The organism is Pseudomonas sp. GL_090 (genome assembly GCF_057837765.1).
The window spans coordinates 5,752,501-5,810,171 of record NZ_CM174452.1; the positions used below are offsets into that span (position 1 = coordinate 5,752,501).

Consider the following 57,671-nt stretch of genomic DNA (forward strand, 5'->3'; position numbering starts at 1 on the left):
GTCAAATACAAGGTTTGCCCGGCGCACGGACGCCAATCCACAGACAGAGCGCCTGCGGACTTGCTTCAGAGATGATTTGGTTATATTTTATACAGTTATTTCATCTTCATCATGTCATTCATCTTTTCCAATTCATCTTTTTCAAAGTCAAAACCACTTATGACCACAGAATCGTCTAAAGCGCCGCCGCTTTACCCGAAGACCCACTTGCTTGCCGCAAGTGGCATCGCCGCCCTTCTCAGTCTGGCGCTCCTGGTATTCCCTTCCAGCGATGTCGAAGCCAAAAAGACAACCCTGAGTCTTGAACTGGAAAGCCCTGCTGAACAACTGACACAAGATCAAGACGCTGCTGACGCCGTTCAAGCCACAAATGAACCAGCAACCTCCCCCTTCGCGCAGATCGACAACAGCGCCGAAGACACTCAGGAAACCGCTCAGGCCGAACCTGTACCAGCACCTGCGCCGGTCGTCGAAGAAAAGAAGCCGGCAAGCCACAGGGAAGTGATCGTCACCAAGGGTGACACCCTCTCGACACTGTTCGAGAAGGTCGGCCTCCCGGCCACCTCAGTGCATGACGTGCTGGCCAGCGACAGGCAGGCCAAGCAGTTCAGCCAGCTCAAGCACGGGCAAAAACTCGAATTCGAACTGAGTCCTGACGGTCAGTTGACCAACCTGCACAGCAAGCTCAACGACCTCGAAAGCATCAGCCTCACCAAGAATGACAAGGGCTACACCTTCACCCGCACTACCGCGAAACCGACCGTGCGCTCCGCCTATGTACACGGCGTGATCAACAGCTCGCTGTCGCAGTCCGCAGCCCGGGCCGGCCTGTCTCACAGCCTGACCATGGACATGGCCAGTGTGTTTGGCTACGACGTGGACTTCGCCCAGGATATTCGCCAGGGCGACGAGTTCGACGTGATCTACGAGCAAAAGGTGGTCAACGGCAAGGCCGTCGGCACTGGCCCGATCCTGTCGGCGCGCTTCACCAACCGCGGCAAGACCTACACCGCCGTGCGCTACACCAACAAACAAGGCAACAGCAGCTATTACACCGCTGACGGCAACAGCATGCGCAAGGCGTTCATCCGCACACCGGTGGACTTCGCCCGCATCAGCTCGAAATTTTCCATGGGCCGCAAACACCCGATCCTGAACAAGATCCGCGCCCATAAAGGCGTCGACTACGCAGCGCCGCGCGGCACGCCGATCAAGGCTGCCGGCGATGGCAAGGTCTTGCTGGCCGGCCGCCGTGGAGGCTACGGCAATACCGTAATCCTCCAGCACGGCAACACCTACACTACGCTCTACGGCCACATGCAAGGCTTCGCCAAGGGCGTGAAGACTGGCGGCACAGTGAAACAGGGCCAGGTGATTGGCTATATCGGCACCACCGGTCTCTCCACCGGCCCGCACTTGCACTATGAATTCCAGGTCAATGGCGTGCACGTTGATCCGCTGGGCCAGAAAGTAGCGATGGCCGATCCGATCTCCAAAGCAGAACGCGCGCGCTTCCTCGCGCAGAGCCAACCGCTGATGGCGCGCATGGATCAGGAAAAGTCCACCCAGCTAGCTTCGGCCAAGCGCTAAGTCATGGCGCTCTATATAGGTGTGATGTCCGGAACCAGCCTGGATGGCCTGGATATCGCACTGATCGAGCAAGCCCCGGCGATCAGACTGATCGCCTCCCACTACATCCCGATGCCCGACTCCCTGCGCGCCGAGCTGCTTGGCTTGTGCGCCAGCGGTCCGGACGAAATCGCCCGCTCCGCCATTGCCCAGCAGAACTGGGTGAAACTGGCAGCCCAAGGGATTCATGCCCTACTCGCTCAACAGCAACTGAAGCCTGACGACATTCGTGCGATTGGCAGCCATGGCCAGACCATCCGCCACGAACCGGCACGCGGTTTCACAGTGCAGATCGGCAACCCGGCCCTACTGACGGAGCTGACAGGCATCACCGTGGTCAGCGACTTCCGCAGCCGCGACGTCGCTGCCGGCGGACAGGGCGCACCACTGGTTCCCGCCTTTCACGAAGCCTTGTTTGAAGAGCGGGCCGGTAATCGCGCAGTGCTGAACGTTGGCGGTTTCAGCAACCTCAGCCTTATCGAGCCCGGCAAGCCGGTCGCCGGTTTCGACTGTGGCCCGGGCAATGTGCTGCTGGACGCCTGGATTCACCAGCAACGCGGCGACCACTTTGACCGTGACGGCCAATGGGCTGCCAGCGGCAAGGTAGAACCGGTGCTGTTGAATGCCCTGCTCAGTGATCCGTTCTTTGTGACCAAAGGCCCGAAGAGTACCGGCCGGGAAGTGTTCAACCTGCCATGGCTGACACGGCATCTGGCACAACTGCCAGCCTTCGCCGCCAAGGATGTTCAAGCGACGCTGCTTGAGCTGACCGCGCTGACCATCATCGAATCACTGCAAAGCGCCCAGGCAGACACGCAGGAACTGCTGGTCTGCGGCGGTGGCGCCCACAACACTGCCTTGATGAACCGCCTGGCCAGCCTGCTGCCAAACGCCAGCGTCAGCAGTACCGCCACTTACGGCGTGGACCCCGACTGGGTCGAAGCCATGGCCTTCGCGTGGCTGGCTCATTGCTGTCTCGAAGGCATCGCAGCCAACCGTCCGAGCGTTACCGGTGCCCGCGGCTTGCGTGTACTCGGCGCTATCTACCCCGCATAAATCCTGTACACAGTAAAACGCCGCAAGGCCTTGAGGCCGTGCGGCGTTCTGTGAAACAGGTGTGCTGATCAGATCGAGAACGAAGAACCGCAGCCACAGGTAGTGGTCGCATTAGGGTTCTTGATGACGAAACGCGAACCTTCCAGACCTTCCTGGTAGTCCACCTCGGCACCTGCCAGGTACTGGAAGCTCATCGGATCGACAACCAGACTCACCCCTTCGCGCTCGACGATGGTGTCGTCATCGGCCACTTCTTCATCGAAGGTGAAGCCGTACTGAAAACCTGAACAACCGCCGCCCGTAACGAATACGCGCAGCTTCAAGCGATCATTCCCCTCTTCATCGACCAGGCTCTTCACCTTGTGCGCGGCACCGTGAGTGAATTGCAAAGCCGTGGGGGTGAAGGATTCGACGCTCATGCTGACTATCTCCCGGCGTTACGCCGTCATATTGCGTGATGACGCGCATTATCCGCTTCTCCTAGAAAAGCGGTCAACTATTGTTATGGTATATCAACCAATCCAATCGCCGGCCCGGAATGCAAAAAGGCCCGTCAGACGGGCCTTTTGCTGTGCGCGATAACGCTTACGGCAGCATGCCGGCGTGGGACAGGCCCAGACGCTCATCCAGCCCGAACAGAATGTTCATGTTCTGTACCGCCTGACCCGAAGCGCCTTTGACCAGGTTGTCGATCACCGACAGTACAACCACCAGATCGCCATCCTGAGGGCGATGCACGGCAATACGGCAGACGTTGGCGCCCCGTACACTCCGAGTCTCCGGATGGCTGCCGGCCGGCATCACATCGACGAACGGCTCGTTGGCGTAACGCTTTTCAAACAACGCCTGCAGATCCACCGAGCGATCAACAACGGTTGCGTAGAGCGTGGAGTGAATGCCACGAATCATCGGCGTCAGGTGCGGAACGAAGGTCAGGCCGACGTCCTTGCCTGCTGCACGACGCAGCCCCTGGCGAATCTCCGGCAGGTGACGGTGACCTTTCACCGCATAGGCCTTCATGCTTTCCGACGTCTCGGAGTACAGCGAGCCTACGGAAGCACCTCGACCGGCACCGCTGACGCCGGACTTGCAGTCAGCAATCAGATGCGCAGCATCGGCCAGGTCTGCTTCGAGCAATGGCAGGAAACCCAATTGCGTTGCAGTCGGGTAGCAGCCCGGCACGGCAATCAGGCGCGCTTTCTTGATCTGTTCGCGATTGACTTCCGGCAAGCCATAGACCGCCTCGTCCAGCAACTCCGGTGCACCGTGCGGCTGGCCATACCACTTGGCCCATTCATCCGCGTCTTGCAGACGGAAGTCGGCCGACAGGTCGATGACCTTGGTCCCGGCCGCCAGCAACTCGCCAGCCAAGGCATGGGCAACACCGTGCGGTGTGGCGAAGAACACCACATCGCAGGCACCCAGGGTCTTGATGTCCGGAACACTGAACGCCAGGCCGTCGTAATGGCCTCGCAGGTTCGGGTACATGTCGGCTACGGCCAGGCCGGCCTCGGATCGGGAAGTGATGACAACCACCTCAGCTTGCGGATGTTGCGCCAACAGACGCAGCAGTTCGACACCGGTGTAACCCGTGCCGCCGACGATACCGACCTTGACCATAAACCTGCCCTCAACGAACCCACTGGAAAGCCGTCGATAATAGGGGCCGCGCGCCCCTGCGACAACCGTCAAGGTGACGTGCGGACGCTCAAGCCTCTACTATTCGGGTTACCGTGAATTGGGGGAATGACTAAAATGCTCTATCTGTGGCTCAAAGCGTTTCATATCGTCAGCGTCGTGTGCTGGTTTGCCGGGCTGTTCTACCTGCCACGACTGTTCGTTTATCACGCACAAAGTGAAGACACGATCAGCAAGGAACGCTTCAGCGTCATGGAGCGCAAGCTGTACCGGGGCATCATGGGCCCGGCGATGATCGCCACGCTGATCTTCGGCGGCTGGCTCGTCTACCTCAATCCAGGCATCTTCAGCCAGGGTGGCTGGATTCACGCCAAACTGACCCTGGTCGTGCTGCTGATCGGCTACCACCACATGTGCGGCGCCCAGGTAAAACGTTTTGCCCGTGGCGAGAACACCCGCAGCCATGTCTTTTATCGCTGGTTCAATGAAGTGCCGGTTCTGATATTGCTGGCTATCGTAATTCTGGTCGTCGTTCGGCCGTTCTAAATCCAACAGGCACCACTCACCGGGGTACTTCCAATGTCGCTGCCCACTCTGCTCGAACAACGTTTGCGCCTGCCTGTGGTGGCGGCGCCGATGTTCCTGATTTCCAATCCACAATTGGTACTCGCCTGCTGTCGCCAGGGCGTGGTCGGCAGCTTCCCGGCGCTGAACCAGCGCGAAAGCAGCGGTTTCAAGGCCTGGCTGGAAGAAATCGAAGCCGGACTGGCGACAATGGAAAACCCCGCGCCTTATGCCGTGAACCTGATCGTCCATAACAGCAATCCACGTTTACAGGCGGATCTTGAGATCTGCGTCGAACACAAAGTGCCGATCGTGATCACCAGCCTCGGTGCCGTGAAAGAACTGGTCGACGCGGTGCACAGCTACGGCGGCCTGGTGTTCCATGATGTGACAACTCGTCGTCATGCCGAGAAAGCGGCCGAAGCCGGCGTGGATGGCTTGATCGCCGTGGCTGCCGGCGCCGGTGGGCACGCAGGGACTTGGAGCCCGTTCTCGCTGATTGCCGAAATCCGCCAGTTCTTCGACAAAACCCTGTTGCTGGCCGGCTGCCTGAACCACGGCCACGAAATTCTTGCCGCTCAATTGCTCGGCGCGGATTTGGCCTACTTCGGTACACGATTTATCGGCACGACCGAAAGTCACGCGCCCGACGCCTACAAAGAAATGCTGCTGACATCCAAAGCGGCAGACATCATCCATACTCCAGCGGTGTCAGGTGTCCCCGCGAGTTTCATGCGCCAGAGCCTGGAGGCCGCCGGTTTCGACCTGTCCGCCTTGCAAGGCAAGGGCGAGATCAACTTCGGTTCCAAGCTCAAACCCGTGAGCGATGAGGCCAAAGCCTGGAAGACCGTTTGGTCTGCAGGCCAGGGCGTGGGAGAAATCGAAGACTTGCCGAGTGTCGAGCAGTTGATTGCACGCCTCGACGCGGAGTACCGCCAAGCCCTGGAGCATGCCGCCCGGTTGCCCAAACGCTGGCCGCGCTGACAGCAAATCTTGGCCAGTCTTGCCCGGCTGGTCTTACACTCACCTGGGCACTACATTCTTCTTTCAACCTCTCGCGACAAGGATGCCTCGCAATGGGCGAAAATCATTTCAAGATCGTATTCGAGGGTGGCTTGCTACCCGGTGTCGACATCACCACGGCAAAGCTCAATCTCGCCGAGCTGTTCAAAAGCGATGTCGCAGCCATCGAGCGTTTATTCGCCGGGCGTCCGGTAGCGCTCAAACGCAACCTGTCGCAAGCCGATGCCCAGACCTATCTCCAGGCGCTGAGCAAAACCGGTATCGACGCCCGCATCGAAGCCGAAACGCCGATCGAGCTGAACCTCGCCGACGTGCATGACCATGCTCCGGCCGGCAGCCAGGCGTCTTTTGCAGATCCGCAGTCCCCTTACGCGCCGCCTCGCGCACCGGTCGGCGAGGCCGTGGCGGAATTCGCCACGCTCAAGCCCTTCAGTTTCGATGGCCGTATCGGCCGCTTGCGTTACCTCGCCTGGACGCTGGTGCTGTCAACTGTGCTCCTGGCCGTTTGCGGGGTGTTTGCCTTGGTCGCCCTGGCTCTCATCGGCGCGGATTCGACCGCCGGCCTGATATTGGCCAGCTTGCTGGCCTTGATCCTCTTCGTCGGATTTATCTATGTCAGCATCCAGATCACTGTTCAACGCTTGCACGATGTCGGCTGGTCCGGCTGGTTGTGGCTGCTGAACCTGGTGCCGTTCGTTGGCAGTTTCTTTCCCCTCGTGATCATGGTCGTGCCGGGCAACGACACCGCCAACCGCTACGGTCCGCCGCCTCCGCCGAACAGTACCGCGGTCAAGGTATTGTCTTCGCTGTGGCTGATCGTTATCGCGCTGGTTCTGTTCGGCTCGCTGGCCGGCGGTCTCACGGCGATACGGGAAGGATACGAAAACGCCGCCCAGAGCAGCTACGAAAGCAGTTCGGTCACCACCGATGAAATCGACGTCGAGGTCGAACCGGTACCAAATTCCACCAACGATGCAGCCGAAGAGGCCCAGCCCCCTGTAGACTCTGCGAAAGAATGAACAGCGCTCCTGGCCCGTGACACCTGCGTCGCGGCGCGGAGCTGTTGCGATGGAGAACTGCATGACCCGTTACGCTCTGATCACCGGCGCCTCCAGCGGTATCGGCCTGGCAATGGCCGAAGCGCTGGCCCGGCGCGGCCGCAGCCTGATTCTGGTGGCCCGACAACGTGATCAGCTGGAAAGTATTGCGATTGAACTGACCCAAAGGTTCGGCGTGGAAGTGCTGTTCCGTGCCTGTGACCTGGGCGAACCGCTGCGCCTGTCCGGGTTCCTGCTGGAGCTGGAAGAAGGCGACCGGCAGATCGATCTGTTGGTCAACTGCGCCGGTATCGGCACATGCGGCCCGTTTCTGGCCCAGGACTGGATGACCGAGCAAGACCTGATCGAAGTGAATATCCTCGCCCTCACCCGCCTGTGCCATGCCATCGGCAACAGCATGGCCCTGCAAGGCGGCGGGCAAATTCTGAATGTGGCCTCGGTGGCGGCGTTTCAACCCGGGCCATGGATGAGCACGTACTACGCCAGCAAGGCGTATGTGCTGCACTTTTCCGAAGGATTGCGCGTCGAGCTGAAAAAGTGTGCGATCAAGGTTTCGGTGCTCTGCCCCGGACCGACTCGAACGGCGTTTTTCCGTACCGCGCAACTCGACAGTGAAAAACTGACCAACAGCAAACTGCTGATGAGCCCCGAGGAAGTGGCGCTCTACACCGTGCGCGCACTGGAAAAGAATAAAGCGATCATCATTCCCGGGCGGCGCAACCGCTGGTTCGCCTTCCTGCCGCGGCTCGGCTCGCGCTGGCTGACTCGCACAATCGCCGGCATGGTCAACAAGGCCTACTGCCCGCGCTGATCCAACCCAAGGTAAAAGGCTGGGCGCTGGCATACGCCATGAGTACACTCAGGCCAGCCCAAACAACGGAGAAAACAGCTGTGGATACTCTGTTCACCAAGATCATCAACCGGGAAATCCCGGCGAAGATCATTTACGAGGACGACCAGGTACTGGCCTTCCACGATATCGCCCCGCAGGCACCGGTGCATTTTCTGGTCGTTCCGAAGAAGCCGGTGCGCACCCTCAACGACCTCACCGAGGACGACAAGGCACTGGCCGGACACATTCTGTTCACCGCCCAGCGCCTGGCACTGGAACTGGGCTGCGAAAAAGGTTTCCGCGTCGTCATGAACTGCAATGAAGAAGGCGGGCAAACCGTCTACCACATTCATATGCACGTGCTGGGTCAGCGCCAGATGCACTGGCCGCCGGGCTGATTGCGCCAAACCCTGTGGAAGCGGCTCACAGCCGCCTCCACAATTGGCATCACAACACTGTCACAGCCTCTGCATCACAATGACCCAGCGCAAACCTTCCCCGGCCGATTGGGTTAAACTGGCCGCCGAAATTCCCCCCGGAGGTCAGCATGACTACCCAACGTCACTACTCGCCGATTGACCGCCTGCTGCTGCAAGCCGATGCCGCGATGCGCACCCTGCTGCCCTTCAGCGGCCAGCCGTACCGCCCGTCGCCCGCCATCGTGCAGCCGGATGCAAAAATGAGCGACGAAGACACGCGCCACGTTGCCGGCCTGATGCGCATCAACCATACCGGCGAAGTCTGCGCCCAGGCGTTGTACCAGGGACAGGCGCTGACCGCCAAGCTGCCGCAAGTGCGTGCTGCGATGGAGCATGCCGCCGAAGAAGAAATCGATCACCTGGTCTGGTGCGAACAACGCATCCATCAACTGGGTAGCCATACCAGCATCCTCAACCCGCTGTTCTATGGCATGTCGTTCGGGATTGGTGCAGTGGCCGGCCTGATCAGCGACAAAGTCAGCCTGGGGTTCGTGGCGGCAACGGAAGACCAGGTGTGCAAACACCTGAACGAACATCTGGAGCAATTGCCGGCCGAGGACGAAAAATCCCGGGCGATTCTTGAGCAGATGCGCATCGATGAAGAACAGCATGCCGAAAGTGCACTGGATGCCGGCGGGTTCCGCTTTCCGGCACCGGTGAAGTTCGGGATGAGCCTGATGGCCAAGGTAATGACCAAGAGTACTTATCGGATCTGACTCCGTTTTTTGTAGGAGCGAGCTTGCTCCGGGCGGCGTTCCGACGAAGGACGTCAACGATAACGCGTGTTTTCTGGACAAACGTGTCGCCCTCAGGTCCATCGCGAGCAAGCTCGCTCCTACAAGAACCAGAATAAAAAAAGGCGACTGCCGTGAGGGAGTCGCCTTTTTTGTGCCTGAGAATCTTACGCCATGTTGCGCGCGTAGAAGATTTCGAGCATTTCGTGTTTCACCCGCTCGGTCACCTGGGCGCGTTGCTCAGAGGACAGATTGCTGGTGGCGTCGCCGAACAGGTAATTGTCCAGTTCGAAGTTCTTCAGCAGCATCTTGGTGTGGAACAGGTTTTCCTGGTACACGTTCACGTCGGTCATCTGGTACGCGTCGTAAGTGTCGTCGGAGAGGTAGTTCTGGATCGAATTGATCTCGTGGTCGATGAAGTGCTTTTTGCCTTCAACGTCACGGGTGAAGCCGCGCACACGGTAATCCACGGTCACGATGTCCGAATCGAACTGGTGAATCAGGAAATTGAGTGCTTTAAGCGGTGAAATGACCCCGCAAGTCGACACGTCGATGTCCACACGGAAGGTTGCAATACCGCTGACCGGATGGATTTCCGGGTAGGTGTGCACCGTGATGTGGCTCTTGTCGAGGTGGGCCAGAATGATTTCGGGCAGTGGGCCCGGAGACTCTTCGATCTGACTGTCGGTCGGGGTTACCGGCTCTTCCGAGATCAGGATCGTGACGCTGGCGCCCTGCGGCTCATAGTCCTGACTGGCAATGTTCAGGATGTTGGCACCAATGATATCGACAACTTCCGTGAGGATCTGCGTCAGGCGTTTCGCGTTGTACTCTTTATTGATGTACTCGACGTAAGCCTGCTGGTCTTGCGGGGTTTCCGCGTAGCAGATGTCATAGATGTTGAAGCTCAAGGTCTTTGTCAGGTTATTGAACCCGTGGAGCTTGAGTTTGCTTTTCACCGTTAAAAACTCTCTATGTGTTTGCGGCCCGGCCGCGTGATCAAGCATGCCCGTCAGATGCGAACAACGCACCTGCGTAGGACGGTTAACACCTCTTCGCGATGGCGATTTTGGTTGTCTGTTCGGATGCGAGGCCTGTCGGCTGACGGGCCACTACCCTGAAAAAAGTGGCGCATTATGCAGACGTCAGCTTGTGTTCGCCAGAGTCTGCACTGCTTTTATGATAGTTGAATGTCGATTCAACCGAGCTCGATGATCTTGTAGTCGTGGGTAATTGCCACGCCGGCCGCGCCGAGCATGATCGAGGCCGAGCAATACTTCTCGGCAGACAGCTCGATGGCGCGTTTGACCTGTGCTTCTTTCAGGCCGCGGCCCTTGACCACAAAGTGCATGTGGATCCTGGTGAACACCTTTGGATCTTCGGTCGCACGCTCGGCTTCGAGGAAGGCTTCACAGCTTTCGACCGCCTGGCGGGATTTCTTGAGAATGCTGACCACATCGAAATTGCTGCAACCGCCGACACCCAGCAGCAGCATTTCCATCGGCCGGACACCCAGGTTGCGTCCGCCAGCATCGGGCGGACCGTCCATGACCACGACATGACCGCTACCGGATTCGCCGAGGAACATGGCTTCGCCAGCCCATTGGATGCGTGCCTTCATCGCCAAGACTCCACTGTATAAAAAAGGGTCGCCAGCTTAGCACAGGCCCCGTGATTGACAGCGCCCGGCGTCCTGGGACATATCCAACTGCCTTGTAGGTAAATGCTCGAATATTGCAGGACGTGTCTGTTAAGCTGACGCCAATTCTATGGCGCATAGCCAGCTTTACTCCAGCGTTCACTATTTATAAAAACCAAACATACCGTGCAGTTTTTTCGGGATACAACCATGGTTGCTATTGCCCCCAACTCCAAGATCAAGAACCTCGACAAGCTGTTGATGCATTGCCAGCGCCGCCGTTATCAGGCCAAGAGCAACATCATTTGTGCCGGCGACCGCTCGGAAACGCTGTTCTTCATCATCAAAGGCTCCGTCACCATCCTGATCGAAGATGACGATGGCCGGGAAATGATCATTTCCTACCTGAACGCCGGGGACTTTTTCGGCGAGCTGGGCCTGTTTGAGCAAGCCGGCCTGGAGCAGGAGCGCAGCGCCTGGGTGCGGGCCAAGGTTGAATGCGAAGTCGCGGAAATCAGCTACGCGAAATTCCGCGAATTGTCCCTGCAGGATCCGGACATTCTTTACGTCCTCAGCGGACAAATCGCACAGCGCCTGCGTAACACCACGCGCAAGGTCGGTGACCTGGCCTTCTTTGACGTGACCGGTCGAGTCGCCCGCTGTCTGCTGGAGCTGTGCAAACAGCCAGACGCCATGACGCACCCCGACGGCATGCAAATCAAGGTGACCCGTCAGGAAATCGGGCGAATTGTCGGTTGTTCGCGGGAGATGGTCGGTCGCGTGCTCAAGGATCTGGAAGAGCGCAACCTGGTGGACGTCAAAGGCAAGACCATGGTGGTCTTCGGTACGCGATAAGCTCGAAAACCTAGCCGCTGAACATCTGCACCAGCATCAACCGGTAGAGTTCGTCGAGGCGCGCCAGGGCATCGTGCGCCGCGAACTTCTCATGCAACGCGATGTGGCTTTCGGCGCGTACACGTTGTTCCAGACTGCAGGCCTCGTTGAAACGATTGACCGCGGCGACCATCGACTCTCTCTCGTTATCGATCAGCATCGCCCCGTGCACCAGTCCTACCGCACGCTGCCCCCCCTGGCTTTGGCGCCAGCGCTGGGCGGTACCGACCATCTTGCGTCCATCGAGGTTGACGTTGAAGCGACCGTCACAGAAAGCGCCTTCGATTTCACCCAGGGACGACGTACCACCCAACTCATCCAGCAACTGACAGATTGGATCGCATAGACGCCGGTAACCGGTCTCGATGCGATTCAGATCCCCTTCGCTGCGTGGTGGCGCATATACCAATGCGATATTGATCGTTGAGGCCGATTGCGGCACCGGCTCGCCACCGGTTTCACGCAACAGCACTGGCCAACCCGCCGCCGCTGACACTTCGCTGGCGGCTTCAAAACCGGGCAAGCGGTTCAAACGGCGTGGCATGACCAGCGCCCGATCGCTCGGCTGCCAGAACAGCAGGCCGGACTCCGCGTCGCCGGCACAGACCGACGCTAGCAAATCCTGTTCAGCTTGCAGGCCGGCTTCGATGGTCAGGGAAATAGGTAAGGTCATAAGGTATTCCGTAGGACATAAAGTCTGTGGTGCTTCTTATGCCGCTATCGCGAGCAATCTCGCTCACACATTTGATCCCGGCAGCCCATGGATTTTGTGGCCGCCATCAACCCCTGTGGGAGCGAGCTTGCTCGCGATGCTTTTTAGTCGAGGGTCGAGCCGCTGACGGGAATGCCGCGCTCAGGGAAGAACAGACGCTGCAACTCGGCACCCGGGCTTTCGGCGCGCATGAACGCCTCGCCGACCAGGAACGCGTAGACGTCGCTGATTTCCATCAGTTCGACATCGGCGCGGTTGAGAATGCCGCTCTCGGTGATGACCAGTCGATCGCGCGGAATACGCGGCAACAGGTCGAGGGTGGTTTCCAGGCTGACGTCGAAGGTGTGCAGGTTGCGGTTGTTGATGCCGACCAGCGGAGTGTCGAGGGTTTTCAACGCCCGCTCCAGTTCGTCGCCGTCGTGGACTTCCACCAACACATCGAGGTTGACGCTTTTGGCCACGGCTGCCAGTTCGGCCATTTTCACGTCATCCAGCGCGGAAACGATCAACAGCACGCAGTCGGCACCCAAGGCACGGGCTTCGACGATCTGGTATGGATCAATCATGAAGTCCTTGCGGATCACCGGCAGCTGGCAAGCCGCGCGGGCCTGCTGCAGGTAGGCGTCAGCGCCCTGGAAATAATCGATATCGGTGAGTACTGACAGGCAGGTCGCGCCGCCCTTCTCGTAGCTCCTGGCGATGTCGGCGGGAACGAAGTTCTCGCGGATCACGCCTTTGCTAGGCGAGGCTTTCTTGATTTCGGCAATGACGGCCGGTTGCTTCAGCTTGGCCTGAGCCAGCAAGGCCTTGGCAAAACCACGGGGTGCATCGGCCGCCTTGGCCAGGTTTTCCAGCTCGGCGAGGCTTACGCGAGCGCTACGCTCGGCGACTTCTTCGACCTTGCGCGCCAGAATCTTTTCCAGAACCGTCGGTACACTCATCCCTCATTCTCCACTTTGAATACCGCGGTAAATGCACCCAGTTCCTCGAGCTTTTCTCGAGCGAGGCCGGTGTGCAGCGCATCGTGCGCCAAGGCAACGCCTTCTTTCAGGCTGCTGGCATGGTCGGCCGCGTAGAGTGCGGCACCGGCATTGAGCATGATCATCTCGGCCGCTTTCTGACCGTTCTCGGTCTTGCGCTTGCCCAGGGCATCGCGAATCAGTTCAAGAGAAGCCGCCGGGCTATCCACCGCCAGGCCATGCAGGCTTTGGCTCTTCATGCCCAGGTCTTCCGGCTCGACCCAATACTCGGTGACCTGGCCATCCTTCAGCTCAGCGACAAACGTCGGCGCGGCCAGGCTGAATTCATCCAGGCCATCCTTCGAATGCACCACCAATACATGCTTGCTGCCCATACGCTGCAAGACTTCCGCCAGCGGCCGGCACAAGGCCTGGGTGAACACGCCTACCACCTGATGCTTCACACCGGCCGGATTCGTAAGCGGGCCGAGCATGTTGAACAAGGTACGCAAGCCCAGATCCCGGCGCGGACCGGCGGCGTATTTCATCGCAGAGTGATGGGTCTGGGCAAACATGAAACCAATACCAACGTTGTCAATGCAGCGCGCCACCTGCACCGGCGTCAGGTTCAGGTAGATACCGGCCGCCTCCAGCAGGTCGGCGCTGCCGCTCTTGCCCGAGACTGCACGATTGCCGTGCTTGGCCACGGTGCAGCCAGCAGCGGCAACCACGAACGCAGCAGCGGTCGACACGTTGAAGATATTGGCACCGTCGCCTCCGGTGCCCACCACATCGACCACTCCGTCGAGGGTCTTGAGCTCGACTTTGTCCGCCAGCTCGCGCATCACCGACACTGCGCCGACGATTTCGTCGATGCTTTCGCTCTTCATGCGCATGGCCATCATGAACGCGCCTATCTGCGCGTCCGAGCATTGCCCGGTCATGATTTCGCGCATGACATCGCGCATTTCATCGGTGCTGAGGTCGAGGTGCTCGACGATACGGCTCAGGGCTGTCTTGATGTTCATGAAAAGTCCTTAGCGCGTGCCGCCGGTTTGTTTGAGGAAGTTGGCGAACAGTTCGTGGCCCTGTTCGGTGAGGATCGACTCAGGGTGGAACTGCACGCCTTCGATGTTCAGAGTCTTGTGACGCAGGCCCATGATCTCGTCGACCGAGCCGTCTTCGAGCTGGGTCCAGGCGGTCAGTTCCAGGCAATCTGGCAAGGTTTCGCGCTTGACGATCAATGAATGATAGCGGGTCACCGTCAGCGGACGATTCAAGCCTGCGAATACCCCCTTGTCCTCGTGGAATACCGGGCTAGTCTTACCGTGCATCACTTGACGGGCGCGCACCACATCACCGCCAAAGGCCTGGCCGATGGACTGATGGCCGAGGCAGACGCCAAGAATCGGCAGTTTGCCGGCGAAATGCTTGATCGCTTCAATCGAAATGCCGGCTTCGGTCGGGGTGCAAGGACCGGGGGACACAACGATGCGCTCAGGGTTGAGGGCTTCGATTTCAGCGATGGTCAATTCATCGTTGCGCACGACTTTGACCTGGGAGCCGAGCTCGCCCAGGTACTGCACAACGTTGTAGGTAAAGGAGTCGTAGTTATCGATCATCAGCAACATGGCGTATAGAACCTCTTGAATTCACTGACTTTGAAGATGGCCTTCGAATGATTGACCCGCAGGGCGCTGCGCTTTGTCAGGTGCCGGTGTAGCGCCAGCAAAGCGGCATTTCAAACAGGTAAAGAAGGCAAAGCGATACAGGTCCGGCGAGGCCGGCAAAAGAATTCAGGCGCGCCAACGCCAGCGGGCGTGTGCCTTGATGACTTGATCCAGGAGTTTACTGATGATCAACACGGGGAAGGTCTCGTTCGTACGTCCCGGCACAGTAACTTAGCTGGGCAGAGCGTGCAATATCACCGGGGGTACTGCCCGCGAAACTATCAAAGGCTTCGCGACAGATGGCAAAAGGCCGGAAGTTTTTGGTACTGTCGTTTCGTTCACTAAAACAATAAATAAACGGACTTGCACATGATCAAACAGTCGTTGTTTGTACCGCTCGCAGGATGCTTGCTCGCGATGGCATGCGCCCAGGCGAACGCCGCACCTAATCCTTATACAAGTTTCATTGTCTTCGGGGACAGCCTCAACGATGCAGGGACCTTTACCGACACGGGCGGGCCTGCCGGAGCGACGCAGCGTTACACCAACCGGACCGGGCCGGTTTACCTGGATGGCAGCGGCGAAGTCCGCTCGCTCAACGCCACGCAGATCCTGGGTGGAAAACTGGGGTATTCACCGGACCAGACGGCATCCTCTGCTTCAGCCGTTCGCGCCAACGAAGGCCTGCCTGATGGTAATAACTGGGCTGTAGGCGGCTATCGTACCGACCAGATTCTTGATTCGATTACCAGCATCTCCGCCACCGGCGAACGCACCCGGGCCGGCTATCTTCCGTCCAATAACTTCCGTGCCGACCCGAATGCACTGTATTACCTGTCCGGTGGCGGTAACGACTTCCTGCAAGGTCGCGTCACCAGCCTGCCCCAGGCCAGTGCCGCCGCCGACCGCCTGGCCGACAGCGTGCAGACACTGCAAACCGCCGGCGCCAAATACATCATGGTCTGGCTGCTGCCGGATATCGGCTTTACCCCGGCGTTCAACGGCACCCCACTGCAAGCGTTCACGTCCCAACTCAGCGCCCAGTTCAACACTGAACTGGTAAGCCGACTGCAAAACATCAACGCCGAAGTCATTCCGCTCAACATTCCGGTACTGCTCAAAGAGACGTTCGCCAACCCGGCGCAGTTTGGCCTGGCCACCGACCAGAACCTCATCGCCACCTGCTTCAGCGGCAACGGTTGCACCGAGAACGCCCGCTACGGCATCAACAGCGCCACGCCGGACCCGACCAAGCTGATCTACAACGACTCGGTGCACCCCACCGAAGCCGGGCAGCGTCTGATTGCCGATTACGCCTATTCCCTGCTGGCGGCGCCGTGGGAGCTGACCTTGCTGCCGGAAATGGCCCAGGGCACCGTGCGTGCGCATCAGGACGAATTGCGCAATCAGTGGCTGGCCGACTGGGAAAACTGGCAAGGCGTCGGCCAATGGCGAGCCATTGTTTCCGGCGGCGGACAGCATCAGGACTTTGACGGTCAGGACAGCGTGGCAAGCGCCGACGGCAACGGAGCCAACTTGAACATCGGCGGCAGCTATCGTCTCGACGATGCCTGGCGTGTTGGCCTGGTGGCCGGTTTCTATAACCAGAAACTCGAAGCCGGCAACAACGACTCCGACTACAAGCTCAACACTTACCTGGGCACGGCATTCGCCCAGTATCAGCAAAACCGTGTGTGGGCTGATGCGGCGTTGACGGCCGGGCATCTGGATTACGACAGCCTCAAGCGTAAATTCCAGCTGGGCGTCAACGAACGCGGCGAAAAAGGCGATACCAGCGGCTACGTCGAAGCCTTCAGCGCACGCGTGGGTTACGACATTGCGCAACAAGCCAGCAGCCCCTGGCACCTGTCGCCGTTTGTCAGCGCCGACTTCTCCAAGGTGCAAGTCGATGGTTACTCGGAGGATGGCAACGATTCCACGGCGCTGACCTTCGCCGATCAGGAGCGTATTTCCCGGCGTCTGGGGGCTGGCCTGCAGGGCAAATACCAGATCACCCCGCAAACCCAGGTATTCGGCGAAGCGGCAATCGAACGTGAGTACAACGACGATACCCAGGACGTGGACATCAACCTCAACAGCCTGCCAAACAACCAGTTCACACTGGAAGGCTACACCCCGCAAAGTCACTTGCAACGTGTGAACCTGGGGGTGAGCCACAACCTCACCAAGGACCTGGCACTGCGCGCCAGCTACAACATCCGCAAGGACGACGACTTCACCCAACAGGGCATCAACGTAGGTGTTGCGCTGGACTTCTGATGTGCAGCCAATAAAAAACGCGGCGCCCTCTCAGGCGCCGCGTTTTTTTGGTGTCCGCAAATCCCCTGTAGGCGCCAGCTTGCTAGCGAAGGTGTGTCAGTCGACACTGTGTTGCTGACACTCCTTCGCTAGCAAGCTAGCTCCTACAGTAGGTTTTGCGTGGATCAGGTATTCGGGGTCTGTTCTGCCAGGGCAACGGCGCGGAACATCGCGCGGCGCTTGTTCAGGGTTTCTTCCCATTCCAGCGCCGGCACCGAGTCGGCAACGATGCCGCCACCAGCCTGCACATGCAGTTCGCCGTTCTTGATCACTGCCGTGCGGATCGCAATGGCGGTGTCCATGTTGCCGTTCCAGGCGAAGTAACCGACTGCACCGCCGTAGACGCCACGCTTGACCGGCTCCAGTTCGTCGATGATTTCCATCGCGCGAATCTTCGGTGCGCCGGACAAGGTGCCCGCCGGCAGGATCGCCCGCAGTGCGTCCATGGCCGTCAGCCCGGCTTTCAGTTGCCCGGTGACGTTGGACACGATGTGCATCACGTTGGAGTAACGCTCGATGACCATCTTCTCGGTGAGCTTCACCGAGCCGATTTCCGATACGCGACCGGTGTCGTTGCGGCCGAGGTCGATCAGCATCAAGTGTTCGGCGATTTCCTTGTCGTCCGACAGCAGGTCTTTTTCCAGCGCCAGGTCAGCCTCTTCGTTGGCGCCTCGCGGACGGGTACCGGCAATCGGGCGGACGGTGATCAGGTTGTCTTCGACCCGCACCAGCACTTCCGGCGAACTGCCGACGACGTGGAAGTCGCCGAAGTTGAAGAAGTACATGTAAGGCGTCGGGTTGAAGCAGCGCAGCGCGCGGTATAGATCGATGGGTGCCGCCTTGAAGTCGATCGACATGCGCTGGGATGGCACGACCTGCATGCAGTCACCGGCCAGGATGTATTCCTTGATGGTATCGACGGCTTTTTCGTAATCGCTCTGGGTGAAGCTGGAGCGGAACACCGGGTCAGTCGATTGTTGCTTGCTGAAATCCAGGCCACGGCGTGGAGTGATCGGCTGACGGAGTTTTTCCAGCAGCTCTTCCAGGCGCGCACGACCTTGTTCGAAGGCGTCGTCCTGCGCCGGGTCGGCCAGGACGATAGCGTGCATCTTGCCGGCCAGGTTGTCGAACACCACCACCGCGTCGGACACCATCAGCAGAATGTCCGGGACGCCCAACGGGTCCGGATTCGGACATTTGCCCAGGCGTTTCTCGACATAACGCACGCAGTCATAGCCGAAGTAACCCACCAGGCCGCCGTTGAAACGCGGCAAGCCGGCAATGGTCGGCACGTTGTAGCGAGCCTTGAACGCTTCGACAAAGGCCAACGGGTCTTCCACATCGTGGCTTTCGGTCTCGACACCATCGACGGTCACGCTGACGTGATGATCATGAACCCGCAGCACGGTACGGCACGGCAGGCCGATGATCGAGTAACGGCCCCACTTCTCGCCGCCCTGTACGGACTCCAGCAAGTAGGAATTGGGCTCGTCAGCCAGCTTCAGGTAGATCGACAGCGGCGTGTCGAAGTCGGCCAGGGTTTCGCAGGCAAGCGGGATGCGGTTGTAGCCGGCAGCGGCCAAACGCAGGAATTCTTCGCGGATCATGAGGTGCCTCGTGGCTTGAGGGTCGAACAGTCAGGTATGCAAACGCGCCGGGAACCGGCCAGGATCAAGTCAGGCGCGCCAACGCCAGCGGGCCAGGGCCTTGATGACTTTCATCCAGAGTTTGCGAGTGACCACCACGATGGCGTTTCCAGAAGGGGGTTTGACAGCGTCGGCCAACGTTATCTCAGCGGCCGGATCCAGGCAACCGGGAATTAGTTTGCGCAGGTCATCGATCACCAGTGCCGGCGATTCTTCCGCGATCGGCCGGCCGTGGTTATAGCCGTAGCTCAGGGCCACGCACTTGACCCCCGCCGCTTTCGCCGCCAGCACATCGCTGCGCGAATCGCCGACGAACAACGACTGCGAAGCCGGAATGTTGGCCATTTTCATCACGAAAAACAGCGCGGCCGGATCGGGCTTTTTCTGTGGCAGAGTGTCGCCGCCGATGATCCAGCGGAAATAACGGCCGATTTTCATCTGATCCAACAGCGGCGCGACGAAACGCTCCGGCTTGTTGGTGATCAGCGCCATCTCGACGCCCTGCTTTTTCAGCCATTTGAGGGTGTCACGCACGCCTGGGTAAACCACGGTCAACTCATGGCTCTCGCCATAAGCCTGCATGAAATACTCCAGCGCCCGTTCGGCTTCATGGTCATCGACCGCCGAATGATCGATAGCACCAGCCAGCGCACGGCGCACCAGCACCGGCGCGCCGTTGCCGACCCATTCGCGTACCGCGTCCAGACCGGCGGGCTTGCGACCGAGTTTGAGCAGCATCTTGTCCACAGCCACTGCCAGGTCCGGGACCGAGTCGATCAAGGTACCGTCCAGATCGAACATCACCAGCCGCGGCAGTTGCCCCGGGAACAACTGCTCAAAACCACTCATGGGCGGGCCAGCGCCAGTTCGGAGCGCATCTTGTCGATGACTTCCTGATAGTTCGGCGCATTGAAGATGGCCGAGCCGGCGACGAAAGTGTCGGCACCGGCCGCCGCGATTTCGCGGATGTTGTTCACGTTCACGCCACCGTCGATTTCCAGGCGAATGTCACGGCCCGACGCATCGATCAACGCCCGCGCTTCGCGCAGCTTGTCGAGGGTACCTGGGATGAACTTCTGCCCGCCGAAGCCTGGGTTGACGCTCATCAACAGGATCATGTCGACCTTGTCCATCACGTACTTGAGCACGTCCAGCGGGGTCGCCGGGTTGAACACCAGGCCCGACTTGCAGCCGCCTTCGCGGATCATCTGCAGGGAGCGGTCGACGTGCTGGGTAGCTTCCGGGTGGAAGGTGATGTAGGTCGCGCCAGCTTCAATGAAGTCGCCGACGATGCGGTCCACCGGGCTGACCATCAGGTGCGCGTCGATCGGCGCGGTCACGCCGTACTTGCGCAGCGCCGAGCAGACCATCGGGCCGATGGTCAGGTTCGGCACGTAATGGTTGTCCATGACATCGAAGTGCACGAAGTCGGCGCCGGCGGCCAGGACGTTGTCCACTTCTTCACCCAGGCGGGCGAAGTCGGCGGAGAGAATCGACGGAGCAATTACGAAGGGCTGCATGACGCACCTTTTCTGAGCAGAATCACGATGGCGCGCATTGTATACCTCATGCTTTGACGCGCGCACCGTGAGCGCGATGATTGGACCTTGCCATCATCCATCGACGGCAATTGCCCTAGTACGCCGCGCGATAGATTTTTTCGATATCGACGGCACTCAATTTGCGCGGATTGTTGCGCATCAAGCGCTCGATCCCCGCCGCTTCCACGGCCATGGACGGGATGGCGTCCTCGGGCACACCGAAACTGCGCAGGCCTTGGGGAATTTCAACGGCGGCACACAGTTCGGACATGGCTTGCACGGCTTTGTCGGCCGCTTCGTTGATGCTCAAGTGAGCGGTCTTCACGCCCATGGCCTCGGCAATATCCTGCATGCGTTCGATGCAGGCCATCTTGTTCCAGGTCATGACATGGGGCAGTAGCAAGGCATTACTGACGCCATGGGCAATGTTGAAGCGCCCGCCCAGCGGATACGCCAGCGCATGCACCGCGCCAACCCCGGCATTGCCGAACGCCATGCCGGCCATCAGGCTGGCAGTGGCCATGTCTTCCCGGGCTTGCAGGTTCGACGGGTTGGCGTAGGCCTTGGGCAAAGCCTTGGCGATCAACTTGATGGCGCCGATGGCCAGGGCATCGGTGATCGGCGAGGCGTTGACCGACAGATAGGACTCGATGGCATGCACCAGCGCATCGACGCCGCTGGCCGCCGTGACGCTGCGCGGACAGGTCAGGGTCATTTGCGGACTGACCAGCGCCACATCAGGCAACAGGTAGTCGCTGACAATGCCCTTCTTCAGTTGCGCGAGCTTGTCGGAAAGGATGGCGACGTTGGTCACTTCCGAGCCGGTGCCGGCGGTGGTCGGGATGGCGATCAGCGGCGGGCCCTTGCGCGGGACCTGATCGATACCGAACAGATCCTCCAGCGCACCGTGGTACCCGGCGTAGGCCGCCACGCTCTTGGCAATGTCGATGGCACTGCCGCCGCCAAGGCCGATCAAGCCGTCATGCCCACCGTCGCGATAAGCCTGCATGCAATCTTCGACGATGGCGATTTCGGGGTCCGGGAGCACCCGGTCGAAAATCTCGTAACTGCGTTCGCCCAACTGCGCCAGTGCCAGTTCTACCGTGCCGGACTTGACCAGGGCGGCGTCGGTGACGATCAGCGGGTTGTCGATGTCCAGACGCCTCAGCTCGGCAGACAGCTGCTCGATGGCACCTGCGCCGGTGATCAGTTTGTGAGCGATTTTGAAAGAGGAAAGACCCATATGCGCAGCCTCTTATAGGTAGGGGAGCTGGGCACAATAGTAGCTGGGGATTGGGGTTTGTCTGCCATTCAGGAGGTGAATGACCGGACCTCCCGAAAACTACCAAAAACACTTGTAGGAGCGAGCCTGCTCGCGATGAACCTGAGAGCGCCGCGGGGTGTCAGGTTTCCCGCGTTATCGTTGACGTTCATCGCGAGCAAGCTCGCTCCTACAGGGGATTGATGTGAAGCTTTAAACCTGCGCCGTACGCAGCTTCTCGCTCCGCCCACGCAGCCACTCCAGGGTCAGCAGCAGGATCACCGAGAAAGCAATCAGCAGCGTCGCGGCGGCGGCGATGGTCGGGCTGAGGTTTTCGCGGATGCCGCTGAACATCTGCCGTGGCAGGGTCGCTTGTTCGGGACCTGCGAGGAACAGCGTCACCACCACTTCATCGAACGAAGTCGCGAAGGCGAACAACGCCCCGGAGATCACGCCAGGCGCAATCAGCGGCAAGGTCACCCGGCGGAACGTGGTCAGCGGCGAAGCACCCAGGCTCGCAGCGGCCCGCACCAGGTTGTGGTTGAACCCCTGCAAGGTCGCGGAAACGGTAATGATCACGAACGGCACACCCAATACCGCATGCACCACGATCAGCGAGAAGAAGCTGTTACCCAGCCCCAACGGAGCAAAGAACAGGTAACTGGCCACACCGATGATCACCACCGGCACCACCATCGGTGAAATCACCAGCGCCATCACCAACGCCTTGCCGGGGAAGTCGCCCCGGGTCAGGCCGATCGCCGCCAGCGTACCGAAGACCATGGCCAGCACCGTGGCCGCCGGGGCGACGATGATGCTGTTCTTCAGGGCGCGCATCCATTCCGCCGAGGCGAAGAAATCGTGATACCACTGCAGCGAGAAGCCCTGCAGCGGGTACACCAGGAAACTGCCGGAGTTGAACGACAGTGGAATGATCACCAGCACCGGCAGGATGAGGAACAACAGAATCAAGCCGCAGAGAATCCGCAAGCTGTAGAACCACACCCGTTCGATGGGCGACATATAAGGACTCAGCATTTCGTTCTCCCCTTAGCTCAGGCGCAGGCGGCTCGCGCCTACCAGCCAGCTGTAAATCAGATAAAGCACGACCGTCGCGAGCAGCAGCAGCCCACCGAGTGCGGTCGCCATGCCCCAGTTGATGCTGGTGTTGGTGTAGAAGGCGACGAAGTAGCTGACCATCTGATCGTTCGGGCTGCCCAGCAATGCCGGGGTGATGTAGTAGCCGATGGCGAGGATGAACACCAACAGGCAACCGGCGCCGACGCCGGCATAGGTCTGCGGGAAGTACACCCGCCAGAAGCTGGCGAACGGATGGCAGCCGAGGGAAATCGCGGCGCGCATGTAGGTCGGCGAGATGCCTTTCATCACGCTGTAGATCGGCAGGATCATGAACGGCAGCAGGATGTGCACCATCGAGATATAGACGCCGACGCGGTTGAACACCAGCTCGATCGGCTTATCGATGATGCCCATGGCCATCAGGCCGCTGTTGATCAGGCCACCCGATTGCAGTAACACGATCCACGCCGCTACGCGTACCAGGATCGAGGTCCAGAACGGCAACAGCACCAGGATCATCAGCAGATTGCTCTGGCGCGACGGCAGGTTCGCCAGCAAGTAAGCCAGTGGATACGCCAGCACCAGGCAGATTACAGTGATGATCAGGCCCATCCAGAAGGTGCGGGCGAAGATGTCGAGGTAGATCGCCTGATCCGGGGTGGCCGGAGCGATTTCGCCGAGGTCGTCGATGCGATGATCGACAGCCGCCAGCAGGTAATACGGGGTGATGCTGCTGGTGTTGCGACGCACCGCTTGCCAGTAGGCCGGGTCGCCCCAGCGCTCATCGAGACCTTCCAGCGCTTCTTTATAAGAAGCCGGCTCAGTGGCGAGCGGCAAGGCGCGGGCGGTTTTGGTCAGCAGGCTGCGGTAGCCGGCCAGTTCCATGTTCAGACGCTTGGACAGATCGCCCAGGGTCTGATTCTTGCGAGCCTCGGCGAGGTCTTCGGCCGCGGCTTTATAAACCGGTTCAGCGGGCAGGCCGCGGCCGTCCCAACTGGCGATGGCAGTCACGGTGCGCGGCATGCCGCCGACCACTTCCGGGTTGCCAACGCTTTTGTAGAGCAGCGCCACGATCGGCACCAGGAACACCAGCAACAGAAACAGCACCAGCGGCGCGATCAACGCCTGGGCCTTCCAGCGGTTGACCCGCTCGGCGTGCTTGAGCCGCTGCTTCAAGGTGGGGCTGGTGCCCTCGTTCAGGGGAACGGCGATAGCCATGACGTACTCCGGGAATCTTTGATCGTTACAGAGGCGGCGAACCACCTCTGTTGTGTTGAAACACCGCAACCTGTGGGAGCGAGCTTGCTCGCGATGAGGCCATTACATTCAACATCTATGTTGATTGACCCACCGCTTTCGCGAGCAGGTTCGCTCCTACAGGCGAAGCATTACTTCGCAGCCCAGGCGTTGAAGCGCTGTTCCAGTTGCTCGCCGTTGTCAGCCCAGAAGCTGACGTCGATCTGCACCTGGTTGGCGATGTTTTCCGGGGTGGTCGGCATGTCTTTCAGGACATCCTTGGCCAGCAACGGTACGGCCTGGGTGTTGGCCGGGCCGTAGGCGATGTTTTCCGAGTAGGTCTTCTGTTGCTGTGGCTGTACCGAGTAGGCGATGAATTTCTTCGCAGCTTCGGCGCGCTTGGCATCCAGACCTTTTGGAATGGCCCATGCGTCGAAGTCGTAGATGCCGCCGTTCCACACCACTTTCAGGTTGCTTTCTTTCTGCACGGCAGCGATACGACCGTTGTAGGCCGAGCTCATGACCACGTCACCGGAAGCGAGGTATTGCGGCGGTTGTGCGCCGGCTTCCCACCACTGGATGTTCGGCTTGAGTTCATCGAGCTTCTTGAACGCGCGGTCCTGGCCGTCCTTGCCGGCCAGCACTTTGTAGACGTCTTTCGGGGCAACGCCGTCGGCCATCAGTGCGAATTCCAGGGTGTACTTGGCGCCTTTACGCAGGCCACGCTTGCCCGGGAACTGCTTGGTGTCCCAGAAATCCACCCAGCTGGTCGGTGCGCTTTTCAGTTTGTCGGCGTTGTAGGCCAGCACGGTCGACCACACGAAGAAACCCACGCCGCAAGGCTGGATGGCGCCCTTGACGTAGTCTTCGGTCTTGCCGAACAACTTCGGATCAAGTTGCTCGAACATGTCTTCGTCGCAACCACGGGACAACTCCGGCGATTCAACCTCTACCAGATCCCAGGACACGCTCTTGGTGTCGACCATGGCCTTGACCTTGGCCATTTCGCCGTTGTACTCGCCGGCCACGATCTTGCCATTGCCTGCCGCTTCCCACGGTGCGTAGAAGGCTTTGACCTGAGCCGCCTTGTTCGCGCCGCCAAAGGACACCACGGTCAGGTCCGGGCCGGCCGCCATTGCGTGTGCCGCGCCCATCATGCCCAGTGCCAAAGCGGTGTATTTCAGGGATCTCAACATTTATTGTTCTCTCCACGTGCAGGGTTGGTGTTGGTGTTGCCGGGGCGATCAATGCGCCTCTAGAAGTGGGTCGAGTGCGCGAACGTGCTCGACCTGCCAGCCAAGCGGTACCACGTCACCGACGGCGAGCGATGGATCAAGCTCGGCAATCGGCTGTTTCACGAAGAAGTCGGTCTTGCCGCAGACTTCCATGCGAACCCGGACGTGGTCGCCCAGATAGATGAATTCCTCGACTCGCCCGGAGAAACGGTTGACGCACTGGTCGCTGGAGCCATTGAGGCTCACTCGCTCCGGACGAATGGACAGGGTCACCGGCTCGCCGGTCTGGCCGACGTTGACCGCCAAGGCTTCCACCTTCTCACCGCGCCCGAGCTCGACAATGCAACGGTCGCCGGTTTGGCTGTGCAGGCGGCCATTGAGGCGGTTGTTCTCGCCGATGAAGTTGGCGACGAAGGTGTTCTTCGGCTCTTCGTAGAGAGTGCGCGGCGGCGCGATCTGCTGGATTTCGCCCTGATGGAACACCGCCACACGGTCGGACATGGTCAAGGCTTCGCCCTGATCGTGGGTCACGTAGACCACGGTGACGCCAAGGCGCTGGTGCAGGTGCTTGATTTCCATCTGCATGTGTTCACGCAGTTGTTTGTCGAGTGCGCCGAGGGGTTCGTCCATCAGCACCAGTTGCGGCTCGAACACCAGCGCCCGGGCCAATGCCACACGCTGTTGCTGACCGCCGGAAAGCTGCGCCGGGTAACGCTGGGCGAAGGCATCGAGCTGGACCATGCTCAGCACGCGCTTGACCCGGGCACTGACGTCGCTCTTGTTCATGCCGCGTACGGTCAGCGGGAACGCCAGGTTCTCGGCCACCGTCATGTGCGGGAACAATGCGTAGTTCTGGAACACCATGCCGATGTCGCGCTTGTGCGGCGGCACGTTATTGATGGCGCGCCCGGCCAACAGGATTTCACCCGCGGTCGGCGTTTCGAAGCCGGCGAGCATCATCAGGCTGGTGGTCTTGCCGGAGCCGGACGGCCCGAGCAACGTGAGGAATTCGCCTTTGCGAATGTCCAGGTTGAGGTCCTTGACGATCAGGTTCTCGCCGTCGTAGCTCTTCTGCACTCCACGAAAGCTGACCAGAACATCATTGGCCCCTGCGCTTGAATCGACCTGGCTCATACCCACACCTTTGTTATTGATGACTGCTGTGGGACTAAGCCTAGTGGACGCTGGGGACCGCGCAAATCGGGGCGCAAGAGAGATTGGCCTCAGCCGGATGGAAGGTTGGGGGTAGGGATTGCCCTACAAGGATGGCGCAAATGGACAAGGCAGCTGCAGGTGTCGAGCTGCAAGCCGCAAAAGCGAGCAAAACAGTTGTCGCTATTGGATATGCCTGCCATCCCAAGCCAGACGGAGATCCCTTGTAGGAGTGAGCCTGCTCGCGATGGCGTCCTGTCAGTCAACATTGCATTGACTGATCCACCGCGATCGCGAGCAGGCTCACTCCTACAGTTTTGGTTGCGGAGCGCTTTAGAGGAGTTTGTGTTCCATCGCGTACTTCACCAGTTCCGCCAGCGAAGTGATGTTGAGCTTTTGCATCAGCCGCGCCTTGTGGGTGCTGATGGTTTTGCTGCTCAGCGCCAGTTGCTGGGCGATGTCGTTGACGTTGGCGCCCTGGGCCAGGCGTTCGAACACGGAGAATTCGCGCTCGGAGAGCAACGAGTGCAATGGGCGCGAATCGGTAAGACCAACCTCGAAAACCATGCGATCGGCCAGTTCCGGATCGATATAGCGCCCACCCGACGCCACTTTGCGAATGGCTGTCAGCAACAGTGCCGGGTCGCTGTCCTTGGTCGCATAACCCGCAGCGCCCACCTTCAACGCCCGGGCGGCCATCTGCGCTTCATCGTGCATCGACAGCACCAGGATCGCCGGTGGATTGTTCAGGGCGCGAATCCGCGGAATCGCTTCCAGGCCGTTGACGCCCGGCATGGAGATGTCCAGCAACACCACCTCGCAGGGCACATGACGCAAGGTGTCGAGCAACTGCTCGCCATTGCTCGCCTCCCCCACTACCAGCAAGTCCTTGGCCAGGCCGATCAACTGCTTGATGCCTTCGCGGACAATGGTGTGGTCTTCGGCTACCAGTACACGGATCACGTTTTTCTCCAGGTTCAAGATCTATCGCGAGCAGGCTCGCTCCCACAGGGGATTTGTGAACGACTCAAAGCCATTGTGGGAGCGAGCCTGCTCGCGAAAGCGTCAGCACGGACACCACAAATTCTTCAGGCTTTCTCCAGAGGCACTCGCACTTCTAACGTCGTGCCCTCACCCGGCTCACTCTCAAGGGATAACTCACCACCCATGATCAACACCCGCTCGCGCATGCCGACGATCCCAAAGGACATTGGCCTGCCAGGCGCGGCGACAAATCCTACGCCATCATCGCTGACCGTCAGACACAACTCGTCGCCATCAAGGGTCAGTGTCAGTTCAACAGTATGCGCCTGGGCGTGCCGCATGACATTGGTCAGCGCCTCCTGAAGGATTCGAAAAAGACCAATTGCCTTCGCATCGCTGAGCACTGGCAAATTGTCCGGCACCTGCACCAGACACGGGATCTGCGTACGCGCCTCGAATCGGCGGGCCTGCCACTCTATGGCCGAGGCGATGCCCGCGTCGAGAATCGGCGGGCGCAATGCCGTGGCCACATCACGGACCAGCTGAAACAATTGGGCGATCAAGCGCTTCATGCTGTTCAAGCGCTCGTTCAAACCCGGATCAAGCTGCGCGTAGGCCAGTTCGCACATCGACGTTTCCAGCTTCAACACGGTGAGCATCTGACCCAACTCATCGTGAACTTCCCGGGCTATGCGCGCCTTTTCTTCTTCGCGCACGCTTTCCAGGTGCGCGGACAACTCACGCAGTTGTTCCCGGGAGCTGGCCAGTTCAAGTTCGATGCGCTTGCTCTCGCTGATGTCCCAGACAATCCCGTCCCAGACATACGTACCGTCTTCCAGCCGACGGGTGACGGCCTTGATTTCCGCCCAGCGCTGCTCGCCCTGACGCGTCAGGATTCGCCCCTGCCACGACCAGTCGCTGTCGGTATCCAGCGCATGATCCTGGGTCTGGTGATAGCTGGCCTTGTCATCCGGATGCACGAGGCTGCGCAGGCCTTTATCGCGATGCGCCAGCGTGGCCGGCGAGTAACCCACCAGGCTTTCGCTGCCTTCGCTGATGTAGGCAAAGTCGATCTGACCGGTCACCGGCGCCCGCTCCAGTCGAAAAACCAGTCCTGGAACGTTGGCGGCGATGCCTTGAAGCCGTGCCTCGCTTTCCTGCAAGGCCGCCAGGGCACGACGCCGCTCGGTGACATCGTTGAGATAAACCACCAGGTATTCGCCGTCGCGAAAGCGCAGAAAACTCAACGAGACATCGGCCGGCAGGATGCTGCCATCAGCCCGCACGCAATTGGATTCGAAGCTTTGCGGGCCGTCTTCACTGGCCCGGGCGCGCTTCCACAGGTTCAGCCATCGGTCCATGTGCAGGCCGGGTTCAAAATCGATCAATGGCCGATCGATGATCCCGCCGGCCGGATAGCCCAGCATGCTTTCTGCCGCGCGGTTGGCGTAGCGCACATGGCTGTCCCAGTTGACCCAGAGGATACCGACGGTGCTCTGGTCGATGGAAAACTGGGTGAGCCGCAAGGCCTCTTCGCTGGCGGCACGCAAGGCGATGTCTTCCTGCGCGGCCAGCAGGCGCTGCTCCAGGTTGTGCTGCTGGCGACGCTGCCAGACCACGATGGCCATGCAACTCAACGCCAGCACGGCCAGCAGCAGGCAGAGGTTTTGCCAGAATCCCCGGGACTCGGTGAGCCGCGGATACTTGGGCTGCAGCCATTGATTGTGCAACTGCTCCAGATCCTTGGCCGGGATCGCCCGCAATGCACTTTCAACGATGCCCGCCAGTTCCGGCTTGTCGCGCAGCGTGGCCACCCGCAGCAACTGCGGCAGGCCGACATCCCCCACTACCACTAATCCGGCGAACTCCGTCTCGACCGACAAGCGACCCAGCTGCGCCTCATCGATCACCGCATAAGTTGCCTGCTGGCCAACCAATAATTGCAATGCCTGACGCTCCATCGGTACGCCTTGCAAGTTCAGGTGCGGGTAGTTGCCGCGCAGGTAATCGGCGATGGCACTGGGCATGCGCACGGCGACTCGGGTCTGGCTGTCGAGTTTTTCCATCTCGACAGCGCCCGCGCTTTTCTGATCGCTGACCACCAATTGCGGCACCCGCATGTAGGGGTCGGAAAACTGCCAGAGGCGCAGCCCGCCAGGGGTCTGTGTCAGCCCCGGGGCGATGTCGATTTCGCCCTCGCGGGCCGCGGCTTCCAATTGCTCAAGGTCGGGGAAATTGCGCCAGCTCAGTTCGACATTGAGGTTTTTTGCCAGCCACTTCATCAATTCGACGTTCACCCCGGACAGGCGCTGCAAGCGGCGATCGTATTGCGCATAGGGCGCCTGCAACACCACGCCGACCCGCAACTCGCCCTGCTGCGCCAGCCAGTGCTGCTGTTTCGGGGACAGTTGGGCGACGGGTGCCGGAGGCGCGGCGGCCGCCCAGCCCATCAAGGGAAACCACAAACAGCCGATAACCCACAGGCAGCGAAAACGCATCATTGAACTCTCACACACTGACAAATACTGACCAACCCATTAGGCTGCCGGAACATCTTCTGGCCTGGAATATCCGATGCCCCCTGTCTACCGCCTGGCACTGCCAGCATTGTGCCTGTCGCTGATCCTGCCTTGCGCTTTTTCCGTCAAGGCGGCCGACCCGGCCTCCCTCGCGGAAGAAAAAACCGCCGAAGAAAAACCGCTCGAACGTCAGCCTCTGCCTGAGCGTAGTCAGGAAGAAGCGACTGCACTCGAGCGAAAGATCCCGCCTCAGGAACAGCAACAACTGCAAGCAGGCACCGACACGTTTCTGGCCTTGTGGAAACCGGCCAACACCGCCGACCCCAAAGGCGCGGTGATTATCATCCCGGGCACCGGCGAAACCGCTGACTGGCCGCAAGCCGTCGGCCCTTTGCGGCGAAAATTGCCGGATGCCGAGTGGAGCAGCCTGAGTATCACCTTGCCGGACCTGCAAAGCGATGCCATTGCGCCACGAATCGTCGAAGCAGCGCCGGCACCCAAGGCCGCCGAAACCGTCAGTAAAGACTCGACTACCGCTGCCCCTATCGAACAGGTGGCCGGTGGCGAGGCAGATGTAACCGACAAGGTCGTCGCCGAAACCACCGAAGAACAGTCCAAGGCAGATGCCGAGCGCATCTTTGCCCGGATCGACGCCGCGATCGCCTTCGCCGAACAGCAAAGCGCCCGCCGTATCGTGGTGTTGGGGCATGGCACCGGCACTTACTGGGCGGCGCGCTATTTAAGCGAGAAGCAGCCCTCACAAGTCGAGCGATTCCTCATGGTCGCAGCGCAGACACCTGCTCAAGCGAAACCCGAACTGGATGAGCTGGCTCCGAACCTGAAACTGCCGACGGCTGACATGTTCTATATGGACAAGCCGCTGGATCGCAATGCGGCGCTAGCCCGTCTGCAGGCCAACAAACGGGTGAAAACGTCGGCATTCAGCCAGATATCGCTCAAGGCGTTGCCCGACAAAAAGGCCGAGCAGGAGCAACTGTTCCGCCGGGTGCGGGGCTGGCTGAACCCGCAGCCTTCGACAGACTGAAAGACCGAGGCGCCTTCATCGCGAGCAGGCTCGCTCCCACATCAGATCTCCAGCGTTAGAAGACACCTGTGGGAGCGAGCCTGCTCGCGATAGCGGTATCACTGGCGACGCAAACTTTCCGGGCTAACGAAAATCCCGCCGTTCCCGAATCAGCGTATAGGCATTATGCAGTTCACGCGTTCGCTCGGTGGCCTCACGCACCTGCGTCGCCGTCGCGCCGCTGCCGGCAATCTTGTCCGGATGATGGCGACTGAGCAGGCGCCGATAAGCACGCTTGATCTGCGCCGGTTCAGTGGTGGCCGACACCCCCAAAAGCCTCAATGCGTCCTGATAACTGGGCACGCTGTTGCCCAATGGCCGTTTCCGCGGCTCATAGTCGTGCGCCAACGCCTTCACCTGATGGGGCGTCCAGCCCAACCATTTGCCCCATTGGCCGATCAGTTTACGTTCACTGCTGCCGGCACGACCATCGGCCCAGACCATTCGCCAGCAGGCGCGTAATACGCCTTCTGCCGCATGGGGCTGGGCACTCAGGCGACGCAGATAACCGCGCAGCCGGTCGCGGCCCGACTTGCCGCGATTGAACGCAGCAATCGCACGACGCTGGGCTGACTCGGACATATCCAGCGAGCGCATTTCCGCCCGGGCCTGTTCGATGTGCCCGGACATCACCTGGCCGTCACACTTGGCCAGGCGCCCCAACAGGACAAACAGCAACTCATCGTTACGCAGCACCGGGCGACCGCCCAGTTTTTCCCGCAAGTGTCCCCAGCTTTGCAGGTGCAAGCGCCGATCCAGCGCCTGCCCCAACAACGCGCCGAGAATGGCCCCCGGAATGCTGGCTATGGCAAAGCCTGCTCCGGCTCCGATCAGAGTCCCTGGCCACAACATGTCAGCGGCTCGCTTCTATTAATGCTTCAACTTCGGCCAGTCGCTCGTGAGTGCCGACATCGACCCAGTGCCCCCTCAGCTGCTCGCCAGTCACTTGATCGTCAGCCATGGCCTTGCGCAACAGCGGCGCGAGCTTGAAGGCCCCCGCGGTGCAACCGTCGAACAGCTGCGGATGCAACACGGCGATGCCACTGTAGGTCAGGGTACCCACCTCTGGCTGACCGTCGTGCACCTGCGTTTCGACCAGGCTAAAGTCCCCGGCCGGGTGATGGGACGGGTTGCCGACCAGCACCAGGTGCGCCAGGCCGTTGATGGGCTGATGCAGCACGCTGAAGTCGTAATCGGTCCAGATGTCGCCGTTGACCACGACAAACGCTTCATCCCCCAGCAACGGCAACGCGCGGAAAATCCCGCCGCCGGTTTCCAGGGGCTCACCTTCGGCCGAGTACTGAATGCTCACGCCATAACGCGATCCATCGCCCAGGTAGTCTTCGATCTGCTGACCGAGCCAGGCGTGATTGATCACGATGTCGGTGAACCCGGCGGCGGCCAGCGCTCGCAGGTGATACTCGATCAGCGGCACGCCGCCTGCACGAACCAGCGGTTTTGGCGTGGTCAGGGTCAGCGGGCGCATGCGCTCGCCTTTACCCGCGGCCAGAATCATTGCCTTCATGCTTTCACTCCGGCGCGCAGACTGGCCAGCAACACATCCAGCTCGGCCAGTTCAGGGCGGCGAGCGATCACCGTTTCTATGTACGCAAAGAAACGCGGCACATCACCCAGATAACGCGGTTTGCCGTCGCGATGGCAGATGCGCGCGAAAATGCCGATGACTTTCAGGTGACGTTGCACGCCCATCAAGTCGCTGGCACGCAGGAAGTCCTCGAAATCGGGCTGGACCGGAATCCCGAGCGCACCCGCTTGCCGCCAGTAGCTTTCGAGCCAGCCGTGTACACGCTCCTGGGGCCAACTGAGGAATGCGTCCTTGAACAGGCAGGTCACGTCGTAGGTTACCGGGCCATACACCGCATCCTGGAAGTCCAGCACACCGGGATTGGGCTCGCTGAGCATCAGGTTGCGCGGCATGTAGTCGCGATGCACCAGGACTTTGGGTTGTGCCAGGGCGCTGTCGATCAACAGTTCGCTGACCTGCTGCCAGAGCACTTGTTGCGCCGCATCGAATTCGATGCCCAGTTCGCGCTTCACGTACCACTCGGGGAACAGTTCCAGCTCGCGACGCAGCAAGGCCACGTCATAGCTCGGCAGAGGCGCAACCATCGGCAACTGCTGGAAAGCCAGCAACGCTTGCAGGGCATCCGTGAACAAATCGTCGGCGTTTTCGCTGTCGATGACGTCCAGATAGGTCTTGTTGCCCAGGTCATTGAGCAAAAGAAAGCCGCGTTCAAGGTCTTCGGCATAAATTTTCGGCACATTTATTCCGGATTTCGCCAGCAAAAAGGCGATATCCACGAAGGGTTTGCAGTTTTCCTGGGGCGGCGGCGCGTCCATCACGATGAAACTTTTGTCACCGCCTTCCCAACGGAAATACCGCCGGAAACTCGCGTCGCTGCTGGCCGCGGTCAACGTGGCCGGGGGTACGACGCCCCAGCCCTGCTCGGCAAAAAGGGTCGTCAATTGTTGATCGAGCCAAACTTTCAGGTGTTGCAAGCGTACATCTTGATCAGGCATTGCAAGGGTCTCCGACGGCGCTAGCCGTCAAGCGGGTCATGCTTTATTATCCAGCATCTTTTTCAGACCATCGAGAGGCGTGCGGCCCACACCGCGGGCAGATGGCACGCAGGAAGCCCGGACTAATAAGATGGCATTGAAATCCCCCGCGTTTCGTAAAAAATTTCCGTTGTTGGTTACCGGCAGTTTGCTGGCGCTGCAACCCCTTGCCACTTCCTACGTGGTCGCCGCGGAACAGTTTGACTGCTCAGTCTCTGCTTCGGGTTCCTGGGACTGTGCGCCAAAGACGCCGGCGGCTGCATTGCCACCGCGTCCCGTCCATGACGGCAGCGCAGTTTCCGCCACCGGCGAAGCCTCGGCCGAGAACGGTTCCAGCGAAGACGCCGGCGCCAAGCCGGTGCTGGTCACCGAATCCAAAGGCCGTGGCCTGACATCCCGTAGCGCAGACTACAGCCACCTCGACTGGGTTCCCCGCGAGCAGCTCACTGCCGCACAATTGGCCGAAACCGGTCCTTATTGCTCCGGTTCCTATATCGAACCGATTCGTCCTGGCATGGATGACAAGACGAATAAAAGCGACGCTCCAACCTTTATCGGCGCAAAAGCTTCCCGCTATAAGCAGGATGAGCAAGTTGCGACACTGGCCGGTGACGTTGTCATGCGTCAGGGCAGCATGCAGGTCGAAGCCGACGAAGCCAACCTGTACCAGGCCGAAAGCCGTGGCGAACTGAACGGCAACGTGCGCATTCGCGACAACGGCGCCTTGATCGTCGGCGACCACGCCGACGTGCAGCTCGACACCGGTGAAGCCAAGGTCGACAACGCCGAATACGTGATGCACAAATCCCGCATCCGCGGTAATGCGCTGTACGCCAAACGTGCCGAGAACGCGATCATCCGCCTCAAGGATGGTACGTACACCACGTGCGAACCGAACAGCAACGCCTGGCAGCTCAAGGGCAACAACATCACCCTGAACCCGGCTACCGGTTTCGGCACGGCGACCAACGTGACGCTGCGGGTCAAGGACATTCCGGTCCTGTACACGCCGTACATCTATTTCCCGATCGACGACCGTCGCCAGTCCGGCTTCCTGCCGCCGACCATCGGCACCGGCAGCGATACCGGCTTCATGCTGGTCACCCCGTACTACTTCAACCTGGCGCCGAACTACGATGCCACGTTGTACCCACGCTACATGGAAAAGCACGGCTTGTTGATGGAAGGCGAATTCCGCTACCTGACCAAGTCCAGCGAAGGCCAGTTCGGCGCGGCGTACCTCAACGACGAAAGCAACGAACGCGACAAGCAGACCGACGCCGAAAAAACCCGCTACATGTACAACTGGCAGCACAAGGGCGGTCTCGACTCGCGAACGCTCACGCAAGTCGACTACACCAAGATCAGCGATCCGTATTACTTCCAGGATCTGCAGACCGACCAGATTGGCGTGAAAAGCCAGGACTACGTGAACCAGCAGGGCTCCGTCACCTATCGCGGCGACGGCTATACCGCTCGCGTAAATGCCCAGGCCTATCAGCTGGCGACCGTTTCGAACATTACACCGTACGACCGTTTGCCGCAGATCACCTTCAATGGCGCGCTGCCGTATCATCCCAAAGGCTTGAACTTCTCCTACGAAACCGAACTGGTTCGGTTTGATCGGGACCTGGAGACCGGCAACTACTCCGACGAAGACGGTAATGTAACGCCACGTATTGATAACAACATCCGAGGTTTGGCTCGCGCCAACGGCGACCGCCTGAATCTTGCGCCTGCCATCAGTCTGCCGATGAACACGACGTACGGTTTCCTGAAACCAAAGCTCAAGTACCAGTACACCCAGTATCAACTGGATCTGGACAGCATCGGCAAGGCTCAAATTGCTCAGCAAACTGCACAGCAGGACAAGCTAAGCGGTACCTTCGACACCAACCAGAACCGCAGCGTACCGATCGCCAGCATCGACAGCGGCTTGTACTTCGATCGCAATACCCAGTATTTCGGCAAGAATTACCGCCAGACCCTCGAGCCACGCCTGTTCTACCTGTACGTGCCTGAGGTCGACCAGGAAGACATTCCGGTATTCGATACCAGCGAATACACCTTCAACTACGCGTCGCTGTTTCGTGACAACCGTTTCTCCGGCTCCGACCGTGTCGGCGACGAAAACAAACTGTCCCTGGGCGTGACCAGCCGCTGGATCGAAGACAACGGTTTCGAGCGTCAACGCCTCAGCGTAGGCCAGGCCCTGTACTTCAAGGACCGCGAGGTACAGTTGCCGGGTGTCAATCCAAAAACCCGCGCCGATGCCCAAGCCAGCGTTTCGCCGTACGCACTGGAATACGAATATCGCTGGAACCGCGACTGGCGCACCACGGCCGACTACAACTGGGACCCGGACAGCCGCAGCCCTCGCTCGGGCAGCGCGATGTTCCACTACCAGCCTGAAGACAACCCGAACAAGGTTATCAACGCCGGCTATCGCTATCGTAACGACCAGGTGATCTACAACCAGAACACCGGTCAATGGCAGTTCGGCGGTGACTACGGCACCCCTGGCACTCCTGGCTACGTGAAGGATTACTACAAGATCGAACAGCACGACTTCTCGGTGATCTGGCCGGTCGTGCCGCAATGGAACGCCATCACCCGCTGGCAGTATGACTACAACCGCAACCGCACCCTGGAAGCCTTCGGTGGTTTCGAGTACGACAACTGCTGCTGGAAACTGCGCCTGATCAACCGTTACTGGGTTTCCTATGACGAGTTCAGCCAGGAAGCACCGCAAAACGAAAAAGGCGACCATGGCGTCTTCCTCCAAATTGTTCTGAAGGGACTCGGCGGCCTGACTGGCGCCAAGGTAGAGAGCTTCCTCGACAAAGGCATTCAAGGTTATCGTGAACGTGAAGACCAAGCTTTCTGATTGTCTGCGCCCGCTGATGCTGGGCGCGCTGTTCCTGAGTACGGCGGCGAGCGCCGCCGTACAGTCCATCGATAAAGTGGTGGCCATCGTCGATAACGACGTGGTCATGCAGAGCCAACTGGACCAACGGGTTCATGAAGTTCAGCAAACCATCGCCAAGCGTGGTTCTGCCGTGCCGCCGGCCAGCGTGCTGGAGCAGCAGGTACTTGAGCGCCTGATCGTCGAAAACCTGCAATTGCAGATCGGCGAGCGCTCCGGCATCCGCATTACCGACGAAGAGTTGAACCAGGCTGTCGGCACCATTGCCCAGCGCAACAACATGTCGGTCGAGCAGTTCCGCGCCGCCCTGACGCGCGACGGTCTGTCCTACGACGACGCACGTGAGCAGATTCGCCGCGAAATGGTCATCAGCCGTGTACGCCAGCGTCGGGTCGCCGAGCGCATCCAGGTCTCCGAGCAGGAAGTGAAGAACTTCCTGGCATCCGACCTGGGCAAAATGCAACTGTCCGAAGAGTTCCACCTGGCCAACATCCTGATTCCTACGCCGGAAAGCGCCAACTCCGACGCGATTCAGAATGCAGCCAAACAGGCCGATGCGATTTACCAGCAACTCAAGCAAGGCGCTGACTTCGGTCAGTTGGCAATCGCCAAGTCCGCCAGCGAAACCGCACTGGAAGGTGGTGACATGGGCTGGCGCAAGGCCGCTCAATTGCCTCCGCCGTTCGATCGCCTGCTGAGCACCATGCCGGTGGGTGATGTCACCCAGCCAATGCGCACCCCGGGCGGCTTCATCATTCTGAAGGTCCTCGAAAAGCGTGGCGGTCAGACCCAGATGCGCGATGAAGTACATGTGCGCCACATCCTGGTCAAGCCGAGCCCGATCCGCGACGAAGCAAAAACCAAGGCCCTGGTAGAATCGCTCTACAGCCGTATCGAGGCTGGCGAAGACTTCGGCGAGCTGGCGAAAAGCTACTCGGAAGACCCGGGCTCCGCCCTCAACGGCGGCGACCTGAACTGGATCGACCCGAACGCACTGGTGCCCGAGTTCCGCGAAGTGATGGCCAGGACCCCACAAGGTCAGCTGTCCAGGCCGTTCCAGACTCAGTACGGCTGGCACGTCCTGGAAGTCCTTGGCCGTCGCGCCACCGACAGCACCTCACAGGCTCGCGAGCAGCAAGCGATGACCGTTTTGCGTAACCGCAAATACGACGAAGAGCTGCAAACCTGGCTGCGTCAGATCCGTGACGAAGCGTACGTGGAAATCAAACTCCCTGGCGCCGACCAGGCAGCGCAGTGAAACCCCAACGTTTCGCGCTGACACCCGGCGAACCGGCCGGCATAGGTCCCGACCTGTGCCTGCTGCTCGCCTCGCAAGCCCAGCCTCACCCCCTGATTGCCATTACCAGCCGCGACCTGCTCATTGAGCGGGCCGCGCAACTGGGCGTGGCTGTCGATCTGCTGCCGGTCACACCGGACAACTGGCCGGACGTACCCGCGCCAGTCAACAGCCTGTATGTCTGGGATACTCCGCTCAATGCCAAGGTCGTCGCCGGGCAACTGGACAAGGCGAACGCTGCCTTCGTTCTGGAAACCCTGACCCGCGCCGGCCAAGGCTGCGTGAGCGGAGATTTCGCCGGCATGATTACCGCGCCGGTGCACAAAGGTGTCATCAACGAATCCGGCATCGCCTTTTCCGGGCACACGGAATTCCTTGCCGACCTGACCCACACCGCGCAAGTGGTGATGATGCTGGCCACACGCGGCTTGCGCGTGGCCCTGGTGACCACTCACCTGCCCCTTCGCGAGATTGCCGATGCAATCACGCCGGAGCGTCTGGAACGCGTCACGCGTATCCTGCACGCCGACCTGCAAAACAAGTTCGGCATCGCCCGGCCACGCATCCTGGTCTGCGGGCTCAACCCCCATGCTGGCGAAGGCGGGCACCTGGGCCATGAAGAAATCGATATCATCGAACCCACATTAGAGCGCCTGCGCGGCGAGGGCATGGACCTTCGTGGCCCCCTGCCCGCCGACACTCTGTTTACCCCCAAATATCTGGAGCACTGCGATGCGGTGCTGGCGATGTACCACGACCAGGGCCTGCCGGTGCTGAAGTACAAAGGCTTCGGCGCGGCAGTCAACGTGACCCTTGGCTTGCCGATTATCCGCACCTCGGTCGACCACGGCACCGCCCTGGACCTGGCCGGCAGCGGCAAGATCGACACCGGCAGCCTGCAAGTCGCCCTGGAAACCGCCTACCAGATGGCCGAGACCCGTTTATGACCGAGCATTACCAACACAAGGCGCGCAAACGCTTTGGCCAGAACTTCCTGCACGATGCCGGCGTTATCGACCGCATCCTGCGCTCCATTCATGCCAAGGCAGAAGACCGCCTGCTGGAAATCGGCCCCGGCCAGGGCGCACTGACCCAAGGCCTGCTCAGCAGCGGCGCGCAACTCGATGTGGTGGAACTGGACAAGGACCTGATCCCGATCCTCAACCAGCAGTTTGCCGGCAAGAGTAACTTCAACCTGCATCAGGGCGATGCGCTGAAGTTCGACTTCAACAGCTTGAATGCCGTGCCTGGCAGCCTGCGAGTGGTCGGCAACCTGCCGTACAACATCTCCACGCCGCTGATTTTTCACCTGCTGCACAACTCGCACCTGATCCGCGACATGCACTTCATGCTGCAAAAGGAAGTGGTCGAGCGCCTGGCTGCCGGTCCTGGTGGTGGCGACTGGGGTCGTTTGTCGATCATGGTTCAGTACCACTGTCGAGTCGAGCACCTGTTCAACGTCGGCCCGGGGGCATTCAACCCGCCACCGAAAGTCGACTCGGCCATCGTGCGCCTGGTGCCCCACGCGGTACTGCCACACCCGGCCAAGGATCACCGCCTGCTGGAACGCGTCGTGCGCGAAGCTTTCAACCAGCGCCGCAAAACCCTGCGCAACACACTCAAGCTGCTGCTGAGCAATGCCGAAATCGAAGCCGCCGGCGTCGATGGCAGCCTGCGTCCCGAGCAACTCGACCTGGCCGCGTTCGTACGCCTGGCCGACAAGCTCAGCGAACAAAAGCCTGCCGCAGACTGACAGGCGATGAGCGCTATCGGGTAGGACGCCACTCTGGTCTACTACCCGATACTTGGCCTAGACTGAACCCCAACAGCTACGCCCCGCGTCCCGCTTCGTTTTTAAGGCCCCTTGCATGTCCGATCCTCGCTATCAGGTCGACGTCAGCGTCGTCACCCGCTATCTGGCAGAACAATCGCAACCCGAGCACGACCGCTTTGCCTTCGCCTACACCATCACCGTGCAAAACAATGGCGAAATGCCCGCCAAACTGCTTTCACGGCACTGGGTCATCACCGATGGTGACGGGCATGTCGAAGAAGTGCGTGGCGCAGGTGTAGTCGGCCAACAACCGTTGATCGAGCCCGGCAAGAGCCACACCTACAGCAGCGGCACGGTCATGACCACCAAGGTCGGCACCATGCAAGGCACTTATCAGATGCTGTCCGACGACGGCAAACACTTCGATGCCATCATCGCACCCTTCCGCCTGGCGGTGCCCGGAGCCCTGCACTGATGGCAACGTACGCTGTCGGTGACCTGCAAGGCTGTCTTCAAGCCCTGCAATGCCTGCTCAAACAAGTGGCGTTCGACCCACAACGGGATCGTCTGTGGCTGGTGGGCGACCTGGTCAACCGCGGCCCGCAGTCGCTGGAAACCTTGCGCTTCCTCTACAGCATTCGCGAATCGCTGGTGTGCGTGCTCGGCAACCATGACCTGCACCTGCTGGCGGCCGGACGCAACATCGAACGCCTGAAAAAGGCCGATACCCTGCGCGAGATCATTGACGCGCCCGATAGCGCCGAACTATTGGAATGGGTGCGCCAGCAAAAGCTCATGCACTACGACGAACAGCGCAACCTTGCATTGGTCCATGCCGGCATTCCACCGCAGTGGTCGCTGCGCAAAGCTTTGAAGTGTGCCGCCGAAGTCGAGACCGCCTTGCGTGACGACAACCTGTTGCCGCCCTACCTCGATGGCATGTACGGCAACGATCCGGCGAAATGGGACAACGACCTCAAAGGCGTGACGCGCCTGCGGGTGATCACCAACTATTTCACGCGCATGCGCTTTTGCACCACCGAAGGCAAACTCGACCTCAAGAGCAAGGAAGGTCTTGATACCGCACCAGCAGGCTACAAGCCCTGGTTCCAGCACCAGCACCGCAAGACCAAGGACCTGAAGATCATCTTCGGTCACTGGGCAGCACTGGAAGGCAACGTCGAAGAGCCGGGTATTTCGGCACTCGATACAGGCTGCGTCTGGGGCGGCGCCCTGACCCTGATGAACGTCGACAGCTTTGAGCGTCTGTCCTGCAAATGCGACGAACACGGTCATGCCGTGCCGCCAGTCGCCTCATCCATTCCCCAAACATCGCCAGCCAGCGCCCCGCGCTAGACTGCCCATTCAGCCGAGCCACAGGAGCCCGCCATGAGCGAATTCAAACGTATCCCCCCGGAGCAGGCCCAAGCCCTGCGCGAACAAGGCGCAGTGGTAGTCGACGTCCGCGACCCGGCCACTTTTGCCGCCCTGCACATCGCAGGCTCGAAGCATCTGGACAACCATTCCCTGCACGCTTTCATCCAGGGCGCCGACCTCGATGCACCGACCGTGGTGGTCTGCTATCACGGTAACTCCAGCCAGGGCGCAGCCGCTTACCTGATCAGCCAGGGCTTCTCCGATGTCTACAGCATGGATGGCGGATTCGAGTTGTGGCGGACGACGTATCCTGCGGAAACGGCGCAAGGCACCACCGAATAATTTTTTTGTAACGTTGCAGGCCCCGGCTCCCGCGGGCTGGCGCGGTGGCAGACGAACGGTCTGCCACAAACAATTACGTATCTTGCCTTTACCTCCCGAATTCCCAACTATCCTTAAGCGCAGGCCATCCAAAACAGGGGAGAGCCGGTACACCGGCGCGCGGGTCATCGGGAGTAGCTTTCGGAGTAGTCAGCTCCGGGAGAGTTCTGGGGGGTAAACAGCAATCGCCTGTTCGGTTGCTGCCAGCATCGACTGAGTGATCCGGCGTCGGCTCCACGTATCGAGCGAGGTGACGTCATGAGTATCTTTAGCCACTTCCAACAACGCTTCGAGTCCACACGCCAGGAAGAACTCTCTCTGCAGGAGTATCTGGAACTGTGCAAAAAAGACCGTAGCGCCTACGTTTCCGCCGCCGAGCGTCTACTGCTGGCCATCGGTGAACCGGAACTGCTCGACACCTCGACCAACTCGAGACTGTCGCGCATCTTCTCCAACAAGGTCATCCGCCGCTATCCGGCCTTTGAAGACTTCCACGGGATGGAAGAATGCATCGACCAGATCGTGTCGTATTTCCGCCATGCCGCTCAGGGCCTGGAAGAGAAGAAACAGATCCTTTACCTGCTCGGCCCTGTCGGTGGCGGTAAATCGTCCCTGGCCGAGAAGCTCAAGCAATTGATGGAAAAAGTGCCCTTCTATGCCATCAAGGGCTCGCCGGTTTTCGAGTCGCCCCTGGGCCTGTTCAACTCCACTGAAGATGGAGCGATCCTGGAGGAAGACTTCGGCATTCCACGGCGCTACCTCAACACCATCATGTCGCCATGGGCAACCAAGCGCCTGGCCGAATTCGGCGGCGACATCAGTCAGTTCCGCGTGGTGAAACTCTACCCGTCGATCCTCAACCAGATCGCCGTGGCCAAGACCGAACCTGGCGACGAAAACAACCAGGACATCTCGGCGCTGGTGGGCAAGGTCGATATCCGCAAACTGGAGGAGTTCCCGCAGAACGACGCTGATGCATACAGCTACTCGGGCGCACTGTGCCGGTCCAACCAGGGCCTGATGGAGTTCGTCGAAATGTTCAAGGCACCAATCAAGGTGCTGCACCCACTGCTGACCGCCACCCAGGAAGGCAACTACAACAGTACCGAAGGTCTCGGCGCGATTCCGTTCACCGGGATCCTGCTGGCGCACTCCAACGAATCGGAGTGGCACACCTTCCGCAACAACAAGAACAACGAGGCCTTCATCGACCGGATCTACATCGTCAAAGTGCCGTATTGCTTGCGGGTCAGTGACGAAGTGAAGATCTACGACAAGCTGCTGTTCAACAGTTCGCTGGCCAAGGCGCATTGCGCGCCGGACACCCTGAAGATGCTGGCCCAGTTCACCGTACTCTCGCGCCTCAAGGAGCCGGAAAACTCCAACATCTACTCGAAGATGCGCGTGTACGACGGCGAGAACCTCAAGGACACCGATCCGAAAGCCAAGTCGATCCAGGAATACCGCGACAATGCGGGCGTCGACGAAGGCATGAACGGTCTTTCGACCCGGTTCGCCTTCAAGATCCTGTCGAAGGTGTTCAACTTCGATCCGCACGAAATCGCCGCCAACCCGGTGCACTTGCTCTACGTGCTGGAGCAACAGATCGAGCAGGAACAGTTCCAGGCCGAGACCCGCGAACGCTATCTGCGCTTCCTCAAGGAGTACCTGGCACCGCGCTACATCGAGTTCATCGGCAAGGAGATCCAGACCGCCTACCTCGAGTCCTACAGCGAGTACGGCCAGAACATCTTCGATCGTTACGTGCTGTACGCCGACTTCTGGATCCAGGACCAGGAATACCGCGACCCGGAAACCGGCGAGATCCTCAACCGCGTAGCGTTGAACGAAGAACTGGAGAAAATCGAAAAACCGGCCGGCATCAGCAATCCGAAGGATTTCCGCAACGAAATCGTCAACTTCGTCCTGCGTGCCCGTGCCAACAACAACGGCAAGAATCCGACCTGGCTCAGCTACGAAAAACTGCGGGTGGTCATCGAGAAGAAAATGTTCTCCAACACCGAGGACCTGCTGCCGGTCATCAGCTTCAATGCCAAGGCCAGCAAAGAGGACCAGCAGAAACACAACGACTTCGTCACACGGATGGTCGAGCGGGGCTACACCGACAAACAGGTACGACTGCTGTCCGAGTGGTACCTGCGGGTCAGAAAATCACAATAACCCGCTGCCGGTCAGACCGGTTGTCGTCAGCCAGAGGCCTGTGTATGCATTTTCTGTTACACAAGCCTCTGGAAGGTGTTCGAAAGTCGGTAGCGAGTTCAGGCAGCATCCAAAGCGCTTGGGGGAGCGTTCAACATCCCTCGGCTCTCGGTTCGATGCTGTATCACCGCTCGCCCCTTTCAGGACAGCTTCTAAGGAGCAGTCATGAGCTATGTGATCGACCGACGTCTCAATGGCAAGAACAAGAGCACGGTGAACCGCCAGCGGTTTCTGCGGCGGTACCGTGATCACATCAAAAAGGCTGTCGAAGAGGCGGTCAGCCGGCGCTCCATTACCGATATGGAACACGGCGAACAAATCAGCATTCCCGGCCGCGACATCGACGAGCCGGTGCTTCACCACGGTCGCGGTGGCAAGCAGACGGTCGTGCACCCGGGCAACAAGGAATTCACCAGCGGCGAACATATCGCCCGTCCACCGGGAGGCGGTGGCGGCCGGGGCCCCGGCAAGGCCGGTAATTCCGGCGAGGGGATGGACGAATTCGTCTTCCAGATCACTCAGGAAGAGTTCCTCGAATTCATGTTCGAGGATCTCGAACTGCCCAACCTGGTCAAACGCAACCTGACCGGCACGGACACCTTCAAGACCGTGCGGGCCGGGATCAGCAACGAGGGCAACCCGTCGCGGATCAACATCATCCGCACCTTGCGCTCAGCCCACGCCCGGCGAATCGCCCTGTCCGGCAGCAGTCGGGCAAAACTGCGCGAAGCCAAGGAAGAACTTCTGCGACTCAAGCAGGAAGAACCAGACAACTTCGGCGATATTCAGGAAATTGAAGCGGAAATCGAAAAACTCAGCGCGCGCATTCACCGCGTGCCGTTTCTCGACACATTCGACCTCAAGTACAACCTGCTGATCAAACAACCCAACCCCAGCTCCAAGGCCGTGATGTTCTGCCTGATGGACGTGTCCGGCTCGATGACCCAGGCGACCAAGGACATCGCCAAGCGCTTCTTTATCCTGCTGTACCTGTTTCTCAAGCGTAACTACGAAAAGATCGACGTCGTATTCATCCGCCATCACACCAGCGCCCGCGAAGTGGATGAAGAGGAGTTTTTCTACTCCCGGGAAACCGGCGGCACCATCGTCTCCAGCGCCTTGAAACTGATGCAGGAGATCATGGCCGAGCGCTATCCGAGCAACGAGTGGAACATCTACGCCGCCCAGGCCTCCGACGGTGACAACTGGAACGACGACTCCCCGATCTGCCGCGACATCCTGATCAACCAGATCATGCCATTCGTGCAGTACTACACTTACGTTGAGATCACCCCGCGCGAACACCAGGCCCTGTGGTTCGAGTACGAGCGCATCGCCGAAGCCTTTTCCGACACATTTGCCCAGCAACAACTGGTCTCGGCCGGGGATATCTATCCGGTCTTCCGTGAACTCTTCCAGCGCAGGTTAGTGACATGACCGCCAAAGAGCAGAAACGCCAACCCATTTCCACCGGCTCCGAATGGACGTTCGAGCTGATCCAGGCCTACGACCGTGAAATCAGTCGTATTGCGGCCGGTTACGCCCTCGATACGTATCCCAATCAGATCGAAGTGATCACCGCCGAACAGATGATGGACGCCTACGCCTCGGTCGGTATGCCACTGGGTTATCACCACTGGTCCTACGGCAAGCACTTCCTCAGCACAGAAAAGTCCTACACCCGCGGCCAGATGGGGCTGGCGTACGAGATCGTGATCAACTCCGACCCCTGCATCGCCTACCTGATGGAAGAAAACACCATCTGCATGCAGGCGCTGGTGGTGGCCCATGCGTGCTACGGGCACAACAGCTTTTTCAAAGGCAACTACCTGTTCCGCACCTGGACCGACGCCAGTTCGATCATCGATTACCTGGTGTTTGCCAAGCAGTACATCATGCAGTGCGAAGAACGCCACGGCATCGACGCGGTCGAGGACCTGCTCGACTCCTGCCATGCACTGATGAACTATGGTGTCGACCGTTACAAACGCCCTTATCCGATCTCTGCGGAAGAAGAACGTCGCCGGCAAAAGGACCGGGAAGAACATTTACAGAAACAGATCAACGATCTGTGGCGCACCATTCCCAAGGGCGCGGACAAATACAGCGACAAGGACAACGCACGCTTCCCCGCCGAACCTCAGGAAAACATCCTGTACTTCATCGAAAAACACGCGCCGCTGCTGGAACCATGGCAGCGGGAAATCGTACGTATCGTGCGCAAGATCGCCCAGTACTTTTATCCACAGCGTCAGACCCAAGTGATGAACGAGGGTTGGGCCACGTTCTGGCACTACACCCTGATGAACGACCTGTACGATGAAGGTCTGGTCACCGACGGCTTCATGATGGAGTTCCTGACGTCCCATACCAGCGTGGTGTTCCAGCCTGGCTTCGATAGCCCTTACTACAGCGGCATCAACCCCTACGCCCTGGGGTTTGCCATGTACCGCGACATCCGTCGCATGTGTGAAGAACCCACGGAAGAAGATCGCCGCTGGTTCCCGGACATTGCCGGTACCGATTGGCTGGCAGCCATCAAGTTCGCCATGAGCAGCTTCAAGGATGAAAGCTTCATCCTGCAGTACCTGTCGCCCAAGGTGATCCGCGACCTGAAGCTGTTCAGCATTCTCGATGACGACCAGAAGGACGACCTGCTGGTGCCCGCCATTCACGACGAAGGTGGCTACCGCATCATCCGTGAAACCCTTGCGGCACAGTACAACCTGGGCAATCGCGAGCCCAACGTGCAGATCTACAGCATCGACCGCCGTGGCGACCGCTCCCTGACCCTGCGCCACCAGCAGCACGACCGCAAACCACTGGGGGACTCGACTGAAGAAGTGCTCAAACACCTGCACCGCCTCTGGGGCTTCGACATTCACCTGGAAACCCTGCAAGGCGATCAGGTCATGAAAACCCACCATGTGCCGCCCAGAAGCGAGCACAGCGAAGGTGATTACGGACGCCTGGACTTGGCCGTCATCCATCTTTGATACCGTTTGTGCCTCCGAAAGCTCGATGCAACGGTTATCCTGTCGAGCTAACGGAGGTTTTTTATGCGTATTTATAAAGTCGGCGGCGCGGTACGTGATCGCCTGCTGGGCAAACCGGTTACCGATATCGACTGGGTCGTGGTTGGCGCCACCACCGAAGAGATGCTCGCCAAGGGCTTTCGCCCGGTGGGCGCGGATTTCCCGGTGTTCCTACACCCAAAAAGCGGTGAGGAATACGCCCTCGCCCGCACCGAGCGCAAAAGCGGACGCGGTTACGGCGGGTTCACTTTTCACGCCAGCCCCGAAGTCACCCTCGAAGAAGACCTGATCCGTCGCGACCTGACCATCAATGCCATGGCCGAAGACGATCAGCAGAACCTGACCGACCCGTACCACGGCCAGCGCGATCTCGAAGCGCGCCTGCTTCGCCACGTTTCCCCGGCATTTGCCGAAGATCCGCTCCGGGTCCTGCGTGTTGCCCGCTTCGCGGCGCGTTATGCGACCCTGGGCTTTACCGTTGCCCCGGAAACACTGGCACTGATGCGCCAACTCAGCGAGTCAGGCGAGCTTGAAGCACTGACGCCGGAGCGCAGCTGGAAGGAAATCTCCCGCGCCCTGATGGAAGATCAGCCACAGGTGTTTGTTGAGGTTCTACGCGCATGCGACGCACTCAAGGTGCTGATGCCCGAAGTCGACGCGCTGTTTGGCGTACCGCAACCACCCGCCCACCACCCGGAAATCGATACAGGCGCACATACCCTGAGCGTGCTGCAGCAAGCCGCAATACATAAACAGCCACTGACCGTGCGCTGGGCGTGCCTGCTGCACGACCTGGGCAAGGGCCTGACGCCAGAGGAAGAATGGCCGCGACACATTGCCCACGAGTTCAAGGGCCTGAAGCTGATCAAAGCAGTCAATGAACGCTTCAAGGTGCCGAGGGACTGCCAGGAACTGGCGCTGCTGGTGGGCGAATATCACACCCATGGGCATCGCGCCCTTGAGCTGAAGCCATCGACATTGCTGGAGCTGCTGCAAAGCTTCGACATTTACCGTCGGCCACAGCGGTTCGAGGAGTTCATCGCGGCATGCGAGATGGATGCGCGTGGGCGCAAAGGGCTGGAAGAACGAAGTTATCCACAGGCGGATTATTTGCGCGGTGCAGCGACTGCCGCTCGTAGTGTGGCGGTCCAGCCATTGCTGGAGAAAGGCTTCAAGGGGCCGGATCTGGGGGAGGCGATCAAGCGTGAGCGGCTAAAAGCCTTGAAAGCCTACAAAGAGACCGCGTCGACCTGAAAAGCTTCGCGAGCAGGTTCGCTCCCACAGACTTACGCTAACCCTGTGGGAGCGAGCCCGCTCGCGAAGACGTCAGTAAGGTCACAACAAATCTGAAGGCGTCAGCTGCTCACCGCGCCATTCGAAAGCCACTGGCGCCAACACTTGATCAATTTGCGCTTGAGCCCACAAGGTCGCAAAACTCTTGCCTGCGCCCGGGTGCACGCGATCCGGCGCTATCAACGACAACGGCCACAGAACGAACGCATTTTTCAGAATTTCTGCCCGCGGCAAGATCAGGCCATCGAAGTTGCCCATCAGGTCACCGAACAACAACACGTCGATATCCAGTGGCAAACCTCGGCGATCCGGTGCGTAACGACCGTTATCAGCCTCAATGAACTTCAGACGACGATCAAGCTCAATCAGTGGCAGATCGGTATACGCCGACACCACGAAATTGAAAAACGGCCCGCTCTTGATGCCCACCGGCTGGCTTTCGAACACCGCCGAACAGCGGATATCGACCAGGAACGCCGCCAAAGCATCGAGCCCCGCCCGCAAATGGGTTTCACGCTCGATATTGCTACCGAGCCCGAGGTACACCTGAGTCAGCGACATCCGCGCTCGATCTCCACGCCCACACCGCCGGTGGCAGCCGGCACGGCGCCGGGCTTGGTCAGCTTCAGGCGCATCCAGGTGATCTTGAATTCGCTCATCAGCACTTCAACCAGGCGCTCTGCAAAGGTTTCCACCAGCTGGAATTGCGCCTGCTCGGCAAACGCCTGGATGCGTGAGGAAACACTGGCGTAGTCGAGCGCCAGGGTCAGGTCATCACCGGCTGCGGCCGGGCGATTATCCCAGGCGAAGCTCAGATCAAGACGCAAGCACTGTCGGATGCCTCGTTCCCAGTCGTAGGCACCAATCACCGTGTCGACTTCCAGGCCCTCGATAAACACTCTGTCCAAGCACTTCTCTCCGCTACACGACAAGGGCGCAATGCGCCGTTAGAATCAGGGCGTCCTCGCCCGGAATAGTTAGCATGTTTTGGTTATTGGCGATCCTCGCCTACCTGCTCGGCTCTCTGTCCTTTGCCATTTTGCTCAGCCGCCTGACCGGTAACCCCGATCCGCGAATGAGTGGCTCGGGCAATGCCGGTGCCACCAACATGTTCCGCCTGGCCGGCAAGAAACTCGCTATCCTGACCCTGCTCGGCGACCTTTGCAAAGGCCTGCTGCCGGTACTGATTGCACGCCTTGCGGGCCTTTCGCAGCAGGAACAGGCCTGGATCGGCGTTTATGCCGTCATCGGCCATCTGTTTCCGTTGTACTTTCGCTTTCGCGGCGGCAAGGGTGTCGCCACCGCTGCCGGCATGTTGCTGGGACTCTACCCGCCCGCAGCCCTTCTGGCGGTCTGCGCCTGGCTCTTGACGTTCTACCTGACCCGCACCAGCTCCCTGGCCGCCCTCATCGCCACACCGCTGACCCTGCCGTTGCTGGCCTGGCAAGAACCGGCCGCCCTGCTACCCATGAGCGCGCTCACCGGGCTGATCGTCTGGCGTCATCGCGGCAATCTACGCGACCTGTTTGCCGGCCGCGAACGGCATTTTTAGCGGCCGGACATAAGCACCGCTCATCAAAGCGCCGACAACTGCTCCATCGGCCAACGCGCCTGCACGCTGATTGCCAGGCTTTCCTGCTGACCGGCCCGCAAGCGCTGGCAACCGGCGAACGCGATCATTGCGCCATTATCGGTGCAGAACTCAGGACGCGCATAAAACACGTCGCCCTTCATGTCGCCGAGCATTTTTTCGAGGGACGCGCGCAACGCCTTGTTGGCACTGACGCCTCCAGCAATCACCAGGCGCTTCATGCCGGCGGCCTTCAGGGCACGCTTGCACTTGATGGTCAAAGTCTCCACCACGGCCTGCTGGAACGCCAGCGAGATGTCGCAACGGGCTTGCTCGCCGTCGTCTCCGGCGCTGACGCACTGCTGCCAGGTGTTCAACGCAAAGGTTTTCAGGCCACTGAAGCTGAAATCCAGGCCCGGGCGGTCGCACATCGGCCGCGGGAAGACGAAACGCCCTGCAACGCCCTGCTCTGCAAGGCGAGCAATCTCAGGCCCACCCGGATAATTGAGCCCCATCATCTTGGCCGTTTTGTCGAAGGCCTCGCCGGCGGCGTCATCCAGGGTCTCACCCAGAAGCGTGTACTGGCCGATTCCGTCGACCTGAACCAGTTGCGTATGACCACCCGACACCAACAAAGCGACGAACGGAAACTCCGGCGGTTGCGACTCCAGCATCGGCGCCAGCAAGTGGCCTTCCATGTGATGCACGCCGAGGGCCGGAATACCCCAGGCAAAGGCCAGCGCCTGAGCGCAGGAAGCCCCTACCAACAAGGCACCGACCAGGCCAGGACCCGCGGTGTAGGCGATCGCGTCGATCTCGGTCGGCACGCAGTCGGCCTCGGCCAACACCTGACGAATCAAGGGCAGCATGCGTTTGACGTGATCGCGCGAAGCCAGCTCCGGCACCACGCCACCATAGGCGCGGTGCAGGTCGATCTGACTGAACAGCGCATCGGCCAGCAGGCCGCGTTCACTGTCATACAATGCGACACCGGTTTCGTCGCAGGAGGTTTCTAATCCCAGTACTAGCATGGGTTTGCGCCTTGTTTAGGCTGAATTCGAAGGCGCGCATAATAGTCGTCGCGTGATGCCCCGACCAGCGGTTTTCGATCAGAGGCTTTGCATTCCGAGCGATGAGGGGTTAACATCCGCAACCCTTAAAAACCGACGTCTTCAAGTGCTCTTTTGCCGCGAGGATGTTGACCCCGGTAATGAATGAAGGTAGCTCTGGATGCCAGCCGTCAAAGTAAAAGAGAACGAACCCTTCGACGTAGCTCTGCGTCGTTTCAAGCGCTCCTGCGAAAAAGCCGGTGTACTGGCTGAAGTTCGTAGCCGCGAATTTTACGAGAAGCCAACTTCTGAGCGTAAGCGCAAAGCAGCAGCCGCTGTTAAGCGTCACGCCAAGAAAGTTCAGCGCGAACAGCGCCGCGCCGTTCGTCTGTACTAATACACAGACGATCGTAGCAAGCTTCTGCCAAGCCCGGCCCTCAGCCGGGCTTATGGCATTTGCGTAAAACGCTTGATGCTTCACTGTCAAAGCCGCAGACGCGACCGAGACAAATCTGCTTCACCGCGTCAGACCTGGCTCTTTTGCCAGCGGTGCACGTCTTTTCTGACGAGCCTTTCAAGGCTACTGACGAGCACACCCACTGATTCCTCTCACGACGATCAGCCCAAGGCACCTGCTTGCGTGCCAGATGATGAGCTATCCGGGGCCGATGATTGGCCGCTGCGGATTCAGCGCAACACATTCAAACAGTCGAATACTGATTGGCATTAACGTCAGTGGATTTTCGGCAGATACACTTCCCGACAGCGATTACGCAGACGACACCGGTCGAGCCGCACACTTTGCGCGCCTCAAACAATGACCGCGTTCGGCCGCCGTACGTTTCGGACCCCTTTTCAGCGCAGATGACGAGAACGCCATGGCCGGGCTAATTCCCCAGAGCTTCATTGACGACCTTCTGAACCGCACCGACATCGTCGATGTGGTCAGCTCGCGCCTGCAATTGAAAAAGGCCGGCAAGAACCACACTGCCTGCTGCCCGTTCCACAAGGAAAAGACTCCGTCGTTCAGCGTCAGCCCCGACAAGCAGTTCTATTACTGCTTCGGCTGCGGCGCTGGCGGCAACGCCCTCGGCTTCATCATGGACCACGACAACCTGGATTTCGTCCAGGCTGTCGAAGAACTGGCCAAAGCCGCCGGCATGGAAATCCCCCGCGAAGAAAGCGGTCGCCCGCACAAACCGCGCCAGCCGACCGATTCGCCGCTGTATCCACTACTGAGCGCCGCTGCCGACTTTTATCGCCAGGCCCTGAAAAGCCATCCATCGCGCAAGGCCGCGGTGGAATACCTGAAAGGTCGCGGGCTGACCGGCGAAATCGCCCGGGACTTCGGCCTGGGTTTTGCCCCACCTGGCTGGGACAACCTGTTCAAGCACCTGAGCAGCGATACCCTGCAACAAAAAGCCATGATCGATGCCGGCCTGCTGATCGAAAACGCCGAAAGCGGTAAACGTTACGACCGCTTCCGCGACCGCGTGATGTTTCCGATCCGCGACAGTCGCGGGCGCGTCATCGCCTTCGGCGGCCGGGTATTGGGCGACGACAAGCCGAAGTACCTGAACTCCCCGGAAACCCCGGTTTTCCATAAAGGCCAGGAACTCTACGGCCTGTACGAAGCGCGCAAGACCAACCGCAACCTCGACGAGATCATCGTCGTCGAGGGCTACATGGACGTCATTGCCCTGGCCCAGCAAGGCCTGCGCAACGCCGTCGCGACCCTGGGCACCGCCACCAGCGAGGAACACCTCAAGCGACTGTTTCGCGTCGTTCCCAGCGTACTGTTCTGCTTCGACGGCGACCAGGCCGGCCGCAATGCGGCATGGCGGGCACTGGAGGCGACACTTTCGAGCCTGCAGGACGGTCGTCGCGCACGCTTCCTGTTCTTGCCCGAAGGCGAGGACCCGGACACCCTGGTCCGCTCCGAAGGCACCGATGCCTTCCGCGCACGGATCAACCAGCACGCGCAGCCACTGGCCGATTACTTCTTCCAGCAACTGACGGAAGAAGCCGACCCACGGTCGCTTGAGGGCAAGGCCCACATGGCCACCCTCGCCGCGCCGTTGATCGACAAAGTCCCGGGCGCCAACCTGCGCACCCTGATGCGTCAGCGCCTGAGCGAAATCACCGGCCTGAGCGGCGAAGCGGTGAGTCAATTGGCACAAAGCGCCCCGCAAGAAGCGCCGCCGGCCTACGACCCGGGCATCGATTACGACGCGATGCCCGATTACAGCGACTATCATCAGCCGCAGGCACAGGAAATGTATGTGCCGCAGCAGGAATGGACGCCGAAGAAACCCGGTGCAGGAGGCAAGAAATGGGACAAGAAACCGTGGGACAAGAATGGCAAACGGGGCGGTGATCGCGATCAACCCCGCGCGCCACGGGTGCCCGCCGCCGTAGAACCGCCAACCCTCGCCGCCTTGCGCACGTTGCTGCATCACCCGCAACTGGCCGAAAAAGTCGAGGATGCCGGGCACTTCGCCGCCGAGGATCACACCAACACGCAATTGCTGGTGGCGCTGCTCGAAGCTGTGCAGAAGAATCCCAAGCTAAACTCAATTCAACTGATTGCGCGTTGGCACGGCACAGAACAAGGCCGCTTGCTCAAGGCCCTGGCGGAAAAGGAATGGCTGATTGATGGAGATAACCTTGAACAACAGTTTTTCGACACCATTACTAGCTTGTCAGCCCGCCAACGCGAGCGAAATCTGGAACAACTTCTGCGAAAAGCGCGTCAAAGCGAATTGACCAGCGAAGAGAAAAATCAACTGCGCGACCTCTTGAGTCGCAATGTTTCCGCATCAAACCCGACCTCAACTGGCGCGTGAGGTCATAGCTCAGGTATAATCCTCGGCTTGTTTTTTGCCCGCCAAGACCTTCAGTGGATAGGGTGTTATGTCCGGAAAAGCGCAACAGCAGTCTCGTATCAAAGAGTTGATCACCCTTGGTCGTGAGCAGGGCTACCTGACTTACGCGGAGGTCAACGACCACCTGCCGGAGGATATTTCAGATCCGGAACAGGTGGAAGACATCATCCGCATGATCAATGACATGGGGATCAACGTATTCGAGGTTGCGCCAGATAAGGATTCCCTTATGCTGGCCGACGCCGATACCGACGAAGCCGCAGCCGAAGAGGCCGCTGCAGCGTTGGCTGCGGTCGAGACCGACATTGGTCGCACTACCGACCCGGTGCGCATGTATATGCGCGAAATGGGTACGGTGGAGCTCCTCACGCGTGAAGGCGAAATCGAAATCGCCAAGCGTATTGAAGAGGGCATCCGTGAGGTGATGAGCGCAATCGCGCACTTCCCAGGCACGGTTGATCATATTCTCTCCGAGTACACCCGCGTCACCACCGAAGGTGGCCGCCTGTCCGACGTCCTGAGCGGTTATATCGACCCGGACGACGGCATTGCGCCGCCTGCGGCAGAAGTGCCGCCGCCGATTGACGCGAAAGCCGTCAAGGCGGATGACGATTCCGACGACGACGAAGCCGAAGCCTCGGATGACGAGGAAGAAGCCGAAAGCGGTCCGGATCCAATCATCGCCGCACAGCGCTTTGGCGCTGTGGCCGATCAGATGGAAATCACCCGCAAGGCGCTGAAAAAGCACGGTCGCAACAATAAGGCAACGATTGCCGAGCTGTTGGCCCTGGCCGAACTGTTCATGCCGATCAAACTGGTGCCAAAGCAATTCGAAGGCCTGGTCGAGCGTGTTCGCAGTGCCTTGGATCGCCTGCGTCAGCAAGAGCGCGCAATCATGCAGCTCTGCGTTCGTGATGCACGCATGCCGCGTGCCGATTTCCTGCGCCAGTTCCCGGGCAACGAAGTCGACGAAAGCTGGAGTGACGCCCTGGCCAAAGGCAAAGGCAAGTACGCTGAAGCCATTGGTCGTCTGCAGCCGGACATCATCCGTTGCCAGCAGAAGCTGACCGCGCTGGAAACCGAAACCGGTTTGACCATCGCTGAAATCAAGGACATCAACCGTCGCATGTCGATCGGTGAGGCCAAGGCCCGCCGCGCGAAGAAAGAGATGGTTGAAGCCAACTTGCGTCTGGTGATCTCGATCGCCAAGAAGTACACCAACCGTGGCCTGCAATTCCTCGATCTGATCCAGGAAGGCAACATCGGCTTGATGAAAGCGGTAGACAAGTTCGAATACCGTCGCGGCTACAAGTTCTCGACTTATGCCACCTGGTGGATCCGTCAGGCGATCACTCGCTCGATCGCCGACCAGGTCCGCACCATCCGTATTCCGGTGCACATGATCGAGACGATCAACAAGCTCAACCGCATTTCCCGCCAGATGCTGCAGGAAATGGGTCGCGAACCGACCCCGGAAGAGCTGGGCGAACGCATGGAAATGCCTGAGGACAAGATCCGCAAGGTATTGAAGATCGCTAAAGAGCCGATCTCCATGGAAACCCCGATCGGTGATGACGAAGACTCCCATCTGGGTGACTTCATCGAAGACTCGACCATGCAGTCGCCAATCGATGTTGCAACCGTTGAGAGCCTTAAGGAAGCGACTCGCGAAGTGCTGTCCGGCCTCACTGCCCGTGAAGCCAAGGTACTGCGCATGCGCTTCGGTATCGACATGAATACCGACCACACTCTCGAAGAGGTTGGTAAGCAGTTCGACGTGACCCGTGAGCGGATTCGTCAGATCGAAGCCAAGGCGCTGCGCAAGCTGCGCCACCCGACGAGAAGCGAGCATCTGCGCTCCTTCCTCGACGAGTGATACCAGAACCCCCGGCCCAGGCCGGGGGTTTTGTTTTATGGCAGATTAATATCTCCGCACCTCCCCCTCCGCCCCGTAGCCCGTCTACACTCGAAACAATCCCCAGAGCCATAACGAGACCGTTATGCCCAGACTGCCGACCGTGCTTTTTTTGCTGTCGCTGATGACCTGGACCGCAACGGCTGGCGCGCTGACTCTAACCGACGAAGAACGTAGCTGGCTGGCGGCTCACCCGGAATTGCGCCTGGGTGTCGATGCGTCGTGGCCGCCCTTCGAGTTTCGTGACGATGAGGGCCGCTACCAGGGCCTTGCTGCGGATTACATCGAGGTCATCCGCAAAAGGCTGGCAACCCGACTCACGCCCATCGAGCCGGTGAGTTGGACCGCCGTCCTGGAACAGGCCAAAAAGGGCAAACTGGACCTGCTGCCGGGCATCATGTCGACCCCGGAACGCCAGAGATACCTGTCGTTCACCCGTCCTTATCTGGATTTTCCGATTGTCATCCTGGCCCATGTCGGGGGTCCCCAGCCACATAATCTGAAAGACCTGTACGGCCTGAAAATCGCCGTGGTGGAAAACTACGCCCCCCACGAACTGCTGCGCAGCCACCACCCCGACTTGAATCTGGTGGCGATGCCCAACGTCAGTTCGGCGCTGCAGGCGCTGGCCACCGACGAAGTGGACGCCGTGGTAGGCGATCTGGCTTCCAGCGTCTGGAGCCTGCGCCAACTCAAGCTCGATGGGTTGTATGTCAGCGGTGAAACGCCCTATCGCTATCAACTGGCCATGGGTGTGCCCCGCGACAACAAGGTGCTGGCCGGCATTCTCGATAAAGTCCTGGCGGACATGAGCCCCGCAGAAATCAGCGCCATCCAGGAGCATTGGGTCGGCAACGTCCTCGATCATCGAACTTTCTGGAACGACCTGCTGGTGTATGGCCTGCCCGGATTGCTGCTGCTGACTGTCGTGCTGGCGGTCGTTATCCGCATCAACCGCCGCTTGAGCTCGGAAATTGCCCGCCGGGTCGACCTTGAACAGGAACTGCGCAGCAGCGAATACCACTACCGTGGCCTGGTGGAGAGCCTGTCGGCCATCGCCTGGGAAGCAAAAGTCACCGACTTCACCTACAGCTACGTATCGCCCCACGCCGAAGACCTTCTCGGTTATCCCCTGTCCCATTGGCTGATTCCGGGCTTCTGGCGCAACATCATTCACCCCGCCGACCTGACCCGCGCCCAGACCTTCTGCGACCACGAAGTGCTGGCCGGGCGCGACCACCGCCTCGATTACCGGGTGATCACCGCCGACGGCCGCTGCCTGTGGGTGCGCGACATTGTCAGCCTGATCGAACACGGGCATGAACCGGTGTTGCGCGGGTTGATGATCGACATCACCGACGCCAAGCGCACCGAAGAAGCACTGCGCCTGTCGGAGCAGAAATTCGCTTCCGTGTTCCAGCAATGCCCGGACATTCTGGTAATCGCGCGCCTGAGCGACGGTTGCCTGCTGGAAGTCAACGAAGCGTTCGAAGAGCAGATCGGCCTCAAGGCCGAGGAGGTCATTGGCCAGACCGCCACCAACCTGAACATCTGGGGGATCCCCGGTGTCGGGCCGGGCCTGCTGCAACGCTTGCAGGCCGGCAGCATCCGCAACCTGGAAATGCCCTTTCGTCGCAGCAACGGCCAAGTGTTTACCGGCCTGATTTCTGCCGAACCGTTCGACCTCGACATGACACCGGCGCTGGTGGTCGTGGTGCGGGACATCACCCAACTCAAGGAAACCCAGCAACAGCTGCAAACGTCCGAAGAAAAATTCGCCAAGGCCTTCCATGCTTCCCCCGACGGCTTGCTGCTGTCGCGACAAAGCGATGGCTTGCTGTTGGAGGTCAACGACGGTTTCAGCCGCATCACCGGCTTCAACAGCGCCATGTCGGTGGATCGTTCGGCGCTGGACCTGGGGATCTGGGTCAACCTCAATGAACGCAAGCAAATGCTCGACCTGCTGCACCGCGACGGCTTTGTCCGCGACTTCAGCTGCCATATCCGCCGCAGCGACGGGCAGATCCGCCTCTGTGAAGTGTCCAGCCGTCCGCTGCCGATTGGCGATGAAGACTGCATGCTGACCATCGCCCGGGACATCACCGAGCGGCACCTGATGCAGGAAAAACTGCAACAGGCCGCCACCGTGTTCGAAAGCACCGCCGAAGGCGTATTGATCACCGACACCCAACAGCACATCAGCGCGGTCAACCGCGCGTTCACCGAAATCACCGGTTACAGCGAAAGTGAAGCCCTGGGCCACACGCCACGCCTGCTCGCCTCGGGCCTGCATGACAGCGCGTTCTATGCGGCCATGTGGCACCAATTGACCGCCGAAGGCCACTGGCAAGGCGAGATTTCCAACCGGCGCAAGAATGGCGAGCTGTACCCCAGTTGGCTGACCATCAGTGCCGTGCGCAACCGG

51 protein-coding genes (1 of these 51 running past the window's edge) are annotated in these 57,671 nt (G+C 59.8%); 27 read left to right on the forward strand and 24 right to left on the reverse strand.

From position 1 onward, the window contains the following. Positions 1-159 precede the first annotated feature (159 nt). Positions 160-1,590: a peptidoglycan DD-metalloendopeptidase family protein gene (locus AC3ITA_RS26065; protein ID WP_095946122.1), complete on the forward strand. Its 1,431-nt coding sequence runs from the start codon at positions 160-162 to the stop codon at positions 1,588-1,590. A 3-nt stretch (positions 1,591-1,593) separates the two neighbouring features. Continuing rightward, the gene (locus AC3ITA_RS26070; RefSeq protein ID WP_095946121.1) at positions 1,594-2,685 is read left to right on the forward strand and encodes an anhydro-N-acetylmuramic acid kinase; all 1,092 of its coding nucleotides are present in this window, start codon (positions 1,594-1,596) and stop codon (positions 2,683-2,685) included. Between the two features lie 68 nt (positions 2,686-2,753). Here AC3ITA_RS26070 and erpA read toward each other — a convergent pair whose 3' ends face one another. Together erpA and argC are read right to left on the reverse strand one after the other, a co-directional pair. Then, entirely contained in the window at positions 2,754-3,104 is a 351-nt protein-coding gene (erpA, locus tag AC3ITA_RS26075) for an iron-sulfur cluster insertion protein ErpA (RefSeq protein ID WP_007906865.1), read from the reverse strand. A gap of 166 nt (positions 3,105-3,270) precedes the next feature. After that, complete coding sequence (gene argC / locus AC3ITA_RS26080; RefSeq protein ID WP_489278752.1) at positions 3,271-4,305, reverse strand: N-acetyl-gamma-glutamyl-phosphate reductase; 1,035 nt, start codon at positions 4,303-4,305, stop codon at positions 3,271-3,273. Between the two features lie 135 nt (positions 4,306-4,440). On the opposite strand from argC, the gene hemJ reads away from it, so the two are divergent. The 6 genes from hemJ to coq7 all read left to right on the forward strand — a co-directional run bounded on the left by hemJ (position 4,441) and on the right by coq7 (position 8,995). Next, a complete protein-coding gene (gene hemJ, locus AC3ITA_RS26085; protein WP_095946120.1) occupies positions 4,441-4,869 on the forward strand; it encodes a protoporphyrinogen oxidase HemJ in 429 nt (142 codons plus the stop codon). Positions 4,870-4,902: 33 nt separating this feature from the next. Beyond that, positions 4,903-5,871 carry an NAD(P)H-dependent flavin oxidoreductase gene (locus AC3ITA_RS26090; RefSeq protein ID WP_489278754.1) on the forward strand — a complete coding sequence of 323 codons (969 nt, stop codon included), beginning with the start codon at positions 4,903-4,905 and terminating at the stop codon, positions 5,869-5,871. Between the two features lie 92 nt (positions 5,872-5,963). After that, entirely contained in the window at positions 5,964-6,929 is a 966-nt protein-coding gene (locus AC3ITA_RS26095; RefSeq protein WP_414929594.1) for a DUF805 domain-containing protein, read from the forward strand. A 61-nt stretch (positions 6,930-6,990) separates the two neighbouring features. Beyond that, positions 6,991-7,779, forward strand: coding sequence for an SDR family NAD(P)-dependent oxidoreductase (locus tag AC3ITA_RS26100; RefSeq protein ID WP_032829767.1), 789 nt, complete (start codon positions 6,991-6,993; stop codon positions 7,777-7,779). Positions 7,780-7,859: 80 nt separating this feature from the next. Further along, positions 7,860-8,198 (forward strand): histidine triad nucleotide-binding protein, encoded by a 339-nt coding sequence (locus AC3ITA_RS26105; protein ID WP_007986008.1) that lies wholly within the window; start codon positions 7,860-7,862, stop codon positions 8,196-8,198. 149 nt (positions 8,199-8,347) lie between these two features. Next, positions 8,348-8,995, forward strand: coding sequence for a 2-polyprenyl-3-methyl-6-methoxy-1,4-benzoquinone monooxygenase (coq7, locus tag AC3ITA_RS26110; RefSeq protein WP_008051652.1), 648 nt, complete (start codon positions 8,348-8,350; stop codon positions 8,993-8,995). Positions 8,996-9,180: 185 nt separating this feature from the next. On the opposite strand, the gene speD is transcribed toward coq7, so the two are convergent. Further along, on the reverse strand, positions 9,181-9,972 hold the full coding sequence (gene speD / locus AC3ITA_RS26115) for an adenosylmethionine decarboxylase (RefSeq protein ID WP_007986012.1): 792 nt from the start codon (positions 9,970-9,972) through the stop codon (positions 9,181-9,183). Between the two features lie 239 nt (positions 9,973-10,211). Beyond that, a complete protein-coding gene (locus AC3ITA_RS26120) occupies positions 10,212-10,634 on the reverse strand; it encodes an OsmC family protein (protein ID WP_095946117.1) in 423 nt (140 codons plus the stop codon). Between the two features lie 228 nt (positions 10,635-10,862). Here AC3ITA_RS26120 and crp point away from each other — a divergent pair, with 228 nt between their 5' ends. Further along, on the forward strand, positions 10,863-11,507 hold the full coding sequence (crp, locus tag AC3ITA_RS26125) for a cAMP-activated global transcriptional regulator CRP (RefSeq protein WP_008051651.1): 645 nt from the start codon (positions 10,863-10,865) through the stop codon (positions 11,505-11,507). Between the two features lie 10 nt (positions 11,508-11,517). Here crp and AC3ITA_RS26130 read toward each other — a convergent pair whose 3' ends face one another. The 4 genes from AC3ITA_RS26130 to AC3ITA_RS26145 all read right to left on the reverse strand — a co-directional run bounded on the left by AC3ITA_RS26130 (position 11,518) and on the right by AC3ITA_RS26145 (position 14,848). Further along, on the reverse strand, positions 11,518-12,219 hold the full coding sequence (locus tag AC3ITA_RS26130; RefSeq protein WP_095946116.1) for a lipoate--protein ligase family protein: 702 nt from the start codon (positions 12,217-12,219) through the stop codon (positions 11,518-11,520). Between the two features lie 143 nt (positions 12,220-12,362). After that, positions 12,363-13,199, reverse strand: coding sequence for an indole-3-glycerol phosphate synthase TrpC (gene trpC / locus AC3ITA_RS26135; protein ID WP_095946115.1), 837 nt, complete (start codon positions 13,197-13,199; stop codon positions 12,363-12,365). Beyond that, positions 13,196-14,245: an anthranilate phosphoribosyltransferase gene (gene trpD / locus AC3ITA_RS26140; protein ID WP_095946114.1), complete on the reverse strand. Its 1,050-nt coding sequence runs from the start codon at positions 14,243-14,245 to the stop codon at positions 13,196-13,198. The genes trpC and trpD overlap by 4 nt, the downstream gene beginning before the upstream one ends. A gap of 9 nt (positions 14,246-14,254) precedes the next feature. Beyond that, the gene (locus tag AC3ITA_RS26145; RefSeq protein ID WP_007980194.1) at positions 14,255-14,848 is read right to left on the reverse strand and encodes an aminodeoxychorismate/anthranilate synthase component II; all 594 of its coding nucleotides are present in this window, start codon (positions 14,846-14,848) and stop codon (positions 14,255-14,257) included. A gap of 408 nt (positions 14,849-15,256) precedes the next feature. Between AC3ITA_RS26145 and estP the strand changes: the two genes are divergently transcribed. Further along, positions 15,257-17,167, forward strand: a complete 1,911-nt coding sequence (estP, locus tag AC3ITA_RS26150; RefSeq protein WP_095946113.1) for an esterase EstP — start codon at positions 15,257-15,259, stop codon at positions 17,165-17,167. 164 nt (positions 17,168-17,331) lie between these two features. On the opposite strand, the gene trpE is transcribed toward estP, so the two are convergent. The 10 genes from trpE to AC3ITA_RS26200 all read right to left on the reverse strand — a co-directional run bounded on the left by trpE (position 17,332) and on the right by AC3ITA_RS26200 (position 29,842). Continuing rightward, positions 17,332-18,813, reverse strand: a complete 1,482-nt coding sequence (trpE, locus tag AC3ITA_RS26155; protein WP_489278760.1) for an anthranilate synthase component I — start codon at positions 18,811-18,813, stop codon at positions 17,332-17,334. A 69-nt stretch (positions 18,814-18,882) separates the two neighbouring features. Continuing rightward, positions 18,883-19,701 carry a phosphoglycolate phosphatase gene (locus AC3ITA_RS26160; RefSeq protein ID WP_095946112.1) on the reverse strand — a complete coding sequence of 273 codons (819 nt, stop codon included), beginning with the start codon at positions 19,699-19,701 and terminating at the stop codon, positions 18,883-18,885. Next, entirely contained in the window at positions 19,698-20,372 is a 675-nt protein-coding gene (gene rpe, locus AC3ITA_RS26165; RefSeq protein WP_095946111.1) for a ribulose-phosphate 3-epimerase, read from the reverse strand. The genes AC3ITA_RS26160 and rpe overlap by 4 nt, the downstream gene beginning before the upstream one ends. Positions 20,373-20,487: 115 nt before the next feature. Beyond that, positions 20,488-21,636 (reverse strand): iron-containing alcohol dehydrogenase, encoded by a 1,149-nt coding sequence (locus tag AC3ITA_RS26170; RefSeq protein ID WP_414929592.1) that lies wholly within the window; start codon positions 21,634-21,636, stop codon positions 20,488-20,490. 231 nt (positions 21,637-21,867) lie between these two features. Beyond that, positions 21,868-22,692, reverse strand: a complete 825-nt coding sequence (locus AC3ITA_RS26175) for an ABC transporter permease (RefSeq protein WP_007980200.1) — start codon at positions 22,690-22,692, stop codon at positions 21,868-21,870. A 12-nt stretch (positions 22,693-22,704) separates the two neighbouring features. Then, on the reverse strand, positions 22,705-23,952 hold the full coding sequence (locus AC3ITA_RS26180) for an ABC transporter permease (RefSeq protein ID WP_007980201.1): 1,248 nt from the start codon (positions 23,950-23,952) through the stop codon (positions 22,705-22,707). A gap of 170 nt (positions 23,953-24,122) precedes the next feature. Further along, on the reverse strand, positions 24,123-25,166 hold the full coding sequence (locus AC3ITA_RS26185; RefSeq protein ID WP_095944869.1) for a polyamine ABC transporter substrate-binding protein: 1,044 nt from the start codon (positions 25,164-25,166) through the stop codon (positions 24,123-24,125). Positions 25,167-25,214: 48 nt separating this feature from the next. Beyond that, positions 25,215-26,339, reverse strand: a complete 1,125-nt coding sequence (locus tag AC3ITA_RS26190) for an ABC transporter ATP-binding protein (RefSeq protein ID WP_046039490.1) — start codon at positions 26,337-26,339, stop codon at positions 25,215-25,217. Positions 26,340-26,690: 351 nt separating this feature from the next. Then, positions 26,691-27,320: a response regulator gene (locus AC3ITA_RS26195; protein ID WP_008051638.1), complete on the reverse strand. Its 630-nt coding sequence runs from the start codon at positions 27,318-27,320 to the stop codon at positions 26,691-26,693. Positions 27,321-27,445: 125 nt separating this feature from the next. Continuing rightward, positions 27,446-29,842 carry a PAS domain-containing sensor histidine kinase gene (locus tag AC3ITA_RS26200; RefSeq protein WP_489278765.1) on the reverse strand — a complete coding sequence of 799 codons (2,397 nt, stop codon included), beginning with the start codon at positions 29,840-29,842 and terminating at the stop codon, positions 27,446-27,448. A gap of 73 nt (positions 29,843-29,915) precedes the next feature. Between AC3ITA_RS26200 and AC3ITA_RS26205 the strand changes: the two genes are divergently transcribed. Further along, positions 29,916-30,905 (forward strand): alpha/beta hydrolase family protein, encoded by a 990-nt coding sequence (locus AC3ITA_RS26205; protein ID WP_150672005.1) that lies wholly within the window; start codon positions 29,916-29,918, stop codon positions 30,903-30,905. Positions 30,906-31,028: 123 nt separating this feature from the next. Here AC3ITA_RS26205 and AC3ITA_RS26210 read toward each other — a convergent pair whose 3' ends face one another. From AC3ITA_RS26210 to AC3ITA_RS26220, 3 genes are read right to left on the reverse strand one after another with little or no spacing between them, the layout of a single operon-like run. Then, positions 31,029-31,796, reverse strand: coding sequence for a TerB family tellurite resistance protein (locus AC3ITA_RS26210; RefSeq protein ID WP_095944866.1), 768 nt, complete (start codon positions 31,794-31,796; stop codon positions 31,029-31,031). Between the two features lies 1 nt (position 31,797). Beyond that, positions 31,798-32,469, reverse strand: a complete 672-nt coding sequence (murU, locus tag AC3ITA_RS26215; protein ID WP_095944865.1) for an N-acetylmuramate alpha-1-phosphate uridylyltransferase MurU — start codon at positions 32,467-32,469, stop codon at positions 31,798-31,800. Continuing rightward, a complete protein-coding gene (locus AC3ITA_RS26220; protein WP_095944864.1) occupies positions 32,466-33,485 on the reverse strand; it encodes an aminoglycoside phosphotransferase family protein in 1,020 nt (339 codons plus the stop codon). The genes murU and AC3ITA_RS26220 overlap by 4 nt, the downstream gene beginning before the upstream one ends. Before the next feature lie 130 nt (positions 33,486-33,615). Between AC3ITA_RS26220 and AC3ITA_RS26225 the strand changes: the two genes are divergently transcribed. The 11 genes from AC3ITA_RS26225 (at position 33,616) to AC3ITA_RS26275 (ending at position 47,788) form a co-directional block, all read left to right on the forward strand. After that, the gene (locus AC3ITA_RS26225) at positions 33,616-36,411 is read left to right on the forward strand and encodes an LPS-assembly protein LptD (RefSeq protein ID WP_489278768.1); all 2,796 of its coding nucleotides are present in this window, start codon (positions 33,616-33,618) and stop codon (positions 36,409-36,411) included. Beyond that, entirely contained in the window at positions 36,392-37,708 is a 1,317-nt protein-coding gene (surA, locus tag AC3ITA_RS26230) for a peptidylprolyl isomerase SurA (protein ID WP_141250058.1), read from the forward strand. Before AC3ITA_RS26225 ends, surA begins: the two co-directional genes overlap by 20 nt. After that, positions 37,705-38,694: a 4-hydroxythreonine-4-phosphate dehydrogenase PdxA gene (gene pdxA / locus AC3ITA_RS26235; RefSeq protein WP_414929586.1), complete on the forward strand. Its 990-nt coding sequence runs from the start codon at positions 37,705-37,707 to the stop codon at positions 38,692-38,694. Before surA ends, pdxA begins: the two co-directional genes overlap by 4 nt. Beyond that, positions 38,691-39,500, forward strand: coding sequence for a 16S rRNA (adenine(1518)-N(6)/adenine(1519)-N(6))-dimethyltransferase RsmA (gene rsmA, locus AC3ITA_RS26240; protein WP_095944861.1), 810 nt, complete (start codon positions 38,691-38,693; stop codon positions 39,498-39,500). Before pdxA ends, rsmA begins: the two co-directional genes overlap by 4 nt. A gap of 115 nt (positions 39,501-39,615) precedes the next feature. Beyond that, entirely contained in the window at positions 39,616-39,996 is a 381-nt protein-coding gene (gene apaG / locus AC3ITA_RS26245; RefSeq protein ID WP_095944860.1) for a Co2+/Mg2+ efflux protein ApaG, read from the forward strand. Next, entirely contained in the window at positions 39,996-40,877 is an 882-nt protein-coding gene (locus AC3ITA_RS26250; protein ID WP_489278770.1) for a symmetrical bis(5'-nucleosyl)-tetraphosphatase, read from the forward strand. Before apaG ends, AC3ITA_RS26250 begins: the two co-directional genes overlap by 1 nt. Positions 40,878-40,910: 33 nt before the next feature. Further along, a complete protein-coding gene (glpE, locus tag AC3ITA_RS26255) occupies positions 40,911-41,240 on the forward strand; it encodes a thiosulfate sulfurtransferase GlpE (protein ID WP_008051614.1) in 330 nt (109 codons plus the stop codon). A 297-nt stretch (positions 41,241-41,537) separates the two neighbouring features. Beyond that, positions 41,538-43,460, forward strand: coding sequence for a PrkA family serine protein kinase (locus AC3ITA_RS26260; RefSeq protein WP_008051612.1), 1,923 nt, complete (start codon positions 41,538-41,540; stop codon positions 43,458-43,460). A 204-nt stretch (positions 43,461-43,664) separates the two neighbouring features. Further along, the gene (locus AC3ITA_RS26265; protein ID WP_008051610.1) at positions 43,665-44,936 is read left to right on the forward strand and encodes a YeaH/YhbH family protein; all 1,272 of its coding nucleotides are present in this window, start codon (positions 43,665-43,667) and stop codon (positions 44,934-44,936) included. Then, positions 44,933-46,495: a SpoVR family protein gene (locus tag AC3ITA_RS26270; RefSeq protein ID WP_057713067.1), complete on the forward strand. Its 1,563-nt coding sequence runs from the start codon at positions 44,933-44,935 to the stop codon at positions 46,493-46,495. Before AC3ITA_RS26265 ends, AC3ITA_RS26270 begins: the two co-directional genes overlap by 4 nt. Before the next feature lie 63 nt (positions 46,496-46,558). Continuing rightward, entirely contained in the window at positions 46,559-47,788 is a 1,230-nt protein-coding gene (locus AC3ITA_RS26275; RefSeq protein ID WP_150672009.1) for a multifunctional CCA addition/repair protein, read from the forward strand. Between the two features lie 81 nt (positions 47,789-47,869). Here the strand turns inward: AC3ITA_RS26275 and folK are convergent, their stop codons facing one another. Then, complete coding sequence (folK, locus tag AC3ITA_RS26280; protein WP_095944856.1) at positions 47,870-48,388, reverse strand: 2-amino-4-hydroxy-6-hydroxymethyldihydropteridine diphosphokinase; 519 nt, start codon at positions 48,386-48,388, stop codon at positions 47,870-47,872. Beyond that, positions 48,379-48,735, reverse strand: a complete 357-nt coding sequence (gene folB / locus AC3ITA_RS26285) for a dihydroneopterin aldolase (RefSeq protein WP_008051601.1) — start codon at positions 48,733-48,735, stop codon at positions 48,379-48,381. Before folB ends, folK begins: the two co-directional genes overlap by 10 nt. Positions 48,736-48,809: 74 nt before the next feature. Here folB and plsY point away from each other — a divergent pair, with 74 nt between their 5' ends. Beyond that, complete coding sequence (plsY, locus tag AC3ITA_RS26290) at positions 48,810-49,379, forward strand: glycerol-3-phosphate 1-O-acyltransferase PlsY (protein WP_489278774.1); 570 nt, start codon at positions 48,810-48,812, stop codon at positions 49,377-49,379. Positions 49,380-49,402: 23 nt separating this feature from the next. On the opposite strand, the gene tsaD is transcribed toward plsY, so the two are convergent. Next, entirely contained in the window at positions 49,403-50,428 is a 1,026-nt protein-coding gene (gene tsaD, locus AC3ITA_RS26295; RefSeq protein ID WP_489278776.1) for a tRNA (adenosine(37)-N6)-threonylcarbamoyltransferase complex transferase subunit TsaD, read from the reverse strand. Between the two features lie 199 nt (positions 50,429-50,627). Between tsaD and rpsU the strand changes: the two genes are divergently transcribed. From rpsU to AC3ITA_RS26315, 4 genes are all read left to right on the forward strand, one after another. Then, complete coding sequence (gene rpsU, locus AC3ITA_RS26300; RefSeq protein ID WP_002551877.1) at positions 50,628-50,843, forward strand: 30S ribosomal protein S21; 216 nt, start codon at positions 50,628-50,630, stop codon at positions 50,841-50,843. 481 nt (positions 50,844-51,324) lie between these two features. Continuing rightward, on the forward strand, positions 51,325-53,292 hold the full coding sequence (gene dnaG, locus AC3ITA_RS26305) for a DNA primase (RefSeq protein ID WP_008051597.1): 1,968 nt from the start codon (positions 51,325-51,327) through the stop codon (positions 53,290-53,292). Between the two features lie 67 nt (positions 53,293-53,359). Further along, the gene (gene rpoD, locus AC3ITA_RS26310; protein ID WP_489278778.1) at positions 53,360-55,207 is read left to right on the forward strand and encodes an RNA polymerase sigma factor RpoD; all 1,848 of its coding nucleotides are present in this window, start codon (positions 53,360-53,362) and stop codon (positions 55,205-55,207) included. Positions 55,208-55,331: 124 nt separating this feature from the next. Beyond that, a protein-coding gene (locus tag AC3ITA_RS26315) for a bifunctional diguanylate cyclase/phosphodiesterase (protein ID WP_489278780.1) crosses the window boundary here: on the forward strand, positions 55,332-57,671 show its 5' portion. Its footprint extends 1,407 nt past the window's final position; only the first 2,340 of its 3,747 coding nucleotides appear in the window; the start codon lies at positions 55,332-55,334; its stop codon lies off the right edge, out of view.

Bases quoted from the DNA above. Each gene is read 5' to 3' on its own strand.
- AC3ITA_RS26065 (WP_095946122.1), top strand. From the start codon at position 160: ATGACCACAGAATCGTCTAAAGCGCCGCCGCTTTACCCGAAGACCCAC.
- AC3ITA_RS26070 (WP_095946121.1), top strand. From the start codon at position 1,594: ATGGCGCTCTATATAGGTGTGATGTCCGGAACCAGCCTGGATGGCCTG.
- erpA (WP_007906865.1), bottom strand. From the start codon at position 3,104: ATGAGCGTCGAATCCTTCACCCCCACGGCTTTGCAATTCACTCACGGT.
- argC (WP_489278752.1), bottom strand. From the start codon at position 4,305: ATGGTCAAGGTCGGTATCGTCGGCGGCACGGGTTACACCGGTGTCGAA.
- hemJ (WP_095946120.1), top strand. From the start codon at position 4,441: ATGCTCTATCTGTGGCTCAAAGCGTTTCATATCGTCAGCGTCGTGTGC.
- AC3ITA_RS26090 (WP_489278754.1), top strand. From the start codon at position 4,903: ATGTCGCTGCCCACTCTGCTCGAACAACGTTTGCGCCTGCCTGTGGTG.
- AC3ITA_RS26095 (WP_414929594.1), top strand. From the start codon at position 5,964: ATGGGCGAAAATCATTTCAAGATCGTATTCGAGGGTGGCTTGCTACCC.
- AC3ITA_RS26100 (WP_032829767.1), top strand. From the start codon at position 6,991: ATGACCCGTTACGCTCTGATCACCGGCGCCTCCAGCGGTATCGGCCTG.
- coq7 (WP_008051652.1), top strand. From the start codon at position 8,348: ATGACTACCCAACGTCACTACTCGCCGATTGACCGCCTGCTGCTGCAA.
- AC3ITA_RS26120 (WP_095946117.1), bottom strand. From the start codon at position 10,634: ATGAAGGCACGCATCCAATGGGCTGGCGAAGCCATGTTCCTCGGCGAA.
- crp (WP_008051651.1), top strand. From the start codon at position 10,863: ATGGTTGCTATTGCCCCCAACTCCAAGATCAAGAACCTCGACAAGCTG.
- AC3ITA_RS26130 (WP_095946116.1), bottom strand. From the start codon at position 12,219: ATGACCTTACCTATTTCCCTGACCATCGAAGCCGGCCTGCAAGCTGAA.
- trpC (WP_095946115.1), bottom strand. From the start codon at position 13,199: ATGAGTGTACCGACGGTTCTGGAAAAGATTCTGGCGCGCAAGGTCGAA.
- trpD (WP_095946114.1), bottom strand. From the start codon at position 14,245: ATGAACATCAAGACAGCCCTGAGCCGTATCGTCGAGCACCTCGACCTC.
- AC3ITA_RS26145 (WP_007980194.1), bottom strand. From the start codon at position 14,848: ATGTTGCTGATGATCGATAACTACGACTCCTTTACCTACAACGTTGTG.
- estP (WP_095946113.1), top strand. From the start codon at position 15,257: ATGATCAAACAGTCGTTGTTTGTACCGCTCGCAGGATGCTTGCTCGCG.
- trpE (WP_489278760.1), bottom strand. From the start codon at position 18,813: ATGATCCGCGAAGAATTCCTGCGTTTGGCCGCTGCCGGCTACAACCGC.
- AC3ITA_RS26160 (WP_095946112.1), bottom strand. From the start codon at position 19,701: ATGAGTGGTTTTGAGCAGTTGTTCCCGGGGCAACTGCCGCGGCTGGTG.
- rpe (WP_095946111.1), bottom strand. From the start codon at position 20,372: ATGCAGCCCTTCGTAATTGCTCCGTCGATTCTCTCCGCCGACTTCGCC.
- AC3ITA_RS26170 (WP_414929592.1), bottom strand. From the start codon at position 21,636: ATGGGTCTTTCCTCTTTCAAAATCGCTCACAAACTGATCACCGGCGCA.
- AC3ITA_RS26175 (WP_007980200.1), bottom strand. From the start codon at position 22,692: ATGCTGAGTCCTTATATGTCGCCCATCGAACGGGTGTGGTTCTACAGC.
- AC3ITA_RS26180 (WP_007980201.1), bottom strand. From the start codon at position 23,952: ATGGCTATCGCCGTTCCCCTGAACGAGGGCACCAGCCCCACCTTGAAG.
- AC3ITA_RS26185 (WP_095944869.1), bottom strand. From the start codon at position 25,166: ATGTTGAGATCCCTGAAATACACCGCTTTGGCACTGGGCATGATGGGC.
- AC3ITA_RS26190 (WP_046039490.1), bottom strand. From the start codon at position 26,339: ATGAGCCAGGTCGATTCAAGCGCAGGGGCCAATGATGTTCTGGTCAGC.
- AC3ITA_RS26200 (WP_489278765.1), bottom strand. From the start codon at position 29,842: ATGATGCGTTTTCGCTGCCTGTGGGTTATCGGCTGTTTGTGGTTTCCC.
- AC3ITA_RS26205 (WP_150672005.1), top strand. From the start codon at position 29,916: ATGCCCCCTGTCTACCGCCTGGCACTGCCAGCATTGTGCCTGTCGCTG.
- AC3ITA_RS26210 (WP_095944866.1), bottom strand. From the start codon at position 31,796: ATGTTGTGGCCAGGGACTCTGATCGGAGCCGGAGCAGGCTTTGCCATA.
- murU (WP_095944865.1), bottom strand. From the start codon at position 32,469: ATGAAGGCAATGATTCTGGCCGCGGGTAAAGGCGAGCGCATGCGCCCG.
- AC3ITA_RS26220 (WP_095944864.1), bottom strand. From the start codon at position 33,485: ATGCCTGATCAAGATGTACGCTTGCAACACCTGAAAGTTTGGCTCGAT.
- AC3ITA_RS26225 (WP_489278768.1), top strand. From the start codon at position 33,616: ATGGCATTGAAATCCCCCGCGTTTCGTAAAAAATTTCCGTTGTTGGTT.
- rsmA (WP_095944861.1), top strand. From the start codon at position 38,691: ATGACCGAGCATTACCAACACAAGGCGCGCAAACGCTTTGGCCAGAAC.
- apaG (WP_095944860.1), top strand. From the start codon at position 39,616: ATGTCCGATCCTCGCTATCAGGTCGACGTCAGCGTCGTCACCCGCTAT.
- AC3ITA_RS26250 (WP_489278770.1), top strand. From the start codon at position 39,996: ATGGCAACGTACGCTGTCGGTGACCTGCAAGGCTGTCTTCAAGCCCTG.
- glpE (WP_008051614.1), top strand. From the start codon at position 40,911: ATGAGCGAATTCAAACGTATCCCCCCGGAGCAGGCCCAAGCCCTGCGC.
- AC3ITA_RS26260 (WP_008051612.1), top strand. From the start codon at position 41,538: ATGAGTATCTTTAGCCACTTCCAACAACGCTTCGAGTCCACACGCCAG.
- AC3ITA_RS26265 (WP_008051610.1), top strand. From the start codon at position 43,665: ATGAGCTATGTGATCGACCGACGTCTCAATGGCAAGAACAAGAGCACG.
- AC3ITA_RS26270 (WP_057713067.1), top strand. From the start codon at position 44,933: ATGACCGCCAAAGAGCAGAAACGCCAACCCATTTCCACCGGCTCCGAA.
- AC3ITA_RS26275 (WP_150672009.1), top strand. From the start codon at position 46,559: ATGCGTATTTATAAAGTCGGCGGCGCGGTACGTGATCGCCTGCTGGGC.
- folK (WP_095944856.1), bottom strand. From the start codon at position 48,388: ATGTCGCTGACTCAGGTGTACCTCGGGCTCGGTAGCAATATCGAGCGT.
- plsY (WP_489278774.1), top strand. From the start codon at position 48,810: ATGTTTTGGTTATTGGCGATCCTCGCCTACCTGCTCGGCTCTCTGTCC.
- tsaD (WP_489278776.1), bottom strand. From the start codon at position 50,428: ATGCTAGTACTGGGATTAGAAACCTCCTGCGACGAAACCGGTGTCGCA.
- rpsU (WP_002551877.1), top strand. From the start codon at position 50,628: ATGCCAGCCGTCAAAGTAAAAGAGAACGAACCCTTCGACGTAGCTCTG.
- dnaG (WP_008051597.1), top strand. From the start codon at position 51,325: ATGGCCGGGCTAATTCCCCAGAGCTTCATTGACGACCTTCTGAACCGC.
- rpoD (WP_489278778.1), top strand. From the start codon at position 53,360: ATGTCCGGAAAAGCGCAACAGCAGTCTCGTATCAAAGAGTTGATCACC.